The sequence below is a fragment of the Pseudoalteromonas arabiensis genome (genome assembly GCF_001550155.1).
Classification (GTDB): Bacteria; Pseudomonadota; Gammaproteobacteria; order Enterobacterales; family Alteromonadaceae; genus Pseudoalteromonas; species Pseudoalteromonas arabiensis.
Genome location: NZ_LRUF01000025.1, coordinates 112355 through 170025 on the forward strand (window position 1 = coordinate 112355; position 57671 = coordinate 170025).

Here is a 57671-nt window from a genome sequence, read left to right on the forward strand (position 1 = left end):
GCTATCAACGAGGTTTTATTGCCTCAAAATAGACCACTTAATTAAGCGAATTGGTATAAAAAGATATATTTTTAGCGCACACATGTAAGCTAAAAGCTATTGCAGAGGCACTTTTCACGTTATAATGCGCGCTGATTTACCCGAGGAGAATCCGTTTGTTAGCTGTTTTTCGTATTATTATCATGGCTTTATTTATCGTGTTTAGCTGCCTTTTTGGCTTAGTCTTATGCATCATTAAGCCATTTCATACCAATAACGTACATATTATTTCTGGCTGGTTTAGCAAAGTGGCTAACTTGCTGGGAGTAAAACTTGAATTACGTTACCATGCGGATGCAAAAACAGTTGGCCCTGCAGTGTATGTGGCTAATCATCAGAATAACTACGATTTATTTACCTTGCCTGCAATGGTGCCTGAAAATTGTGTGAGTCTTGGAAAGAAAAGCCTGAAATGGATCCCATTCTTTGGGCAGCTATATTGGTTATCAGGTAATATTTTAATTGATCGCGCTAATCGTTCAAAAGCCGCAGGCACGATTTCAAAATCAGCCGAAAAAATTAAGCAAAAAGGTTTGTCGGTTTGGATGTTCCCTGAGGGCACGCGAAGCTATGGGCGTGGCTTGTTACCTTTTAAAACAGGGGCTTTTCATACAGCAATGAGTGCTGATGTACCTGTTGTGCCAGTTTGCATGAGCACAACGCATAAAACTATTAAGCTAAATCGCTGGGATAATGGTACAATTTACCTCGAAATGTTAGCGCCAATTTATCTTGATAAAGACGTATCTGCTCGTGATCATGCATCGCATGTTCATCAGATTATGGCTGCTAAAATAACTGAATTAGATGCTCAAGTGAGAAATAAATAATGGAAAATTGGCGCGAAATTACTGAAGACATCGTTACTTCATTACTTGAAGATGGCTCAGATCCTGAAGTACTGTACGAAGTAGAACACCACTTTGTTAGCGAAAATTTTGAACAGTTAGAGCAAGCCGCTTTAGCTGCTTTTAAACTCGGTTACGATGTTGAAGAGCCTGCTGAACTTGAGCTAGAGGATGGCGAAAAAGTATGGAGCTTTGATGTAGTCGTTGAGTGTGAGCTTGACGTCGAAGCCATTATGGAAGATGTCGATAAGCTTGAAGCGCTCGCTCAACAATCGAACGTTGAATACGATGGTTGGGGAACTTACTTTCAAGAGTAATTTTGTAGGCGTGAAATTTATTTTGTGCGCGATTTAAAGTCGCGCCTATGATCTGAAGCCTTTTTATCTCACACTAATTTCGTATTTACCCTCCTTGCTATAGACATTTTTAACCAATTGGCGATAATAAAAAACTCGATGTTTTTATAAACTAAGCTCACATATGCTTGTAACCTTACCCATTGCCGAACTAGTACCAGGGATGTTTGTTGACAGTGTCAGTAAGCAGCACGAGCACATTAATAGCGTTAAAATTAAAACCCGTGGATTAGTTAGAGATAGAAGTATTATTCAACGTCTGGTGTCTGAAGGTGTTGAAGAACTCCTCATTGACTTCACTCAAAGTGATGTTGCGCTTCCGGCTAAATACCAGCCCAAACCCGTAGAAAAACCCAAGCCAAAAAAAGAAAAAAAAGTTGCTGAAAAAGGCATATCGGTCGAACAAGAGTTCGTGAAAGCGAGTGTTAACTACGAACAGCATAGTCGTAAGTTGCAAGTTTTATATTCAGATATCACATCAGGTTTGAAAATGAATATGACACTGCTTGATGAAGTCGTGGTTGATATCGTTAGTTCTGTATTTCGTAATCACAACGCCATGACGATTCTTACTCGTCTTAGAGACAAGCATATTTATAACTGGCGACATATGATCAATACGGCCATTCTGGTGAGTGTATTCGCTAAATATCTTGGGTATAAAGAGCAAACTGTTAAAGAATTGGCAATGGGGGCGCTACTGCACGATATTGGGCAAGCTAAAATGCCACAGGGCGTGCTGTCTAAGCCAAGTCAGCTTAATGACAATGAAATGCAGGTTGTGAAAAAACACGTTGCACAGAGTCTAGGCTTAGTTAAAGGTGAAAAGGGCATTACACCGTTAATGCTTGATATGATTGTTAATCATCATGAACGATTAGACGGAAGTGGTTACCCTAGGGGCATTACAGCCGAAAAGCTAAGTCGTCCTGCCAGAATAATGGCAATTGTCGATGTTTATGATGCAATAACTGCTGATAGACCTCACCAAATGGGAGAGGAGCCAATTTCGGCACTGCGTTATTTATTAGCGAATAAACAGTTATTTGACTCAGAACTCGTACAGCGATTTATAAAGTGTTTGGGTGTGCATCCTGTCGGATCAATTGTGAAGTTAAACAATGAACGCTTAGCGTTAGTCATGGAAGGCAACCAGGACAACCCGATAAAGCCAAAAGTGAAAATCTTTTATAATGCGAAGCACAAACACCACATTACAGCGAAAGATGTTCACTTAAGTGAAGAGCATGAGCTAAAAATAATATCGAGTATTAAGCCCCTTGATTATCAACTTAATTTGGCTCGTTTGTTAAAAGAGCATCTTCTTGTTTAGACTTTACACAGCGCTTTTTAGCGTTTCGTTTTGCAGAAATAAATGCACCACTAAAACAACTCGTCATTAATACTAGCCACAGCAATGTGCCTTTCTCTACGTGCAGTGCCACACAGCATAACACCAGCGATAATACTGAGCTGAACATGGCACCTAACCAGTAGTGGTTAACAGGGTTATCACAGTCACCGGCCTTAGTGCATGCGCAATAATTTGCCTTACAGAAATAGTGCACGCTTAAACCACATAGAATTAATGCTGCGATTATCAATGCAATAACCATCACTTTTGCCCAAATAATTTCAATTGCGTTTAGTTTAAGGGGCATAAAACAACATGTCAATCTAAATGATAATTACTATCGTTTGGTGTTTTTGTAACTAGACATCGGACGAGTTTTAAAAAGTTGTTATCTTGTTGTTAAAATGTGGTTTTTTTACCTCTTTCTAACGAAAAGTTACAGTTTTTTGATCTTAATTAAGGTAATGTTCGAAAGTTTGTAATTATTAGAATAATACATCTAATACCAACGCACAGCATTGACCTTTATGCTTAAATTATAGGTTGCCTCTGTGTTTGTTGGGTTAGCTAACATACAAGTTTGCAAGAGGACACAGATTATGAAATTCACTAGAACATTGATTGCAGCATCACTTGCTGTTGTTTCTGCTGACAGCTTTGCTGCAGCTTTCCAATTAGCAGAACAAAACGTATCAGGCTTAGGCCGTGCCTATGCTGGTGAAGCAGCGGTTGCTGATGATGCGTCAGTAGTAGCGCGTAACCCTGCGCTTATGTCTTTATTTAAAACTAAGCAAATCTCAGTTGCGGGTATTGCTGTTATTCCTGATGTAAGTTTAGAAGGTGAATCTGCTGCATATGGTTTAGATGAGAATGTACTTGATGATAGTAGCATTGCTCCTTCTGCATTTATCCCAGCAGGTTACTTCACAATGCCATTAAACGACAAAGTATCGTTAGGTTTTGGTGCATTTTCTAACTTCGGTCTTTCAACTGAATTTAATGATAACTACGCGGCAGGCTCAATTGCTGGTGAAACTGAAATCGTTACAGTTAACATGAATGCAAGTGCATCATATAAGTTCAACGAACAGTTCAGCTTAGGCCTTGGCTTAAACTATGTATATGCCGATGCGAAAGTAGTGCGTAATGCAGGTGTTAATCCACTTGGTGTACCAGTAGAGACTGAAATTGTTCACCTTGAAGGCGATGATTACGGCTTTGGTTGGAACATTGGTGCCATGTATCAGTTAGACGAAAACAACCGTTTTGGTTTTAACTACCGTAGCGAAACAGACATCGACTTTGAAGGTGAGTACGCAAATGGCTTACCTGCTGCATTTGGTGGCACTGCGGGGGTTAAAGTACCAGGCGCACTTGAGTTAACGCTTCCAGCTATTGCTGAGTTTTCTGGTTCACACCAGTTAGATAAAAAACTAGGCGTACACTACAGCATTCAATGGACGGGTTGGGATAGCTTCCAAAAATTAGAAGCCTATGTACCAGGTAACGAAGCACCAGTATTTAGAAAAGAAGAGAATTTCTCTGATGCAATGCGTTACTCTATCGGTACTGACTATCAGTACAGCGATGCATTACTTCTTCGTGCCGGTATTGCTTACGATGAGTCACCAGTTGATCAATCTCACTTATCAATCTCTATTCCTGATACAGATCGTTTCTGGTTCTCATTTGGTGGTAACTACGCATTTAGTGAAAACTCAAACGTTGACTTAGGTGTGAGTATCCTTCGCGGTAAAACACAGAACTTTACAGAAGAAGATAGCTTTGCAAAAGCATTAGGCCAAGAAGTATCATGGGACTTTGAATCGAAAGGTCATGCAGTGCTCATTGGTGCTCAGTATAACTACACGTTTTAATAGTGACGCGACGTAAAGTCGCTGCTACAGAGCATTAAAAAGCCGCGCTATAACATTGTTATAGCGCGGCTTTTTTGTAAGCGCGAATAAATCGCGCTTTATATATACTTTTATAGACTTTCGATTTTCGCTTTTTGCGCTAATAGTTTGTCTTTTGCATCTGTAAACTCAGCCAGTTTAGCATGCTCTTTAGCAAGCACAGCTTCTGGTGCGTTGTTTACAAACTTCTCGTTAGCCAACTTGTTTTGAACCTGTGCTAAGCCTTTTTCTGCTTTTTCAAGCTGCTTCGCGATACGAGCTAATTCAGCTTCAACATCGATTAAGCCTGCCATTGGGATCATGATCTCAAGGTTACCAACATACGATGTTGCACACGCTGGCGCATCGTCTTTGTTATCAAGTAAGGTAAATTCTTCAAGCTTAGCAAGCGACGCTAAGAAGGCTTCGTTTTCAGTTAAACGTCGCTTGTCCTCATCAGACGCATTTGCAAGTAACACAGATAGTGGCTTACTTGGGCTGATATCCATTTCACCACGGATGTTACGGATCGCAAGAATGAATTGTTTAACCCATTCAAGGTCGTCCATCGCTTGACTATCAACATTTGCTTCATCGTATACAGGGAAGCCTTGTACCATGATGCTGGTGTTGGCTGTTTCGATGCCCGCAAGCGGTGCAACACGTTGCCAAATCGTTTCTGTGATATAAGGCATCATTGGGTGCATTAAGCGTAGTAAGCTTTCTAGTACTGTGATCAAGGTATGACGCGTACCACGTTGCTGTGCTTCGTTACCTTTAAACAATACTGGTTTAGTAAGTTCTAAGTACCAGTCACAAAATTGGTTCCAAGTGAACTCATAAATGGTGTTTGCTGCTAGGTCAAAACGGTAGTTTTCTAGGTGCTCAGTATAGGTTTTAACGGTTGCTTCAAATTGGCCTAAAATCCAACGATCAGCGAGTGAGTACTGTTTTTCAGCATCTGTATTGAAGCCACAATCTTGTTCTTCTGTGTTCATTAATACGTAACGGCTGGCGTTCCATAGTTTGTTACAGAAGTTACGGTAACCTTCAAGGCGGTTCATATCCCAATTGATATCACGACCCGTTGACGCCATTGCCGCAAGGGTGAAACGCAGTGCATCTGTACCGTGTGCTTCGATGCCGTTTTCGAATGTTTTACGCGTGTTCTTCTCAATCTTCTTCGCTAGTTGTGGCTGCATCATGTTACCAGTGCGCTTTTCAACTAGGCTCTCAAGGTCGATACCGTCAATCATGTCGATAGGATCAAGTACGTTACCTTTCGATTTAGACATCTTATCGCCATTTTCATCGCGGATAAGGCCAGTTACGTAAACGGTTTTGAATGGTACTTGTGGCTTGCCGTTATCATCTTTGATGAAGTGCATGGTCATCATGATCATACGTGCAACCCAGAAGAAGATGATGTCGAAACCTGTTACCAATACATCAGACGGGTGGAAAGTTTTTAAATCATCAGTGTTTGCAGGCCAGCCTTGCGTTGAGAAAGTCCAAAGCGCAGATGAGAACCAGGTATCTAAAACGTCTTCGTCTTGCTTAAGTGCAACATCATCAGCAAGGTTATTATCGCGGCGTACTTCAGCTTCGTCACGACCAACGTATACGTTACCTTCGTTGTCGTACCAAGCAGGGATGCGGTGACCCCACCAAAGCTGACGTGAAATACACCAATCTTGTACGTCGTTCATCCACGAGAAGTACATGTTCTCGTATTGTTGAGGTACAAATTTAATGTCGCCATTTTTAACCGCTTCTTTCGCAGGTTCTGCTAGAGGTGCTACGCGCACGTACCACTGATCAGTAAGAAGAGGCTCAATCACTACGCCAGAACGGTCACCGTAAGGTACAGTTAGGCTGTGATCTTCGATTTTTTCTAGTAGGCCAAGTTCTTCAAATTCGCTCACAATCGCTTTACGTGCATCAAAGCGGTCAAGGCCGTGTAGACGCTCAGGAATTGGCGCATCTAATTTAAGCTCTTTACCGTCGAATGTGTAGCTTTCACCTTCGCTTAATACCGCAGCATCTTTATTGAAGATGTTGATCATAGGTAGTTGATGACGTTTACCCACTTCGTTATCGTTAAAGTCATGGGCAGGCGTGATTTTCACACAACCCGTGCCTTTTTCCATGTCTGCATGTTCATCAGCAACAATTGGAATGCGACGGTTAACGATAGGGAGTAAAATGTCTTTACCGATCAGGTCTTGGTAACGTTTATCATCAGGGTTAACTGCAACACCTGTATCACCTAGCATTGTTTCAGGACGTGTTGTGGCAACAATGATGTAGTCTTTGCCCTCTTTGGTTTTTACGCCATCAGCAAGTGGGTAACGTAAGTTCCACATGTGACCTTGTTTGTCTTTGTTTTCAACTTCAAGATCAGAAATCGCCGTGTGAAGTTTAGGGTCCCAGTTAACTAGGCGCTTACCACGGTAGATTAAATCTTCTTTGTGAAGACGTACGAATACTTCTTTAACCGCTTCAGAAAGACCTTCATCCATGGTGAAACGCTCACGGTCCCAATCTACTGACGCACCTAAGCGACGTAATTGTTTGGTGATAGTGCCACCAGAGTGGTTTTTCCACTTCCATATTTTTTCGATAAATGCATCACGGCCTAAGTCGTGACGTGTTTTACCTTCTTCAGCTGCAAGCTTACGCTCAACCAGCATTTGCGTTGCGATACCCGCGTGATCAGTACCTACTTGCCATAAAGTGTTATTACCTTGCATACGCTTTAAGCGTGTTAGCGTATCCATAATGGTATCTTGGAACGCATGGCCCATGTGTAAGCTACCTGTGACGTTTGGTGGCGGAATCATGATTGAGTAAGCGTCACCTTGGCCAGACGGTTTAAAGTAGCCTTTTTCTTCCCAGTCTTGATATAAAGACTGTTCAATATCTTGCGGATTGTAGGTTTTATCCATTACACAGAACCTTAAATAAATGCTTAAATGTCAATTTCTTGCGTTGCAATATGGGCGCCCAGTTGGCGAAGCTTTTTAAACCGCTCACGGGCGGCTTGTTTAGCGTTAGGCTCAACGGGGACAAAATCAAAAACCTGCTGAAAACGGCGAATAAAATCCGGTAGGTGTTCAGCTAAGTTGATTAATATTTTTCTGTTGCCGACAGGTGGAGTCATACCAATTTCAACCGGAGCGCCCCCTTTGGGGCCTTCACCTTGTAGGTTGTGTGGTATAAAGCTATCTGGCTCAAATGACCAGATGATGTCGTCGATTGTGTGGGCCGTGTCAGTGTTATCGGCGTAAATAAATACGCGATGACCAAGACGATACTGATCTGCTGCTATTTTTGCGGCAAGATCAAAACATGCTTTATCAGCTTGCTGGCTGTTACCATCTTGTTTTAGAACGTAAAATTGTGCGTTCATGCTCATTGTGACTTTCGTCCCCACAGATACACAGATCAAAGCAGAGATTTTGACATAGAACGCGTGTTGCTTCAATTAATAAGGCGCCATTTGGCGCCTTATTTAGGGTTAGTTTTAAGCTTGCGGTAAGGCTTAATCGTGACTCGCTTCGCTCACACCTGCGCGGTTTAGTAAATACTGAGTTAACATAGGCACTGGACGACCCGTTGCACCTTTGTTTTTACCACCACTGCGCCATGCTGTACCAGCGATATCTAAATGCGCCCAATTGTATTTTTTGGTGAATTTAGATAAGAAGCATGCTGCCGTAATTGTTCCTGCTGCGCGGCCACCTAAGTTGGTGAAATCTGCAAATGGGCTTTCAAGTTGCTCTTGATAGTCATCCCAAAGCGGTAGCTGCCATGCACGATCGCCACTTTGCTCAGACGCTTTAAGTAGGTCATGAGCAAGTGGGTTATGGTTTGAGAGTAAACCCGTTGCATGTGAACCCAGCGCAATAATACACGCGCCAGTTAGTGTTGCTACGTCAACTACGGTATCTGGTTCAAAGCGCTCAACATAAGTGAGCGCATCACACAGTACTAAACGACCTTCGGCATCGGTATTTAACACTTCAACAGTTTGACCCGACATGGTTGTTAAAATATCACCTGGGCGATAAGCGTTTGAGCCTGGCATATTTTCACACCCCGCTAAAACACCGACAACGTTAATAGGTAACTGCATTTGCACTAATGCGCGCATCGTACCAATAACACCCGCTGCACCACCCATATCGTATTTCATTTCATCCATGGCTTCGCCTGGCTTGATTGAAATACCGCCTGAGTCAAAGGTTAAGCCCTTACCCACTAACACGATTGGCGCTTGATCTTTGTCGCCACCTTGATAGTTGATCACCGACATAACCGATTCATTCGCGCTGCCACGGCCAACTGCTAGGTATGAATTCATGCCCAGCTCTGCCATTTTTTCTTCGCCGATAATATCAACCGTTACATTATCGAAGTTATCAGCAATTTCTTGTGCTTGTTCACCTAAATACGCTGGATTACAGATATTTGGTGGCATATTGGCAACGTCTTTACATAATTTGCTACCCGCAGCGATGGCTAGGCCATGCTCAATGGCACTTTCGCCAATCGTTAACTCGCGACGTGTTGGTACGTTAAAAACGATTTTACGTAGTGGGCGACGAGGGTCGCTTTTTTTACTTTTCAGTTGATTGAAGGTGTATAAGCAGTCTTGTGTTGTCTCAACTGCTTGGCGCACTTTCCAATAGGTGTCACGACTTTTAACATGTTGCTCTGTTAAAAAGCATACCGCTTCCATCGAACCGGTTTCGTTTAGTGTATTAATTGTTTTAGAGATGATCTGTTTATATTGCTTGTCATCTAACTCACGTTCTTTACCACAGCCAACCAGCAATACACGCTCGCTCAGTACATTAGGTACATGATGTAGTAATAATACTTGCCCTGGCTTTCCTTCAAGATCACCGCGGCGAAGTAAGTTAGAGATATAACCATCGCTAATTTTATCTAGCTGCTCACCAATGGGGGATAAACGACGTGGCTCATAAACGCCAACTACAATACATGCGCTACGTTGCTTTTCTGGACTACCACTTTTTACGCTAAATTCCATTGTCACTCCTAGTGTTGAGTCATTTAACCTTAAAAAATAAGGGCAAGAAATTCATTTTTTAGTCCTTTCTTACATTTTTTAGTTTATTAATACTAATATTAGCTCATAAACTATGACTCTATTTACGTGTTTTTGAACTTTATCTTATTGTGAATATCAATATCACATAATTGAGGCCATCTGTACCATTTATGCAAGATTATATGTTCTTGCTAGGTATGATATTTCACTATGATGGCATATAATAAAGTGAGTAAAATAACTAGTTTACTCAAAATTTCTTACTATTCCAGTGAAACACGATGTTTAACAGGGGCGAGCATTGCTAATTTTTCGTTATTTGACCACTGAAGTCTTAAAGTCGCAGGTCGCCGTATTTCTAACTTTGATGACCATTTTTGTGTCACAAAAGTTTGTTGTTATTTTAGGGGATGCCTCCGAAGGGGGACTTCCTGCAAAACTTGTACTATCCATGATCGCGCTAAAGCTCCCTCAGCTTGCCTCGCTTATTCTACCTCTTAGTATTTTCTTGGGGATTATATTAGCCTATAGCCGCATTTATGCTGACAGTGAAATGACCGTGCTTAAGGCGTGTGGAGTGAGTGAGTGGTATGTGGTACGTGTAACACTTATTTCAAGCGTGGTTCTTGCCATATTAGCGGGTGTACTAACCTTATATGTCGCTCCGTGGGCAAGCGAACAAGAATACCAGTTAAAAGAGCAGGCAAAAGCGGATGCCGGTTTATCAGCTCTAAGGGCTGGACGTTTTCAACAAACGGGTAACGAAAAAGCAGTCGTGTTTATTCATAATATTGAAAACAGCGGGAAAGAGTTACATAAAGTGTTTGTTGCCCAGCTGCCTGAGCGTGAAAAAGGTGATTTAGCACGTTTAGTTTATGCAGAGCGTGGTGTTGTTATTGAGCAAGAAAATGGTGAACAACAGCTGGTACTTAATGATGGTAAGCGCTATGAAACAGATGGCGAGTCAGCTGCTTTAAACCTAACAGAGTTTGATGGTTACAGTGTGCAAATTCAAGATCAAGAAATTGAGCACCAACGCCGTAAGCTAGAAGCGGTTCCTACTTTTGATTTATTTAAAATGAAAACCTCCGAGGCAATAGCGCAATGGCAATGGCGCCTAGCGATCCCTCTTTCGATCCCATTGTTAACCCTATTGGCAGTGCCTTTAAGTGTTGTTAATCCGCGCCAAGGTAAATTTGCTAAACTAGTGCCTGCGATCAGCTTATATTTGGGTTACTTCATTTTATTAAATGCGGCTAAGTTTGCAGTTGAAGATGGCAAAATCCCTCCTTCAATAGGTCTTTGGTGGATTCATTTATCAGCATTATTCATAGGTGGATTATTGATTATTAAAGGTCGCCCGCTAGGCGCTTGGTTAAAGGCTGTTGTGACTAAGCGGGAGTTAAGCGCATGATGAAAACACTCGATTGGTACTTGGGCCGCAGCATTATTCAAACAACAGGTTTTGCATTAATGGTGCTGGTTGGTATCAGTACGTTAATAAAGTTTATTGAGCAGCTTAAATCGGTTGGTCGTGGTAGTTACGATATTGCGACTGCACTTATCTACACCTTGTATAGCATGCCGGGTGATTTAGTTATATTTTTTCCAATGGCTGCGCTCATTGGTGGTTTAACAGGACTGGGTGCACTGGCATCAAATAGTGAGTTAGTTGTTATGCAGGCCGCGGGAATGTCGCGCTTGCAAATTATTGCTTCTGTAATGAAAACCGCAATGTTCATGGCTATTTGTATGATGGCCCTAGGTGAGTGGGGTGCGCCAGAAGCGCAGTTAAAAGCCAAAGAGATACGTAACCATGCTATTTACGGTGGTGATGTATTTAGTGCTCAGCAAGGTGTATGGGCAAAAGATGGTAGCAATTTTATTAATATAGAAGACGTTGATCAGCAAGGTATTTTACGTGGTGTTCATATGTATCACTTCGATAAATCTTTGCAATTAACGCAAATCACTAAAGCTGAAGAAGCCGTTAACCGTCAAGATGGTTGGCTACTTCGCGATGTAAATAAAGTGAAGATCACGCCAGAAAAAATCACCACAGAACAGCAAGATGAAGAGTTTTATGACTCACAGCTGACGGCCGAAAAGTTGGGGGTAGTATCTGTAAAACCAGAGTCACTTTCATTTACAGGGCTTTGGTCTTATTTAAGTTATTTACAACAAAATGAGCAAGACACGAGTACATATGAGCTTGCGTTGTGGCGTAAGTTTATGCAGCCGATATCTATCGCAGTGATGTTATTAGTGGCTTTATCGTTTATTTTTGGCCCGCTACGCACAGTAACTATGGGCGCACGCATCATCATGGGTGTTATAACGGGGATTACTTTTCACCTAACAAACGAAATTTTTGGCCCTGTTGTCATGGTTTATCAAATACCTGCCGTAATAGGCGCTGTGTTGCCAAGTATCTTGTTTATTGGTTTTGCAACCTATTTATTGAACAAACGAGTGTAACACTCAGCACAAAAAAAGCGTGGTTTTGAAGCCACGCTTTTTTGTGCTTGTATGTAGCTTAATCTAATGAGCGATAAATGCGCTTGTTTTCTTCTTTTGTAAGCGTGATCACTTCTGTTTTAGCTACATAATCTTGCAGTGCCCGCTTATTTTTAAAATCAATTAATACCACTAAATTACCCAACCCCAGTAGTGCGCTAATTGCTCTAAGAGCGCCCTGAGACCAGCTTATTAGATTACCATCGAGTGTTTGTACTTTTAAACGCCATGCGCGCATACCAATCGTTTGACCACTTTTAGCCCAAAAATAGCTAAAGAAAGCGACGCTCACTAATACCAATAAAGCGCTGCGAATCCCATAAAGAAGCGGTGAGTTTTGAATATAAGCTGAGACATCTTCTGCATCTCCAATAGTTAATATGTCTAGCGAAATTAAAGCTTGAATAGCAAGTAGATAAAGCACAGTTGTCAGCATCGCAAAAGCAATGACAACTAATGTATCGTAGATTAAAGAAGCAAAACGGCGCCAAAAACCGGCACGTGGAAACTCAGCTGACATAGACAATCTCATCCAATTAAATTGCTCAGTAGTTTAGCAAAGTACTCACTAAACAAGAAATACTTAGCGATTGTTTAGTAATTCGACAAGCAGGTCTGACCTGCTATAGTTGAGAAAATAATAAAAAGAGCACACACAATGTCTATTTCAAAAAGTGAAACTCATCATGTTTTTAATCAGCCTCAACCATTAGAAAACTATAATGTTTATCAAGCCGATGATGTTTTGAAATATTGGCAAAAGCAATTTTCAGGTCAGTGGGGAACTGCGCATTTAGCGGCCTTTGGGGAGCAAGTGGGTGGTGCACTACTGCAAGCTGGATTCTTAGCAAACAAGCACTTACCTGAATTAACGACTCACAGTCGGTTTGGCGAACGCATAGATCAAGTTGATTATCACCCGAGTTACCACCAATTAATGCAGCATGCTATTGAACAAGGGCATTGCGCTTTGCCTTGGCAACAAAAAAAGCCTGGCAGTCATGTAGTAAGAGCTGTAATGGCGGTGCTGCACAATCATGCAGATCCAGGCTCAGGTTGCCCCCTCACCATGACATTTGCCAGTGTGCCAGCAATTGCCAGCCAAGCCAATGTGGCACAAAAGTGGCTGCCAAAAATACTTTCAAAGCATTACGATGGCGGCAATAAACCTTGGTTTGAAAAACAAGGGGTTACCATTGGTATGGCAATGACCGAAAAACAAGGTGGTTCTGATGTGCGTGCAAATACTACAAAAGCTGCACCATTAACGACTGCAGGAGCAGGTGAGCTTTATAGCTTAGAGGGACATAAGTGGTTTTGCTCAGCGCCTATGAGTGACGCATTCTTAGTGCTTGCAAATACGGATGAAAAACAACTCTCATGCTTTTTAGTACCTAGGTGGCTCGAAAATGGCGAAAAAAATGCCATGTATATTCAGCGCTTAAAAAATAAGTTAGGTAATCAATCGAACGCCAGTTCAGAAATAGAGTTCAGGGGTGCGCATGGTTGGCTTTTAGGTGAACCGGGGCGAGGTATTGCTACTATTATTCAAATGGTAGCACTCACTCGTTACGATTGTATGTTAGGCTCGAGCTCGTTAATGCTTCAAGCTGTAAAAGAAGCGATATGGCATACTGCAGGGCGAAGTGTATTTGGTAAAAATTTACACCAACAACCTCTGATGTTAAATGTACTGGCTGATTTAGCAATCGAGGCTGAAGCTGCTTTGGCAATCTCTATGCGTATAGCTCATGCCCTTGATAATCAAAATGATAACAGCGAAGTATTATTGGTTCGAAGTGCCACCGCGATTGGCAAATATTGGATTTGCAAGCGTGCTATTCAACATACCTATGAGGCGATGGAGTGTATTGGGGGCGTGGGTTATGTGCAGGATAATGTCACTAGTCGTCTTTATAAAGAAGCACCGGTTAACTCTATTTGGGAAGGTTCAGGTAATGTACAGTGCTTAGACTTATTACGCGTTTTCAAGCGTGAACCTGAGTCGTTAAAAGCACTTATAAATGAACTTGAGAAAGCGCGAGCACTTAACGAGGAGTTTGCGATTAAACTTGATGAATTAAAGCTTATGCTCAATGAAGCTAAACACATGGAAATGCATGCTCGGCGTATAATGGAGCACCTAGCACAGCTTTGGCAAGCCGCAACCTTGCTACAGTTCGGCGAGCCAATTATCGCTGATGCGTTTGTTAAAAGCCGCTTAAAAGGAACAGGGTTTTCGCAGTATGGTTGTTTGAGCCATGAGATTGATTGTGAGGCTATCGTCCTGCGAATGATGCCAAAACATCAAAGTTAATCATTTGTATATTAATTGTTCGGTTGAAAGGGCGAGACGAATAAAACGCTTGCTGCCATACCCATTCTTTGTATAATGCTTGGCATAGAGACAAAGGCAGTAAATAAGTTTTTGCTCTAAAGTGGTTTTTCTTTATCTTCTCGTGTTTAGAAGGTGAAAGAAAAATGAAGCCAGTATGATGGAATTGGTAGACATGACGGATTCAAAATCCGTTGCCTTCGGGCGTGGCGGTTCAAGTCCGCCTACTGGTACCACTTTTATGACCTCAGCAGTTTTGCTGGGGTTTTTTTATGCCTGAAAAAGTAGCTTGCGGACTCAAGCGCCACGCGGGGCGAGGCACTAAAGCAAGTAAAAGTCCGCCTACTGGTACCACTTTTATGACCTCAGCAGTTTTGCTGGGGTTTTTTTATGCCTGAAAAAGTAGCTTGCGGACTCAAGCGCCACGCGGGGCGAGGCACTAAAGCAAGTAAAAGTCCGCCTACTGGTACCACTTTTGAATCCTAGCCAATTGGTTAGGGTTTTTTTATGCCTTTACAAAAGTATTACGGACTTAAGCGCCACGCGGGGCGAGGCACTAAAGCAAGTAAAAGTCCGTCTGCTTATACCACTTTTGAACCCTAGCCAATTGGTTAGGGTTTTTATGCCTGCAAGACACTATGGTGCAAGCCTATTTGTGCCTTTCAGATACCTTCAGAGCCTACCAGCTAATTATTTGAGCTCCTTTTGTTCTATTTATAAACGAATAAATGTAAACGGTGCTTGGTATTTAAATAACCTTAAAATAAGTGTGTTTATTTGTATGCAAAGTAATCGTTTTAGACTAGGGTAGCATGGTGTTTATACTCATCTTATATTACAATTTGCAGCCTGAAGTTTAAGTGAAGTCAATCACTTAGTGCACAAAGTCGATAGGGTGGCAAAGCGTGGGAGCATACGATTTAAAACGTATCGTAGAAAGTATATCTAACCTTAAAAGTGAGAACTTTTATAATGCAATATGCCTGTCACTGTCGGAAGTACTTGGTGCATCTCATGTTTTTTTAGCCCAAGTTGATGAATCGACAATGCATGCATCAACAATTGCATTGGCTGCGTATGACGAAATAGTGGATAACATTAGCTATGATATTCGCTGTACTCCATGTAATGATGTTATGTGTGGCGGCATCTCAAGCTACAGCTCAGGTGTGCAAGCACTGTTTCCAGATGATCGCCTACTTGCAGATATGGGAATTGAAGCCTATGTTGGTGTGCCATTACAAAGTCTATCAGGTAAAACCGACACGATTTTAGTGGCTCTTTTTCAGCATGAGATAGGTGATGCGCTTCAGGTTGAGTCCTTTTTCTCTTTATTCACAGGTTTAATTCAACGTGAAATAGATAAAGATCGCTTTATTGCTAAGTTAGATTTTGCAAATCAACTTATAGAACAAAGCCATGAAGCAATCTTTATTTGCAATAAAAATGTCGAGATCACTTACGTAAATACTGCCTTTACAAAAATGACAGGGTATCCCCCTGACGAAGTACTAGGGCAAAACCCGAAAATATTAAGCTCTAACCAACATGATCAGCATTTTTATCGCGCTATGTGGCATCAAATAGATAAAAAAGGTAAGTGGTCAGGGGAGATAACAAACAAAACGAAGCAGGGCACTCTTTACACTCAGTTTTTATCAATCACTCAAATGCAAACGAATGGTGAAATTTGTTATGTCGCATTTATTCTCGACATTACCGAGAAGAAAGAAGCTGAACAAAAAATCTATTTTCATGCTAACCATGATCAGTTAACCGGCCTAACAAATCGCTTCTATTTCAAAGAGCGTATATCCGAGTTAGTTTCTTCGCTGTCTTATCAAGATGAAGAGAGTACTAATTTAGCGGTTATTTATTTTGATGTAGATAAGTTTCAAGATATTAATACGGTTTATGGCTTGAGCTTTGGTGATAAGGTGTTGTGTCAGCTAGCCGAGCGATTGGAAAGCAGCTTTAAAGAATGTGCTTTTTCACGTATTGATGGTGATAGTTTTGCCGTACTGCAAACTTATCAGCAAGTAAGTGAGTTAGAGCTTGTATGCAAGCAGGTTTCAGCCTTGTTAGTGGAGCCTTTTTTAATCGGTGGGATTAGCCAACAAGTTTCGGTGACGCTGGGAGTGAGTACATATCAGCAAGCAAAATCAATATCATCACAAGACAGAGTTGAAAAAATCGCTCGCCGGTTAGTGAGGCAGGCAGAGTTGGCCACGTTAAACGCCAAGCAAGTTGGTGCGCCGTTCTTGCACTTTTGCAAGGAAATGGATGATAAAGTAAAAAAGCACAACTTACTGGTGGAGCAATTAACTCAAGCTGTTAAGAATGATGAGTTAGAAGTCCACTTTCAACCTATTATCGATGTTCAAAGCAACACGGTTGCAAAGTTTGAAAGTCTAGTTCGCTGGCGCAATCATGGGCAGTGGGTATCACCCGCCGTGTTTATCCCATTAGCTGAAGAGTCTCGTGTGATCATTGAGTTGGGTGAGCTTGTTCTTCGAAAAACGTGCCAACAAATAAAATACCTAGAAGCACAAGGCTATAATCAATTTGTATTCAACGTAAATCGCTCGTTGTTTGAGTTTACTGAGTTTAATCCGCACCGTAACGCATGGCTTGAGATCATTACTGAACAGAACGTCAATCCGTCACAAATTTCTTTTGAATTAACTGAAAGCGTGCTTGCTCCAGAAAACACAAACCACCTTGAAGTATTAACTCAGCTTAAATCTGCTGGCTGTTTAATCTCTTTGGATGACTTTGGGACAGGTTACTCGTCGTTGAGTTATTTACGTCGTTTTCCTGTTGATGTGTTAAAGCTTGATAAATCATTCATTGACGAAATACATACTAACTCAGGTGATGAAGCATTGGTTAAGTCGATAATACAAATGAGCCAAGTACTTGGTATTAAAGTGGTTGCTGAAGGTGTTGAATTGCAACAACAGTTGGCAGTTTTGAAAGAGGCAGGGTGTGACTTTATTCAAGGTTATTATTTTTCAAAGCCTCTTCCAGGCGATGAAATACAAGCATTTTTAACACAATTAGCTAGAGAGCATTGATGATTCGCGGTATGATTTTGCCATTACGAAAAGAGCACATTGATGTATGTCAAAATTAACCGCAAAGCAAAACATTCAAGCGATTGTTGCTGCTATAAAAGTTGAAGAGCAGCAACTTAGAGCACGGTATCCAGTGTTGCAAAAGCAAAATGGCATTGCGCTAGGTATTTTATTTTTATCATTATCTGCTCTAGTTGGTGTTGCGCTACTTTATTATTACGCATTCATCCCCGCTTGGTTATGCATTATTTTAGCTGCTTTTATCACCTCAATATCCCATGAACTTGAGCACGATCTCATTCACAAGCAATACTTTAGCAAACAGCCGCTTATACATAATTTTATGATGTTAACAGTGTGGCTAATGCGCCCAAATACAGTAAATCCTTGGTATCGGCGTAAAATTCACTTACACCATCACAAAGTTTCAGGAACCGAGCAAGATTTAGAAGAGCGTCTTGTTGGCAATGGTATCAAAAACCCCTTTTTAAGAGCGGTTGTGATCAGTGACGGGCTACTTGGTTTGCTAATTAATAGTCAACGCTTTAGTAAAGAAATTAGAGGCTTTAAGTTTTTTCGAGTATTTAATGCTGGGTTTCCGATCGCGACAGCATACTTTGCTATTTTATATGGTTTGGTTGGTTATTATTGTGTGCAGTTTTTTAGCCCTTTTGCCTTACCAACATGGGGCGCTCACTTGCTTGCTGGTGCTGAATTTCTCATGGTTGTTCTTATATTGCCAAATATCATTCGCTCGATATCACTTAACCTTGTTACCTCTTCTATGCATTACTATGGTGGAGTTAATAATGTACTTGAGCAAACACATGTTATAAGTAGCCGTTGGTTTTTACCATTTCAATTGTTTTGCTTTGACTTTGGGCGCACTCACACTATTCATCATTTTGTGCCCAATCAACCCTTTTATATTCGCCAGTTAATTAGTAAAAAAATACGTCCTGTTATGAAACAGTACGGAGTACGCTTTAATGATTTAAATAGCATCAAGCTGGCTAATCGATACCCAGTAAATAAAGAGGGAGTTTAATATGCACATAACCGGTCGTTGTCATTGCGGTGAAGTTACATACCGTGCTGAAGTTGATGAAAATAAAGTGATAAACTGTCACTGCACTGACTGTCAAATTATCTCGGGTGCGCCTTTTCGTACTGTGGTTGTCTCTAAACCTGATGCGGTGACTTTCACCGCAGCTGCACCAAAAGAATATATAAAAATTGCTGAAAGTGGCAATCAGCGAGCACAAGGGTTTTGTGCTAACTGTGGTACGGCCTTGTACGCTACTTCCGTGGGCGAAGGCGAACGTGTTTATGGCTTACGACTCGGTGCAGTAGAGCAAGCTGATGAGCTTATTCCAAAAGCCCATATTTGGTATCGCTCACACAAGCCTTGGCTAGATAACCTTAGTAATATAAGCGCCTTTAAAACCACACCTAAATAGCTGCGGTTTCATTTTTACTGTTGGCCGATAGTGATATTTCGGCCACTTAAGTAACCAAACAAAGCACACAGCAGGCTTGATGCAATACATAGCCAAAGTGCGCCGGCCCAACTATTAAAGTAGCTATGTAGCGCGCCTGCAACAATAGGCCCTGTTGCTGCTAATAAATAACCGATACATTGTGCCATCCCAGAGAGTGCCGCTGCTTGTAGTGCATTATGTGTACGCAAGCTGACAAACGATAAACCCAAAATAAAACAGGCACCTGAACAAAAGCCTAAAGTAATAGACCAAAGCAAGGCAAAGCTAGGTGCAGTGAGTAACCCGAGTGAGCAAAGTGCGCCTAATAGGGCAAGGCTTAGCGTAAGGACGCGTTGATCTTTTAACTTTGCAAGTAATGGAATAAGTACAACACCTGGCAGCGCAGAAGCGGCTTGGAAAGCCCCTTGTAGTGCGCCTGCATGTTGCGCACTATGGCCACCTTCAACCAAAATACTCGGTAACCAGCCAAGCATGATATAAGTGAAAAACGAGTTAAAGCCGAGTAAAAGCGTTATCTGCCATGCCAATGATGAATGCCAGACTCTATTTTGTGTCGCGTTCGATATTGATGTTTCTTTGGGCATGGTGTGCTGTCTAAGTTGCGGTAACCAAGCTAGCACAGCAAGTAAAACTAACAGCGCGTAACTTGCCAGTGCTATCTGCCAGCCTAGTTCTTTATACTCTGCAAGTGGAATGATAAGTGTTGAGTAGCTGCCCCCAAATATGCCCATTGCCAACACGTAGCTTGATGTCATCACTGCAACTTTATGCGGAAAGTCACGTTTAATCAGGCTTGGCAACAAAACATTACCAATTGCAATACCGACCCCAATGACTGCAGTGCCTATAAACAAAATATTGGCAGAATCTACGATGCGTGACATCACGCCTGCGCCTATCAAGAGCAGGGCAATAAACAACGACAGCTCAAGGCCACATTTTTTTGCAAGCCCAGCAGCCATCGGAGAAGCAATCGCAAAGGCGATGAGTGGTAATGTAGTCAGCATACCCGCTTGAGAAGCCGTTAAGTGAAACTGCTCAATAATTTGTTCGAGTACGGGAGCAATGCCAGTAATCGGCGCGCGTAGGCAAGCCGCAATCAGAAAAATGCCTAGTACTAATAGCGCTTTGTTAATTAGGTTTTGAGAGGATGACACGCTGTTCAGTCGATTAGGTAAAAGTTATTACTATCATACCTAATTACTAAACAGCGTGTGCCAACTATGAGACAGCTAACAAAATAATGCGGTTACTTAAAACTGGTAACTTGCTGATAACATTGCATTGCGTGGCCGACCTGGAAAGTAACGGTCGCCGCTAAAGGTTGTGTAGTCAGCGCGCTCTGCATAATGCTCATCAGTAAGGTTATTAATTCGCGCAGTCACCGTAAGCTTAGGAGTGAGTTGCCATGCGGCTCTTAAATTAACAAGAGAGTGGCCTTCATAGCTGTGCTGGTTTTCGGGGTCTGTAAAGTAGCTGCTAGTGGTATGCAGCTCAAGCCCAATATGTGTCATGTCGTTTGCTTGCCAAAGTAGCTGCAAGTTTGCGATGTTACGTGGTGCGGTATCAATAAGATTGCCATTGATATTAATCCCGCCGAGCACTTGATTGTAACTGTAAGTATGCTTGGCATGGCTCGCGGCAAACTGCATCGATAGGCTTGATGTGATGGCATAGGCAAGCTCAAGCTCAATTCCACGATGTTGAGTTTGACCATCATTGACATAATAAAAATCACTGTCGCGGAAAATTGTGTTCTTTTTGTTCATAGCGTAAATGCTAAATACATAATGCAGCTTTGCTTGTTGGCCTTTTAAACCAAGCTCTAAGTTTTTAGCTATTTCAGACTTAAGATCTGCCACATTTTGTTCGCGTTGCAACTGATAAAGCTCTGCCGCTTGCGGAGCTCGGTAACCTTCAGAAGCATTGGCGTAGAAAAACTGGTTATCAGCATATTGATAGCTTAAGCCAAGCTTCGGCGAAAAGTTAGTAAAGCGATTAACACCACTTGCAGGGCGAGAGTAGCGACACCCGCCCATTGTGCACTTTGTTCCGTCTTCTTTAGTGCGTCCAGCGAGCATGTGATTTTGATAATCATAGCGCATACGTTCGTATCTACCGCCAAGGCTAATGAGTAAGTCATTCAATTGCCAGTCAAGGTTAATGAAGGGCGCCAATAAGGTACTTGTTACTTGATAATCGTAATGTTTTCCTTGAGGGACTGTAGCAACTAAGAATGCTGAGCCTTTAGTTGGGCTATCTTGATATTGTAAAAAATCAGCATCAGTAAGCTCACCATCAAAACCCATAGTTAAATGACTTGAATCACTTAACTTATGTTGCCAACTTGATTGCAAACCAACACCTTGCTGGGCATTTTCTTCAAGCGGTGTACCTGGTAAAAAGTGTTTAAAAAAGGTCATGCTTTGGTCACGAATATAAGGTGTAAACGTAAAGGTATTATTCTCATCCCTAGACCAATTTATTTTTGACCATATACGTAAAGAACGTGCTTTACGAAAGGCATCAGGGTTTGGGTTTGATTGCGCCATATCCTCATCCTTATAGCTTTCAAAGCCCTCAATATAACCTGCTGTGTGTTGATCTAAGTGGGTGTACGTCAAGCCACTATTAACTGTTAAGTTTGCACCATCGAAACGGTGGCGTAATGATATTTTTTCTTGGTCAACCCCTTCGTCATCTCGATAGCCGGTATCGCGAGTAATACTGGCATTGATGCCAAAACCTTGTTGACCAAAATCATGGCCAGAACCTAGTTTATAACGAGTGTAGCCAAACGAGCCGTAATCAAAACCAAATCGGTTATGATCGTAGGTCGAATCAGGAGTGATCACGTTGATCACCCCATGCACTGCATTTGAGCCATAAAGTGCAGAACCTGGGCCTTTTAATACCTCAATACGCTCGGCCATTTCTGTGTGTGCTTCAAATAACTCGTTAATGTTACAAAAGCCTGCAGCACGCAGCGGTATGCCATCTTCAGCCGTAAGTAAGCCACCGCATGCACCGGCACCAGAAAAAACAGGCGAACGTAAAGCGGGTAAATACTCTTGGCCATTGCCGTGTTGAAGATTTGCACCAGCAACTTGCTTAAGGGCTTGTTCAATATGGGTTGGCGCAATGAGTGCTAATTGCTGTTTTGAAATATTACTCACAACAACGGGCAGAGGATCGGCAAGCACTTCTGTGCGAGAGGCAGTTGTCGTAATATGCTCAAGTTCAGTTGTCGCTGCATATGACTGTAAACTTAAAAGTTGTAAGCCAGTGAGTGCTGGGAGGAGTAATAATTTCATGAACGCCTTTAGGTTAATTACAACAAAAAATAGAGGGTAACTGCTTTTTGAAGTAGGTAAAAGTATTCGAGGTCAATGGCTTTACTTAAGTAATCTTCCTGCGATTGGCATGAAAGAGGTATTTGATTCAAAAAGAGCAATAATAAGTATCAGAGCGCACTTTAAGTTTAAAGAAGTGTAAATGTTGGTTTTTTAACTTTTTGATATGTAAGTAATAAGGTTTTTTAATTGTAATCCTTCATCTATGATTCAGTCGCAAACGTTAGGCTTTTGTAACAAGAGCAAACGTAGAGGGTCTCTATTATGAACAAAATAATTACTATCTCTTTAGCTGTGTTAGGTTTGAGTTTAATACCTGCAGAAGCAAGTGCTAGGCATGATCGTGATCATGATAGATATGAGCACAAACACGAACGTAAAAAGCATCATAAACATAAAAAACACTATAAATATAAAAAACATCATAAGCATCATGAACATTACGATAAATATGATCGCTATAGTTATCGTGACTTACCGCCAGGTCTTTATAAGAAAGTAGGGCATGGTGGTCGTTTACCGCCGGGTTGGTATAAACGCTACCATCATGGTGATATTTTAGACCGTGATATTTATCGTCATGGGCGAGTAATCAAACGCCGTAATAGAAATGGCATCATTGCGATAGAAATTGACGATCGCCTTATTCATCTTGTTCACGATACGCGTGAAATTCTATCCATTGTTTCGCGCTACCGTTAATCATGTTTAAAGCCGCTCACTTCACTCATGCGGCTTTATTTATGAAATTTCACTGCGTGTTCAGCATTCATTGCTAGGCTTAAAAAGGTTTACTAAAAGGAGCATTCATATGAGAACGCTATTAATGGTTTTTGCTGTGGGCTTAGCTGTTATCGCCACTGGTGTGCAGGCTAAAGACAAGAATAAAGAGAAAAATAAGGGAAAGAGCTTACCACCAGGCTTGGAAAAGAAAGTTGCTAGCGGTGGAGAACTCCCACCAGGCTGGCAGAAAAAATACCGTAAAGGAGATATCCTAGATCGTGATATTTATCGCCATGGTAAGGTCATTAAGTCTCGCGACAGAGATGGTCTTATTTCTATCCAAGTGGATGGGACAGTGGTACGCTTAGTTGAAGATACGCGAGAAATCATTTCTATTTTGAGCAGATAACTAAACGTGGGAGCAATATGATTTATGTTTTAACCGGTGTATTGACGCTATTACTTATCATCACCTTATTACCTATGTCATATTGCCAGCATTATTTGGTGCGTAGCTGTGACTTTGTTAGGTTACAAGTGTTTTACTTGGCAGGATTTTGTTGTGCGGTTTCAAGCTACCTTGCTGTATCCCAATGGTCGTTTCTAACACTTAGCTGTGTCATTTTAAGTATTATTATTTTATTACTGCAAGGAAAGTGGATTTACCCTTATACACCACTTGCTAAGCAAGAGGTGTTAGCCAGTTCCAAGGATGCTGAACACAGCATTCGTATTATGTCGGCTAATGTACTGATGTCGAATGATCGCTATGAAAAGCTCATTTCATTAGTTAATAAGCACCAACCCGATCTATTTATCACGCTCGAATCTGACATCACTTGGCAGCAGCAGTTAAAAGGACTTGAGGGCGATTACCCACACCGAATATATTGTCCTAAAGATAATCGCTACGGAATGCATCTATACAGTAAGTATAAAATAAAACGCTATCAAATTTGTGAGTTGATTGAAGATGATATTCCTTCAATTCATATTTTATTTGAAGACGCTGATGGCGTTGAAATGCAGGGGCACTTTATTCATCCTGCACCACCTAGTCCAACTGAAGAAGACAGCTCTCGCACGCGCGATACGGAACTTATTATTCTTGCTAAAGCACTGAAAAAGTTACGCCGTCCTTGCATTGTCGCCGGTGATTTAAATGATGTGGCATGGTCTCGTACAACACGATTATTTATGAAGATTTCTGGCTTTTTAGATCCACGTAAAGGTCGCGGTTTCTTTAATACTTTTCATGCTGAGTATTTCTTTATGCGCTGGCCGCTCGACCATTTATTTCACAGTAATGACTTTACGGTAAAACGCATTGAGCGGTTGGCTAAGTATGGCTCAGATCACTTTGCTTTACTTACTGAGCTGGTTTATAAGCCCAATGCGTGTAATCAAAAACAAACCGAGCAAATAGATGAAGATGTGGCAGTTGAGGAATTAAAAATGCCCAGTGCATCGAAGCACCAAGTTCCCATGTTCGATGATTAAAGCAATACTAATAGTAAGTAAAAGAAAAGGGCTCAATTGAGCCCTTGTTGCTATTCATTGACCATAACGGTTTTTATATTCACAAATTCGCGTAATCCAAAACCGCCATGCTCACGGCCATAACCGCTATCTTTTACGCCTCCGAAAGGCAGATTTGGTTGCGCCAAGCCATAGCCATTGATATTGACCATGCCTGTATCAAAGTGGTGTTTGGCAAGCTCAATAGCCTGCTTTTCATTTTTCGAGAAAATACCACCGCCTAGACCGTAGCGGGAGTCGTTTGCAATGCGCATAGCATCGTCGTTATCTTTGGCTTTGATAAGAGATGCAACAGGGCCAAACAGTTCGTCATCATACGCTGGCATGCCAGGTTTAATATTTTCAAGTAAGGTTGCAGGGTAATAAAAACCTTCACGTTCGGGGATTTCGCCTCCCACCACAGCCTCTGCACCTGCTTCAATAGACTCTTTGACTTGCTGATGTAGCTTGTCGCGTAAGTCTTCACGAGCCATTGGACCTAAATCGCTATCTTTCTCATTAGGGTCACCCACTTTTGTATTTTCAAATTGCTTTTTGATCATTGCTTTAAAATCACTATAAAGCGCATCGACAACCACAAAGCGTTTTGCAGACACACAGGTTTGCCCATTATTTATCAAACGACCTTGCGTACATGCGCTAATGGCAGTTTCAAGGTCAGCATCATCCAGTACAACGTAGGCATCGTTACTACCAAGTTCGAGGACGGTTTTCTTCACATATTTTCCTGCACGTTCAGCAACCTTTTTACCAGTGCCATCACTGCCTGTGAACGTAACGCCACGAATCGCTTTATGCTCGATTAATTCGCTGGCCGTTTTGCCATCTATTAAAAGGTTTTTAAAGCAATAGTCAGGGAAGTCAGCTTGTGCAAAGAGCTGCTCTATCTTTTCAGCCATGCCAAATACATTGCCAGCATGCTTTAATACAGTCGTATTACCCGCCATAATATTTGCACAGGCATAACGAATAACTTGGTAAAGCGGGAAGTTCCAAGGTTGAATACCCAAAATAACCCCTATTGGCTGATAGGTAACGATTGCATGGCCGCCTTGCATGTCACGTTTTTCATCCGCTAGTACTTTTGGGCCCTGTTCAGCTGTATAGCGACAGATAGCAGCGCATAGCTCAACTTCTTGTAAACCTTGCTGATAAAGCTTGCCCATTTCATCTGTCATAAGCTGTGCAATATCTTGCTTATTTGATTCGATAACACTTGCGAGCTTATTGAGATGCTCAGCCCGTTTGGTTAATGATGTTTTGCGCCAGCTCTCAAAGGCTTCATGGCATTTGTCTACTTCTGCTTGCGCCTTCTCTAAAGACAAGAGAGTATATGTTTCGAGCGCTTGCTCTGTAGTCGGATTGATTGTGGTTACAGTGTCAGTCATCATTATCTCCTTACAAAAAATGTAAAGGGGTACGTGCAAGGTGAACACCACTTTTATATTTATTTATCTGTTTGTTTTTTATAGCTAATTTTTATCTTTATTTGAATGCTCATGAGCAGGTTCTGTAAAAACTGCAAACAGATGCAAAACTTACAAGGAGAGGCAATGAAAAAATCATATTTCGATACAGAGTTGGCGATTATTCAAGCCCCTATGGCTGGAGTGCAAAATGCAAAGTTAGCAGAGGCAGTGTGTCGAGCAGGTGGGCTAGGATCTTTACCTTGTGCAATGCTATCAAAAGAGCAATTAATAAGTGAGCTTGAGTATTTAAGTAATGCCACTGACAAGCCTTATAATTTAAACTTTTTTTGCCACCATACACCAGCTTATACGAAACAGCAGCAAGCTGCTTGGCATAACTTACTTTCTCCTTACCTAGAGGAATTTCATGTTGATGTATCAGCACTTTCGACGGTGGCCTCACGTCAGCCAATTAATCAAGAGGTTATTGATGTAATAGCACCTTATAAGCCGCCTGTGATCAGCTTTCATTTTGGCTTACCTGAAGCGGCAATCATTTCGCAAATTAAAGAATGGGGTGGCACGGTGCTTTCATCAGCAACTACACTCGCAGAAGCCAAGTGGTTGGTTGCAAACGGTGCCGATGCTGTAATAGCTCAAGGACTACAAGCTGGTGGCCATCGAGGTCACTTTTTATCGATGGATTTATCATTACAGCTGACTACTCAAGAGTTGGTTGGTGCGTGTATCGAACTTGATATTCCAACAATTGCAGCGGGGGGCATTGCAACACCAGAGGATGTGAGTTTGTATCAAAAGTTAGGCGTGATTGCAGTGCAAGTGGGGAGTGCTTATTTATTGACTGAAGAGGCAACAACAAGTTCGTTACACCGCCAAGCATTAATCTCTCAGCAAGCAGGCAGTACTGCACTTACGACCTTATTCTCAGGCCGTGCAGCACGAGGGATAACGAATAGAGTGATGAAAGAGTTAGGCGCAACTCCTCAACATGTGCCTCCTTTTCCTTATGCATCTATCGCAATTACGGCATTACGAACTCATGCAGAAGCAAACAATGATAGTGGTTTTTCGCCCCTTTGGTGCGGAGAAAAATTTATTAACCGTGATGGGCTGAGCGCAGCAAAGATCACTCAGTTGCTAATGCAAGGATGGCAAGATTGACGGATACGCAGTTACTTGAACTAGGGGATAGCTACCAGCAACTTGCAGAGCAATTAAAGCAACAATTAGCGGGGAGCTATCCAACAAAACGTTATGCGCGTGATGACGTGCTTTTAAGGCAAGGAGCGCTGCAAACTCATGGCTATCTTATTTTATCGGGTGTACTCGGGGCACTCCACGCCAGTGAAAATGGTGGGCAAAAGTGCAAAGAGTTTTACTTTCAAGACGAATTTGCATTGCTTTATGGTAATTGGTTAACACACACGCCAGCTCTTTATCAGCTTAAAGTCATTCGTGACGCTAAAGTAATAAAAGTACCGCTAGCATTACTTGAGCAGCCTTTGAATCAAATGATGAAGCAGCAACTTGTTACCCAGCAGTTGTTATTCAAAGAAGCAAAAGAAGCCTTTTTATTACTCAATTCCCCACAGCAGCGTTATGAATACTTACTTGCTAAAAAGCCCCATTGGTTGGCTCAGTTGAGCCTAACAGAAGTGGCAATGTATATTGGTATTTCAGCTATTTCATTATCACGAATTCGTAAGCGTCTTAACTTAAGTTAAGGCGCGATAGAGTGCGGCGCATTACACTGCTGTTTTTTCAGGAGTCGTCATGTTTATTTTGTCGCAATGTTTGGTTGCTGTTGCTACTTTGCTCGATTTAGCCTCGTTCCAGTTTAAATCTCGGCAAATTATTTTAATGTGTTTGTTTAGCTCGGTTTTGCTAACGTCGATACATTTTTTGTTACTCAATAATTTAAGTGCATCGGCACTGATGCTGATAGCTGCTCTACGCTACGGCTACTGCATTTTTGCTCGAAAGCAGTGGGTAATGTACGGCTTTATGGCTTTAAGTGTTTTTGCAGTGCTTATTACATGGCAAAGTTGGTTCAGTTTTATTGCACTGACTGCGACTATAGTTCAAACATATGCCTCATTTCAGAGCAAAGATCTATTACTTCGTTGCTTGATGGTGTTGGGTACTCTTTGTTGGATCACGCACAACTTACTTATTTTTTCGCCTGTTGCGGTGGTCATGGAAACCGTTTTCCTGTTGAGTAATCTTCTGGGTTTATGGCGTTTTTATGTTAATCCAAGAACAGTAACGCCATAATTTAATGGGATTATTTTTATATAGTTTTAGCGATGAGTTTGAGTAGAAAAGTTTCTCGCTGAATCGACAAACCTTGCTTCTCGCTCATTGCCATTGTGGTTTCGTTGTGAGCAATTGCACTATGGAGATTTACCCATTTGGGTTGCATGCCATTTTGTATTTCGTAGTGCTCCATTTTTGGCAGAGCCAACTGCTCATCGATATCGCAATAGTAGCAGTAGGATTTAATGTGTATACACTCAAAGTCATCTTTATACCAAGGCCTTAATTCTTCATAGAGACCAAGTGGCTTTTTTATCTTAATATTTTGTGCTCCCGTTTCTTCTTGTAGTTCGCGTATTAATCCTTCTTCAATACTTTCACCTGTGTCAATTCCGCCACCAGGTAAGCTATAGTCATCATAGCGAGCTGTGTAAAGCAGGAGGATTTTTTCACCTTTTAAAACGACCGCACGGGCGGTTTCACGGGTGAACTGACTTTTGTTTTCGTCATTAATACTAGGGTGGGTAACTTTTCTTAATAGTTTCATAGTATACAGCTTGGCTTAATCTATAGAACTGCATCATACAGGGTTATAAAAGTTTAATTAAACTTACCCTAAAGTGGTACTTGTAGGGTAATATAGTTTAAAAGTATTGGTTTGTAGTTCGACGCAGGTAGTTTTCATTTTCAAATAATTGCGTAGAATGGTTGAAAAAGCTTAGGGAATTAATATGTTAAACGTACTTTTAGTTGATGATGATAGCGAGTTTAGTGAAGTTGTATGTCACATTGTAGAGTTCCTAGGTCATAATATAAACACAGCCGCAAATCTTGCAGAAGCAGAGCAGTGGTTTGAGAACAATACATTTGATCATGTCTTTTTAGACTTTATGCTACCAGATGGCAGCGGCTTACACTTGCTTGAGCACCTGAAACTAATTGGTCAATCGCCTCGTGTTACTTTAATTTCGGGTCATCCGTCAGTGAAAGGTAAGCTCGCAGAAATGTGTGAGCCAAATGTAGGGCACCTTGTAAAACCACTGCAACGTGAAGATATAGAACGGGTTTTAAATCCTAAAAAAGCCAGTGGTAAGAAAAAAGCAACACCAAGTATTAAGCGTCATTTTGGCACCCTAATTGGTGAGTCAGAGGTTATGCAAAAGCTTTATACGATGATTGAGCGGGTTGCGGCAACATCGGCTAACGTTATGCTAATGGGTGAAAGTGGGGCTGGTAAGGAAGTGGTTGCACAAGCAATTCACAACGCCACGCAGTGCGATGGTCCTTTGGTTGCGACTAACTGTGGTGCATTCTCGAAAGAACTGATTGGTAGTGAATTATTCGGTCACGAAAAAGGCGCATTTACGGGAGCTGTAGCTCGTAAAGAAGGGGTGTTTGAGCAAGCGGCAGGGGGCACGTTATTTTTAGATGAAGTAACAGAAATGCCTATTGATATGCAGCCAAACTTATTACGTGTACTTGAAAGCAAAAGAGTCACACGTGTTGGTGGTACCAAAGAGCAGGCTGTAAATTGTCGTGTTATTTCAGCAACCAATAGAACGTTAACCGACCTTGCACAAAATAACGTGATCCGCGAAGATATTTATTTTCGTTTGGCGGTTTTTCCAATTGATATTCCCCCACTGCGCGAGCGAAAAGAAGATATTCCATTGCTCGCAGAGGCATTTTTAGATCAACTAAATGACGAAAATGGAACCAGCTTTAAATGGCAAGCAAGTCAGATAAAGGTACTTGAAGGGCATGACTGGCCTGGTAATGTACGCGAATTGCGCCATGCTATCCACCGTGCATTTATTATGAGTGATCCAAAAGGAAGCACTATTACCTTGCCTGACTCACTAGAGTCACCATTTTCACGGGTAAATAAAAAAGCCGAAGCAAACAATCAAGTGCTGGCAGGGCAAACGATTGAAGAAGTTGAAAAAGAGTTGATCCATGCGACTTTAGATAAAGTACAAGGTAACAAGACAATTGCGGCCCAAATGTTAGGGATCAGCACAAAAACACTGTATAACCGTTTGAATGCTTATGGAGGCATTGGCGAATATAAATAACAAAGGAATACTATGAATAATAACGAGTCTTTACGTCAGTTGGTGCACGATGCGCGTGCTCCCTTAAACCGTATTTCGATGAATGCAGAGTTAGTTAAGCTCGTATTAGAAAATGATATGCCGAAAGATAAAGCACTTGCAGCCCTTGATAAAATAATTATTAATTGCCAGCAATGTAGCGAGCAACTACAAAAAATAAGTGACACTCATTCCGGTGAGTAAGCAGCATAGAAACTAGGAAAAAAATGCATAAGCAAAAGGGTAAAATAACAGTTAGCTGGGCAGGGTTTATCAGTGTTGTTTTGTGTATCGTTGTGGCGAATGCATTCTTAGCAATTAATAGCATACGCTCTTTGAGCGACACACAGAGTAGCCTTGATAACACAAATTCATTAAACACAGCTATTGAGCAATTACACTTGTCAGTTGTACAGGCTGAGTCTGGGCAGCGGGGCTATTTGCTGACAGACCGTGAGGACTATTTAGTACCATACACGGATGCAATGGCTACGATGCAAGCGCAAATTATGCTTGTTAAGAGCTTACACTCAGAAATACCTGGGCAGGCTGATCGTATTGCACGCCTTATCCATTTAGTAAACGACAAAGTGGCAGTTATGGCTAAAACAACCGATTTTGCCCTCGAAAATAAAGACGTGAAAGCGCGTCGGTTATTACTTACAGATAAAGGCCGTGATCTGTATAAAGCCATTCGTGCCGCGGTTAATGAAATTCAAATGCGCGAACTTAATTTTAAAATAGAAAAGTTTGCTATCCTTTCTGAGATTAAAAATGAAGCTAAGATCACTTTTGCTATCACGGCAGTGACCAGCTCTTTACTGTTAATCGGTATGTTTATTTTAGCGCGAACTAACCTGCAAAATGCTGCTAAATACCGCTTAGAATTAGAAAAACAAAATGAAAGCTTAGCCGCTAAAGTTGATGAACGTACTCAAGAACTGACGATTTATGCTGATGAGCTTAGCCGCTCTAACAGAGAGCTTGAAGAGTTTGCTTTTGTAGCCAGCCATGATTTGCAAGAGCCGCTTCGAAAAATTCAAGCATTTAGCGATCGCCTTGAGAGTATGTTTAAGAATGAACTTGGTGAAAAAGGCATTGATTATATCAGCCGAATGAAAAATGCCGCTCAGCGTATGTCTAACCTTATAAATGATTTACTTGAGTTCTCACGCGTGACTACGCGGGGTAAAGATTTCACAGACACAGACTTAAATAGCATTGTCGATGAAGTGCTGGATGATTTAGAAATCGCTATTAAAGAAGCTGGCGCTGAAGTCAATGTAATGACTCTGCCGCATATTCAGGCTGACCCAAGTCAAATGATACAGCTATTCTTAAATATTTTGTCCAATGCAGTGAAGTTTAGACGTGAAAATGTCGCCCCGCTTATTAGCATTGATTATGAGCGTATTGAAGAGTTTAGTCCGAACCACAATAGTAATGTTGAATGGGAAGTCATCACCATATCAGATAACGGTATTGGCTTTTCGGAAGAATATCTCGAAAAAATATTTGTACCATTTCAGCGATTACATGGCCGCTCGCAATACAAAGGCACAGGTATCGGCTTGTCTGTGTGTCGCCGTATTGTTGAGCGTCATGGTGGAGAAATTATAGCGAGTAGTCGCGTTGGTGAAGGGGCAACCTTCATTCTTAAATTACCCGTGGAAGCTTCGCTTTTCACATTACAAGGAGAGGCTTAGATGCCACTTAACAAAGTTAAACCTATTACCATTTTAATGGCTGATGACGATGAAGACGATCGTTTATTAACTCAAGATGCGCTTGCAGAAAGCCGCGTTCTTAATGAGTTATTTTTTGTCGAAGATGGTGTTGAATTACTTGAATACTTAGAGCGAAAGGGGAAGTTTAGTGATAAGCAGAACTCTCCTCGGCCTGGGCTTATTCTGCTTGATTTAAATATGCCGCGGATGGATGGGCGAGAGGCATTAGAAGCGATTAAATCAAACCCTAACTTAAAAGGTATTCCAGTTGTTATTTTAACTACGTCAAAGCAAGAAGAAGATATGGTTAAAGGTTACGACTTAGGCGCCGCTTCTTACATCACAAAGCCTGTGACCTTCGATGGTTTGGTCGATTTGATGAAAACACTCGGTAAGTATTGGGTTGAGTTTGTTGAATTACCCACCCCTCTAAACGACTAAAAAGGACAACAAATGTTAGATAAGGTAACCCGACTACTCTTAGTTGAAGATGATGAAGATGATTATATTCTAACTTGTGATTACTTAGAGCAATTGGGTTCCCATACATTCGATGTTGAATGGCTTAGCTGCCCTGAAGAAGCCGTTAACGTATTGAGTGAAAATAAACACGATATTTGTTTATTGGATTATAGACTTGGTGCTTCTGATGGACTTGAAGTCTTAAAAAGTGCGGTTGCTAATGGGTTCCGTGGCCCTATCATTATGCTCACGGGTCAATCGGATGACACCTTAGACTCTGCAGCACTTGATGCAGGCGCTGTTGACTACTTAGTTAAGAACGAAATGAGTTCAAGTCGGTTTGCCCGTGCAATTCGTTATGCATTAGCCAGACGGGATGTAGAAGATGAGCGTGTTGAACGTTTGAAAGCTGAAGCTGAAAATCGCTCGAAAGATCGCTTCTTAGCGCATTTAAGTCATGAGTTACGCACGCCTTTATCGTCAATATTAGGTTATACCGAACTGTTGATGCAAAGCGAAAAAAACCAGCACGCGCATAATGAACTTGGGGTCATTTACCGAAATGGTAAGCACCTATTGAGCTTACTTAATGATGTACTCGATTTATCGAAAATTGCGGCAGATAAGTTAGAGCTCAACTGCTGTGATGTAAACCTCGATAGCTTAATGGCTGACGTATATACTTTAATGCGAGTGTCAGCTGTAGATAAGGGCTTATCGCTTAGGTTTGAGTCACAACAGGCACTGCCTTTAATTATTAATTCTGATGCTACTCGTCTTCGCCAAATCCTCATTAATATTATTAATAATGCAATTAAGTTCACTAACCAAGGTGAGATCGTTGTGCGTGCATGGACTGCATGGGTTAATGAGCGCGAAATGCTGTTCTTCAGTATCAAAGATACAGGGCTTGGCATTGCACCCGAAAAGCAGGCTCTGATTTTTAAGCCATTCGAACAAATTGCTGATGTTGAATCACGTGATGTTGGTGGTGCAGGACTAGGCCTTGCTATTTGCTCTGAATTGCTCACACGTATGCAAGGTTCAATAGAGCTTGAGTCCACTCAAGGGGTCGGCTCTGAATTTACTTTATCTATTTATCCTGGCAACATTCGTGATGTTGAGCGTCAATTGCTGACGTTTGATTCTAACCCCGACTGCCATCAAAAGTTAACAACACTTTCAACCAGTGGGCGCGTACTTGTCGTCGATGACCTTAAAGATTTGCGTATTTTGGTAGGACACATGATCGCAAGCACTGGGGCTGATGTTGAATACGCTGAAAATGGTAAACATGCGATTGAAAAGGTTGCTGCTGCTGAACAAGCTGGTAAAGCTTTCGATATTATATTTATCGACCTTCACATGCCTGTTATGGGTGGTAAAGAGGCGACAATTGAGCTTCGTAAAATGGGGTATAAAGAACCAATTATTGCACTGACAGCTGCAACCATGAAAGGGGTTAAAAGTGAGCTGTCGGCGCTTGGTTTTAATGACATGATCGCCAAGCCAGTGGATTCAGGGCTGCTTTATCAGGTGCTGAATCATTATATTTGCCAAGGTAAAACAGAGCCTGTCATTGAGCATGATGACAGTCCGGCGATGACTCAAAAAAGTACCCGTTATTTATTAGTTGAAGATGACACAGATGCAGCGCAAATCACTCAGCTTTTATTAGAAAGCCTTGGGGTTGAAACGGTAATCGCTGCCAGCTGTGAAGCGTGTTTAAATACGCTAAGTGAAGACGCTGAGTTTGATAAAGTGCTGCTTGATATGCACCTGCCTGACGGCAGCGGTTTGGATTTAGCAAAACAGCTCAAACAACTATACCCCAACTTAACCTTAGTTATTGTCAGTGGGGCAGAACCTGAGCCAGAGAAAATAGAACCGCTAGATATTGAACAAGTTCTGTTAAAGCCAATTAACCTAGGTCTACTGACAGATCTTATTGAGGGCAGTGCCTAATTGATTGTCGAGCAACAAGGCTTGGCTCAAACATAGTTTGCAGAGGCTCAGTTTGCTTTTGATAAACGTGCTTAAGAATCCAGTTTGCAGCCATTTGCCCCATCTCATTGATTGGATAGTTAATTGTACTTAGGGGCGGATAAATGTGGCGAGTAAAAAATACATTATCATAGCCCATCACTGATAGCTGCTCTGGAAGCGCTAAGCCAAGTTCTCTGGCGCTGGCGATGGCGCCAGTCGCCATTTCATCATTGGCACAAATAACTGCACTAAATGACAACCCTTGTTGATAGATTGTTTTTAATCCCTCAAAGCCACTGGTTTCCATAAAGTCACCTTGATAAAGCAGTTGTTCATTAAATGATAAATTAAATTCAGCAAGTGCTTGTTTGTGACCAGCTAGACGATCTTGAGCATCTTTTTTCCAAAGTGGGCCACTGATATAGGCTATGTTCTTGTGGCCTTGTTCTAAAACATGTTTGGCTGCGAGATAGCCACCTTTGATGTTATTTAAAATAATACAACGGTCGCTTAATTCTGGAATAAAACGGTTAATGAGCACAAATGGTACACGGCCCTTACTCAGCTTGATTAAGTAATCGTCGCTGACAGCTTCAACATGCAAAATAAGGCCATCACAGTTACGGCTTATTAGGAATTCAATGCCTTGCTGTTCTCGCTCTTCGTCGCTGTGGCCGGCAGCAATGATTACATGTTTACCTTGGTTTCTAAAAATATTCTCAATACCACTCATCATAGGGCCATAAAACGGGCCTTGTAATTCAGAAACAAGTAGACCTACACTGTTCGAGCAATTCGACGCTAATGACTGCGCAATAGAGTTTGGTCTATAGCCAAGCTCACTCATTGCCGCAGTGACTTTTTTACGAGTAGCATCACTGACATTCGCATTGTTATTCATTACTCGCGAAACAGTTGCCAAAGACACTCCAGCTAGTTTCGACACCTCGTAAATGGTGGCCATATTATTCCTTTGTAAAACCCAATTATGGATGACGTTTTAATGATAAGTCGGCACTGATTTGCTCAACGGTTTGATTATCAAGAATATACCTCTTCATGATTAAAGCGACAAGCACGCTGCCAATTGCTGGATAAAGCGTAAATGAAATTAAAATGCCTGACAGCGTATGTTCACTGAGCTCTGTATTCGCTTCGTAACCGTAAAATGCGAGTAACCAACCAGCGATAGCACCACCAAGGGCAAGACCGAGCTTAATAAAAAATACTACGCTCGCGTAGACAAGCCCTGTTAGTCGTTCGCCGGTTTTCCACTGGCCATAATCAATCGTGTCGGCCATTTTCGCCCACAGTAGTGGTGTTGCCATTTGTGTGAAAAAACACCATAAAAAGTACACAATAAAAGCAAGAATCAGTTGTTCGCTTGGTAACCAAAATGCCACACAGCTAATTGCCGCAGAGATATATTGCAAAAAAATATAAGCAGTTTTCTTATCAACGCGTTTACTTAACGGGTTTGCACACGCACAGCCTAGAATATTACCTATCATACCGAGAGTGACAAAGTAAGTGACCAGCTCTGCTTCACCAAGTACGTATTTTACATAGTAAATTGCAAGCGTTGTGCGCAATACCATACTAGTTAACAGCATAAGTGCAGCTAAGCACAGCACCTTAAATGGGCCATTTTGCCAAAGCGTGTCGATGCGGTTTTTCCAACTCAATGATGAGCTGTTATGGGTTGTAACGCGCTCTTTAGTGAAGCGAAAACAAATCAAGAATAAGATGACGCCTAAGCCACTCATCAAGGCCATAGTGAGTTGATAGCCTGTGGCGTTATCACCTTTTCCTAACCAGTTTACTAACGGTAAGGTACAGGCACTAACTATTAGGCCGCCCAGCATGCCGAACACAAAACGATAAGATTGAATCGATACGCGCTCTTTAGGATCGCCACTTAACACTCCCCCCAATGCTGAATATGGAATATTAATGGCGGTGTAAACCAGCATTAGCAAAGTATAAGTGATAAAGGCGTAAATTACTTTACCAGATTCAGGTAACTCTGGCGTGGTGAAGGTGATCATACTGATCACCCCAAATGGTAGGGCTAGCCAGAGTAAATATGGGCGATAACTTCCCCATTTAGTCCGTGTTGCATCGGTTAATGCGCCCATTAATGGGTCGGTAATTGCATCAACAATCCTCACCACCAAAAACAAGGTGCCGACAATAGCAGGTGAAATGCCAAAGATATCCGTATAGAAAAAAGTTAAAAATAACATCACTGTTTGAAAGATAATGTTACTTGCGGTATCACCTAATCCGTAGGCTACTTTCTCTTTTGTTGTCAGCATGTGTGTTCTCGTTTATTGTTATTTTTTTCGCTGTTTTAGCAGCGCACGGTATTGTTTTGCGCTTTCTTTTAAAATGCGCTGCTGGCTTTGGTAATCAATGTAAACTAATCCAAAGCGTTTTTCATAGCCATATGCCCATTCAAAGTTGTCCATTAAACTCCACGCAAAGTAGCCTTGAATGTCGACGCATTGTCGAATGGCATCACAGACCGCATTTAAGTGGGTGTGATAATAATCAACGCGTTCAATGTCTTTAACTTCACCGTTTTCTAGGGTATCGGCCATGGCTGCGCCGTTTTCAGTGATATACAGCTTTGGCAAATCATATTGCTGATCTAGTGATACAAGCAATTCAGTTAAACCTTGTGGGTAAACTTCCCAGCCCATATCGGTAACATGAACATCCGTTAGGCATGCTTCTTCAAACCAACCATCAGCGGTATGTTTGTAGTGTATGCGGGTATAGTAGTTAACACCAATAAAGTCGACGGCTTGACTAATAATGGTCATATCGTCAGCAAGGATAGTCGGTTTAACCTTTGCAGCCAACTCATCAAATAAAGAAGGGTATGTGCCTTCTAAAATCGCTTTGATATACCATTGGTTATGGTATTGATCGGCAAGTTCTGCGGCTTTTTTATCATCCGCAGTTAAAGGGTAAGCAGGGCTGAAGTTTAACACGATACCTGCTTCTGTTTCTGGGCAGTTTTTACGTAATACTTGCATGGCAAGGCCATGGGCAAGTAGTAAATGGTGAGCCGCCTGTCGGCCTGCTTGTTGCGATTTTATCCCCGGTGCATGCACACCCACCTCATAACCTAAGTAGGCACTACAGAAGGGCTCATTCAAGGTTGCAAAGGAGTCGACTAAGTGGCCAAGATGTTGAGTAACAAGTTCGGCATATTCTTTGAATTTATAGGCTGTATCACGATTTAACCAACCTCCGTTATCTTCAAGGTATTGTGGTAAATCCCAGTGGTATAGGGTGACGTAGGTTTTAATATTACGCGCTTTTAACGCCGTTAATAACTGAACATAAAACGCCATACCTTGTTTGTTTATCGTGCCATCTTGATTCATGACCCGTGGCCAAGAAATTGATAAACGGTAAGCATCTACGGCTAAGTCAGCAATCATGTCTACATCTTGTTGCCAACGCGCAACATGGTCACATGCGACATCGCCATGACTTTGATCGGCAATTGCATCAGGCTTTTCACAAAACGTATCCCAGATACAATCGAGACGCTGTTCACGTGCGCCTTCAATTTGAAACGACGCAGTCGCAACACCAAAAGTAAATTCAGGTTTGAGTAAAAATGAGTCAGGCAAAAGAGAAATTGATTTATACACAGTTATGAGTCGTCCTTCGCATTGTTTTTGTAAGACAAACCAAAATGCAGAGTTACAATTTGTGAAAGCGCTTACAATTTTATTGCAAATAAATTGCTATATATGATTAATATGTTATAAATGTAAGCGCTTACATTTTATGTTGCAATAGTTTTTTGCTTTTTTATTCTTCATTACTTAGCACTATAACTAATGTAACAAACTGAAAAATATAAATAACTAGAGAATAAAATTATGGCCCATGTTTCAACGCCTGTTTCAGGTAACGCGAGTCAAGGGGCAATGCCAAAGCAACACTTTGCACTGGCATCCTTGACCACATTATTTTTTATGTGGGGGTTTATCACTTGTTTGAATGACATTTTGATCCCTTACCTAAAAGGAATGTTTTCGCTTAATTATACGCAAGCCATGCTTATACAGTTTTGCTTTTTTGGTGCGTATTTTGTGATGTCGATCCCTGCTGGCAAGTTGGTAAGTCGTATTGGTTATCAGTTTGGTATTGTCGTTGGGTTAGTGGTAGCAGCAATCGGTTGTGCGCTGTTTTATCCCGCCGCTGTTGCCCATGTGTACGAATTATTTTTACTGGCTTTGTTTGTACTAGCCTCTGGTATCACTATTTTACAAGTATCAGCAAATCCCTATGTGAGTGTACTTGGCCCGCAAAAAACAGCCTCGTCACGTTTGACTATGACACAAGCATTTAACTCATTAGGCACCACAGTCGCGCCGATTTTTGGCGGTTGGTTAATTTTAACTGAAGTAAGTCAAGCCACTGCGGAGCAAGTAAAATTTCCCTATTTAATGTTATCTGCCAGCTTATTAGTACTTGCTGTAATTTTTGCATTTCTAAAGCTGCCTAAATTAGGTAAAGAAAGCGATAGTGAAGCAGCACAACAAGATTTAGAAGACTTTGTTGATTTAGGTAGTGTTTGGCGTTATCGCCACCTGATTTTAGGTGCCATCGGTATCTTTGTATATGTGGGCGCAGAAGTGGCGATTGGTAGCTTTTTGGTGGGCTTTCTGACCTTAGATAACATTGCTGGCCTCGCAGAAAAAGAAGCGGCTCATTATATTAGTTATTACTTCGCAGGTGCCATGGTGGGTCGCTTTATTGGAGCTGCTGTGATGCAAAAATTTAATGCAGGTAAGGTGTTGGCATGTCATGGCTTACTTGCCGTACTACTTGTTGCAATTGCTATGACAGGTGAGGGGAGCCTTGCTATGTGGGCTATTTTACTGGTTGGCTTATGTAACTCGATTATGTTCCCAACAATTTTCAGCCTAGCATTACATGGCCTTGGCAAATACACCTCAAAAGGCTCAGGTATTTTATGCTTAGCAATTGTGGGGGGGGCAATTATTCCATTATTGCAAGGCGTATTAGCCGATTCTGTTGGCGTGCAAATGGCGTTGTTTTTACCTATCGCCTGTTACTTATATATAACTTACTTTGCGTTAGTTGGCTCAAAAGTATCAACTCAGACTTCATAGGTGCAAAAATGAAATTGAAAGAAACAGTCACTCTTTGTTCGTTAGTGATGGCAAGCGTCAGCATGCTAGGTTGTACTGGGCAAGACAAGGTGGCAAACGTGAGCACTGAGCAAGAAATTTGGCCAAATATCGAAACAGGCATTGCTGCAAACCCAGAGATGGAAGCAAAAATAGCAAAAATGCTGGCAAATATGACCCTTGAGCAAAAAATTGCGCAAATGATCCAGCCAGAAATTCGTGATATTAGCGTTGAAGATATGCGTAAATACGGTTTTGGCTCTTACCTCAATGGCGGTGGTGCATTCCCAAATAATGATAAACACGCCAGTGCCGCAGATTGGATTGAGCTTGCTGAAAAAATGTACCAAGCCTCAATTGATGACTCCCTTGATGGCAGCTCAATCCCGACTATGTGGGGCACCGATGCCGTGCATGGCCACAACAACGTGATTGGTGCGACGTTATTCCCGCATAACATTGGTTTGGGTGCAACAAACAACCCTGAGTTAATTGAAAAAATTGCAGCCGCTACCGCGCAAGAAGTAATGGTAACAGGTATTGACTGGGTGTTCGCACCAACAGTCGCAGTTGTTCGTGACGACCGTTGGGGTCGTACTTATGAAGGCTATTCTGAAGACCCTGAAATTGTGAAAGCATACTCAGCAGCCATTGTTAAAGGCTTGCAAGGTGCGGTTGATGATGACTTCTTATCAGATAAGCGTGTGATCAGTACGGTTAAACACTTTTTAGGTGATGGCGGTACCGAAGGCGGTGATGACCAAGGCAATAACACGGCATCTGAGCAAGAATTATTTGATATTCATGCGCAAGGTTATGTTGGCGGTTTAGGTGCGGGTGCACAAACCGTAATGGCGTCATTCAACAGCTGGAATGGTGAAAAAATTCACGGTAGTAAATACTTACTTACCGACGTACTAAAAGGCAAAATGGGTTTTGATGGTTTTGTTGTTGGTGACTGGAACGGCCACGGTCAAATTCCGAGTTGTACTAATGGCAACTGTGCGCAAGCAGCAAATGCCGGTCTTGATGTGTACATGGTACCGACAGATGCATGGAAACCACTTTACGAAAACCTTATCAAGCAAGTTAAAAGTGGCGAAATTGCACAAAGCCGCATCGATGATGCAGTAACGCGTATCTTACGTGTAAAAATGCGCGCAGGTTTGTTTGATAAGCCAAGCCCTGCTAAGCGTCCGCTTTCTGGTAAAACAGAGATCATTGGCAGTGCAGAACATCGTGCAGTTGCAAAACAAGCGGTCCGTGAATCACTGGTTCTTCTGAAAAATAAACAGCAGTTGCTACCGCTATCAGCAAATGCAAATGTATTAGTTGCCGGTCAAGGCGCAGATAACATTGGCATGCAGTCAGGTGGTTGGACAATCACATGGCAGGGTACAGGTAATGAGAATAGCGACTTCCCAGGCGGGACTTCTATTTTGGATGGGATCAAACAAACGGTTGAGCATGCGGGCGGGCAAGTTAGTTATGACTTAAACGGTGAGTTTGATTCCCGTCCAGATGTTGCCATTGTGGTGTTTGGCGAGCAACCATACGCAGAAGGCAATGGTGATTTAGATAACCTTGAATACCAACGCGGTAATAAAACTGATTTAGCCCTGCTTAAAAAGCTAAAAGATGCCGGCATTCCTGTGGTGTCGCTATTTATTAGTGGTCGTCCAATGTGGGTGAATGCTGAGCTTAATGCCAGCGATGCATTTGTCGCAACTTGGTTACCTGGGAGTGAAGGTGATGCAATCAGCGATGTTATTTTTAAAAAACAAGATGGCACTATTAATCATGACTTTAAAGGTAAGTTATCGTTCTCATGGCCAAATAACCCGGTAGGTAACGAAAACCGTGGCGATAAAGATTACGCGCCACTATTGCCTTATGGCTTTGGCTTAACGTATCAAGATAAAAATACATTAGCGGATGACCTAAGCGAAAAATCACAAGTTTCTGCTAAATTAGAAGACTTAGTATTATTTGAACGTGCCGTAAAAGCACCGTGGTCACTGCAACTACAAAGTGGCTCTGAGCGACAAGCCATGACCAGTAGTCGTGCAGCACTTAACGCTGTTAGCGTAAAAACTTTTGATAAAGACGTACAAGAAGATGCGCGCGCAATCAGCTTTAATGGTAAAGAAGCGGCTGCGGTTCGTTTAATGGCGGCGTTCCCATCGGATTTACGTTCATACGTTGAAAAAGCGGGTCAACTGCAAATGCAAATTAAGGTAGACCAAGCTGCTGATGCGCCGCTAATGCTAGGTATGCAATGTGGTGAAAACTGTAGCGGTCAATTTGATATTAGCAAACACCTTAAAGCAGCACATGATTGGCAAACGCTAACTGTAGATTTGAGCTGCTTTGCTGAGCAAGGTGTGCAGCTTGGGCAAGTATTCTCGCCTTGGCAATTAGCCACTGAAGGTGCATGGCAAGTCTCAATTGCTAAACTATCAGTAACGAGCGCACACACTGAGGATGCAACGCTCTCATGTCAGTAAAATCGTATGCTGTTATTTTGCTAACAGGTGCGCTTAGTGCCTGTCAGCAAACCCCTGCGCCTGTTAAAGCCAGCCTAGGAGAAGGCTGGCAGTTAGTTTGGCAAGATGAATTTTCGCAAAATGATCTCGACCTAACTAAGTGGCAACACGAAGTAAATTGTCGAGGTGGCGGTAATGATGAGCAGCAATGTTATACCGCGCGTAGCGAAAACAGTTTTGTTAAAGATGGCATATTGCATATTGTTGCTCGCCAAGAGCAATACACTGGGCCTTTACATAATAGCGATGAAGTGAGCAGCGATGCTGAGCGAGAAAAACAAGCAACTCAGCCGTTTACTTCTGCACGCTTACGCACAAAAAACTTAGCAGATTGGCGATACGGCCGGTTTGAAATTCGCGCTAAATTGCCAGCAGGGCAAGGTGCGTGGCCAGCAATTTGGATGTTACCGACAGACTGGCATTATGGTCGCTGGGCATCATCAGGCGAAATAGACATCATGGAAGCAGTTAATTTAAAGACGCTTACTGATGACAAAACAGCGCCAGCAGGCAGCCTTGAGACACGCGTACACGGCACCTTGCATTACGGTGGTCCTGCACCCAAAAATGTTTACAGTGGTACGCCGTACCGCTTCAGTGAAGCAGATAACCCAGCTGATAACTTTCATGTTTATGCCCTTGAATGGCAGCAAGATGAAATTCGTTGGTATGTTGATGATGTTCACTATGCAACGTTTCGTCACGACCAGTGGTATTCAACATCACAACAACAAGACGGCTCGTTTATAGAAAATACCGGCTTTGCTCCGTTTGATCAGCGTTTTCATTTACTTCTTAACTTTGCAGTAGGCGGAAACTGGCCAGCCAATGTGAATGACAAAGGCGTTGATTCTACAGGTTACCCTAAGCAAATGCTGGTGGATTACGTACGTGTTTTTCAATGTAGTAAAAATAGTGAAACAGGTATTGGCTGCGCAACAACACAGCCATCAGCAGTACAAATAAAGGGTAATACCATTGCGCAATAACAGAGCACTTAATTAAGCGGATTGGTATAAGTGAATTATGAACCAAGAGCCTGCAGATGCTTCGCCGAACTCGTTGCATCCGCTGGCTTTTGGTTCATTCTATCGGTTGAGCTTTTGTAGTAATAGCTGTCTTATTCTTCTGGCCGTTAGTTCGTCGATATCCGCTAATATCCCTTGCGCAGGCTCAGCAACGTGGCTTGCTAAATCCACACCATCAGCAAACACATAATGATTAAATAGTTGCTGCCATTTCTGCTTATGCTCGTTTGGTAAGTCTTTAATTGCCAGCATACTGTGCAGCATGGCATCAAATGGATTTGCTAAATACTCTGGGGCTTGTCGCCACCAATAGTTTACTAATACATTAAACGGACTGGTTGCGCTCACCTGATGCCACCAAAGTGCTGGAATATAAATAGCATCGCCAGGGCCAAGGGTGGCTGATTGCGCCTTTGCTACAGCCTCTTTAAAGCGCGGAAAGCGGCTGAAATCAGGATTATTAAAATCAACCAAGCTAATCGCTTGCCCAGCGGGTGTAAATTCGAGTGGGCCAACGTAAAGGTTATTGACCTGATCAGTTGGCAATAGAGTAAACGTACGCTCACCCGCAGCAACACAGGCTAGGTTATCAGCATTGTCATAGTGAGCCGCAATCTGGCTATGATTTCCCACCCAGAGACTTGTTAGGCAGTTATAATCGGTCACTGTTAATGGGTTCTTAAGGCTAAAGCTAGGAGCACAATACTCCACAGCAGTAGAGCCCATATATAGAGAATCACAGTCGGTTTGCGACAGTTTTAGTGCTAGTTTTTGTAGCACAGAAAGTAGATTATCGGCCTGCTGTGAAAAATTAAGCCCCGAGAAATCAGTGTTATAAAAATAACGACCTTGATGAATAGCGTCGCTGCTAAAACTACGTACTGGGGCGTGATTGGCAAGGCCTAAAAGGTAGTCCAAGGCGTTTTTAGAGCCTTGTTTAGCCGCGATGACTTGTGGCCAATCAGCACAGAGATCTCTTATTACCAGTGGCTCAGTTTGCTCAGCTAAAAACAGTTTAAGATCAGCAATGCTGGAAGCATGGCATTCTTTTATTGGCGCAGCCACAAACATTACTGCTTAGCCCACTTTTTATCAAGCAAATGAGGAATTTGCTCCATTGATGCCAGCACCATATAAATAGCCTGCAAGTCACCTTGTTGTTGTAACTGCTTGAGTTGTTCTGCAGTTAAGTTATTTAGTGCCTGCTGGTTAATGGTATAGAAACCAGTTACAGTGACCTTTTCACCATTTTTTTGAGCATATTCAATGCTAAACGCTTCGAGTAAATCAACGCTTAGTAAACGTTCAAAAAACTGATTAATTGTTTGGTGTTCTTGATGTAACGCGTTAAGTACTTGAGCAATATGATTTAAGTAATCGCTATTCCCACCATGTTCAAGGAAAATGGCTTCACCATCGCGTGTGCTTATACGTGGGCTGTCTAAATCAATATGTACCACCAGTGATTGCTCAGGAATGCCATTGTTATACTGGGTTTGTTGACCAATTAAAAATGGCTGGCGCTGCATACTCAGTGGTAAGTAACTCAGTTGTAATTCGGCTTGTTCGTTAAGCAACAAGTTCTCGCCATTTTCAAAACCAAATAAAGCGAGGGCTTCAAATTGGCCTGTTTGCGGGTGCTTACGAAATACGATGGGTTGATTTGCTTGAACTTTAGCAAACTCGCTTGGGAATACGGTAGCACAGCTAATATTATCGCCCCAGTTAGCACCGCGTGTAGTGATCACTTTTAGGTCTTTATGGCTGATGTTATCAAGTAATACATGATTGGCCATTGGGCCTCCTAATGCTGAGATTAAATAGGTTGAATGCCAAATTGCTGAATATGATTTAACAGCTCGCGGTTCGTTGGTAGTTGTTGTAATCCGCGTTTGGCTTGTTGTTGGTTAGCACTAAAGTGTTCAACAATCGCTGAAGGCATTGTTAGAGCTGGAAATTGCGGTAGTTGTTTCATGCCATAAAGTACATACTGGTAACTAGCCGCAGAGAAAACTTCTTGAGCGCGGTCAAAGTCGTTTAGCCATGGACTTTGATATTGCCACAGTGCTAAATTTTCTTGTAACTGCTCTGGGATTGAGTTTGCTTCTTTATGGGCTTGCCAATAGGGGCTAGTGCGTTTTGACAACACGTAATGCAGCTTTAAAAATTCAATAATACGCTGCCAGCGATAATGGCACTGCTCATCAAAACGCTTGGCTAGTGTCGGCATTGCAGCACGATGTGTTGGGAAATTAGCAAGTAAGTTATTCAGGCCAAGCTCCACCATGACTAACGCTGAGGCTTCAAGTGGCTCAATAAAGCCTGCAGACATACCAATAGCTAAACAGTTTTTATACCAAAAACGGCGTCTAAAGCCCGGGGTAAAGCTGATTTCACGAAAGGTTAGTTCACTTTGGTTTGTATCGGGTTGGGATTTTGCAATGTATTGGCTAAGCGCTTGTTTAGCATCTTCACTGCTGGCAAAGCGGCTTGAGTATACCATACCCAGACCATGGCGGCTTTGTAAGCCGATATCCCAAATCCAACCAGCATCTTGCGCAGTGGCTTTGGTATAAGACAGGATCTCTTGCTGCGGGTTTAAATAAGGCACCTGTACGGCCACAGCACGATCGTTAAATAGTACATCTTGTTGCTCGATTAGTTCGATACCGTAATGTTGATGTAACAGCTTTGCGTGGGTGCCTGAGCAATCAATAAATAAATCACCCGTAATAGCGCCATGATCGCGGGTTTGCAATGAACTAATATAGCCATCTTCATCACTATTAATGCGTTCAACATGACTGACAATATGCTCAACGTTTAGTTTTGTTGTGCAGTGCTGTTGTAGCAGCATGGCAAACTTACCGGCATCTAAATGATAGCCATAGTTTGCTTCACCTTGATAGGCGCTATGTAAGTGGTTTTTCGGTGCTTTATGGTGATCGCACAAGTAGGTTTGGCTTGCCACTGCGTGGCTGAAACTCACCGCATCTTTGTTAGCAAACCAGTAAGGTGCAATATTTAATTGCTGATACGCAACAGGTAAGCTGAACGGGTGGTAATAATGTGTGTTACCTTCATCTTCGCACCAGCCATCAAAGCGTGAACCTTGTTTAAAAGACGCATCACAGCGTTGAATAAATTCACTTTCGCTAATGCCGATGGTTTTTAAGGTTTGTCGCATAGTCGGCCAAGTACCTTCACCGACACCAATGGTGGCAATATCTGGCGACTCAATCAGGGTGATCTGTGCGTTGTGAGTTAAATGGGGTTGGGCAGCAATTAACCCTGCAGATAACCAACCTGCAGTACCACCACCTAAAATGACGACTTTTTTTACTTCTTTGTGTTGCATATTCAAGGCTACCTCAAATGCTATATAGACAAACTAGCATAATTGTGAAAAAAAAAGCCGCTGTTGAGCGGCTTTTTTGACAACAAAATGCTAGAACGAGTAGCGGAAGCCGATGTTGTAGCGCGCACCGTATTGGTTTGCACGTAACAGCTGCTCAGAGTAACGAACGTAGGTACGCTGCGTTTCATCTGTTAGGTTTAGACCTTCAACAAACACCGTTAGGTTCTCGTTTACTGCATAGTTCACGTTGATATCCCACTGGCCGTAAGACTCAGTGAAGATTGGTGAAGCATGTTGGTCAAAGCCTGTTAAGAATTCATCACGCCAGTTATAAGAAACACGAGCTGATAAACCGTCTAAATCATAAATAGCAGAGAAGTTAGCTGAATCACTTAAGCCAGGCAGAGCAAATTGATAGCCGATCGCATCTCGGTCTGCTTCAACATCACCGAATACGAAAGTCGCGTTGGCGGCAATACCAAAGCCCGAATCACCAAACATATGTTGTGCTGCCAGCTCCCAACCCCAAAGGTTACCTGTTTCCACATTGGTGTCGCGAGACACATCAAAGATTGTTAGTGGATCAGTGCCAATGCCTGTAATACCTGTTCCTTGCTCAGTTCCTTGATTTTCATTGATTTTATCGTGAATAGCTTGGTCAGAAGGTGTTACTCCTTCTGCAGCTAAGTCTTCACGCGCTTGATCAGCACGCTCGCCAAGGAATGGGTCACGAATATCTCCCATGGTCTCTTGGGTTGTAATGTTAACAATGAAATTCTCAACTTGTTTACGATAGTAACCTGCAGATAGGTAACTGCCTTCGCCATAATAATATTCAAGTGATAAATCTATGTTGTCAGCGACGAATGGTTTCAAGTCAGGGTTACCCACAGCCACTTTACGTTGACCTACTTTTGGGTTACCTAAGAATGAGGTTGTTGAACGCAGTGAATCAACCGGAGGGCGAGCGAGTGTTCGGCTATACGAAAAGCGAGCCATTACATCTTCTGTCACTTCAACATTAATATCTAAGTTTGGTAAAAATTCACTGGTGCTACCTTCACCACTTGCGAAAGCCTGCTCACCAAAGTTATATGACCACTCATTACCATTAACCCAGGTAATACCTGTTGCAGGTTTTTCTAGGCTTTGCGAACTAACATCTGTTTTTTCATAGCGTAAACCGACTGCCATGGTGACATACATATTGTTAAACTCAGTTTCAAAGTTTGCTTGAGTGTAGAATGATAGGGTCTTTTCGCTTACTCGATGATCATTATCAATCGGCCCAGCTTGCACCATACCATTTAATTCAGCAGGCCAGCTACATGCGCCAATGCCGCCATCTGGGTGGTCACAGTCAATGCTTTGGGCAATCGCGACTATCTCATCAAAGTCAGCATCGTAGTAGTAGTTTAATAGCTTATCGTTACCGCCGCCTGAGAAGCCGTCTAATAAACCTGAACTATCAACACGAGTAAACAGGTCATCATTGTACCAATCAGCTGAGTTTAACCACCAACCAGCAGCAAGTTGCTCTGAATAAGCTTGTGTGGTTCTAAAGTCAATTTTGGTATGTGAAACACCAAAATTGATACTTGTAAGGGCGCTATTATTTTCGTTTAACCAAGTCCCTTTTAACTGGTACTGATCAAGATCATTTGTGTTCGTATCTTTATTAACCCCAGCAAATAGCGTTCCCATATCACTTGGCAGAAGCTCTGCTTGGCCATTGGTTAATGTCATATCAATTAGCGGTATTTCGCCTTGGCTAAAATCAGCCATTTTTTCATCGATATTAACAGTCGGGTTTTCACACCATGAACATGAGGTATTACCAATGATCATAAAGGCATCATGACCTAAACCAACCCCCGCGGTTTCTGCTGATGAGTTATGAGCATCAAACTCAATATTTAAAGTATCGGTTACTTGCCAATCAATATTTAAACCAAGTGATTTATTTTCGTTGGTTGTTGCACCCCGGTTGAGGTTCGTTGAGTAATCTCCACCGAACTCGCTAACCTTAGTATACGTCCCATTTTCGTTAATCGTTGCAGAACTAACATTACCCCCGTTGTTAAACCATACACCAAAACTACGGCCGTCTTTTTCAAATTCTAGTTTTGAATAAGTGTAATCAAGGGTTGTCGTTACGCGATCACTCGGTGCGTATTGCAGTACAAGTTGGCCATTGGTACGTTTACGCGAGTTATCGGAGAAAGCGTAGCCCGCATTTTGCGGGTACCAAGTTGTACCGTCTGCACGTTGATTGTTGTCTGTTACACTTAAGTTTGGTGAAGTAGAGAGATCGACATTTGGGATCCAGTTATCAACCGCCATTGATTGCTCGCGGTTATCGCGTTCTTGTACTGAACCTGAGATTAAAATACCAAATTTGTCATCATTAAACGTATTACTGTAAATGCCTGATAATTCTGGTGTTATATCATCACCAGTTTCATTTGATGTATCGTGAACGGCTTTTGCACCGATAGAAGCATGTAAACCAGGATTTGAAAGTGGCTTTGCAGTCGTGATATTAACCGTTGCGCCAATGCCGCCGCTTGGGATGTCGGCACGCGCTGTTTTATACACTTCAACACCGCTTACACTTTCTGTTGCGATGTCACCAAAATCGAATGAACGTCCGCCGGTTGTTGGCATTTGGCGATTGTTTAAGGTCACTAGATTAAACTCAGGACCAAAACCACGCACGGTAATTTTGCTACCTTCACCGTTACTTCGGTCGATAGAGACACCGGTGATACGTTGCAGTGACTCGGCTAGGTTCGTGTCTGGGAACTTACCAATGTCTTCTGAAGTGATTGCATCAACAACACCCGTAGATTGGCGTTTGATGTCCATTGATTTTACAAGGCTACCGCGAATCCCCGATACTTGTATAACTTCAATATCACTTGCTTTGTCGGATTGTTCTTCGGCGACAGCTGAGTGAGGAACTAGCGCGCTTAAACCCATTGCCACAGACAGGCTAATGGCAAGCTGCTTTCTCTTGAATTGTGTGTGGTTCATGCAAATCTCCAGATTTGGTTTTATTTTTGTGTTTGTTGTCTAATGTAAGCGCTTACATTTTGTTGCAAAAAAAATCGCCGAACCCGATTTTTATAAATGTAACCGCTTACAATAAGTTATTAGAAAGTAAAACAATCGTCAATAAAAATAACTTTTATGAACGCAATTAATATGTATGTTCATGTTATTATAGATATTATTTTAGCTATAATTTTATTGTTGTAGTATGAAATGTATCTATTTTTAGCAATAATTGAAAAGGTTGCTCACCGAAAAGCACAATCTAGGAGACCATCATGCGAGCAGTTAAATTTGTAAATGAGTTAGTCACACCAAGTAAAGTGGTTTGTGTTGGCCGAAATTATGCCGCTCATATCGCAGAGCTTAATAATGAAACGCCAACGAGTATGGTGTTATTTATTAAACCCAATAGTGCTTTGTCAGATACGCTTCATGCTACTCATGGTGCTGAACAGTTACATTATGAAACGGAGTTGTGCTTTTTAGTTAAAGATAAACAGCTTGCAGGTGTAGGACTTGGGCTTGACCTAACAAAGCGCCGTTTACAATCCACTTTAAAAGGAAAGGGGCTACCTTGGGAGCGCGCCAAGGCATTTAATGGTGCCGCTCTTTTTAGTGACTTCGTACCATGTAATGATACCAAGCATTATCAGTTTAGTTTACTGATAGATGGTGAGCCTGCTCAGTATGGTGACACACAATTAATGCTCCATAATGCCGAGAAAATCTTATCTGAAATCAGTGAATTTCTGGATCTCGAAGACGGCGATATCATTATGACCGGCACCCCTGAAGGAGTTGGGGAGGTTGAATCTGGTTCAACTTTCCAAGTGGTGCTTATGGACGAACAGAGTGAGGTGTTGTCTCACCAGTGGCTGGCTGTTTGATTGGGTTTAATATCAAGCGCTCATATTGTGACGAAAAATCTGCAAAGTTTTGCTCTAACCATACTCGTTGACTCTGTTGGTAGCGCTCACTGGGTAATACTTTCGTTTTTAATGCATGATTGATTTCAGCGAGTACTTTTTCGGCGTAATTATTTGGAGCACTTGTTGAGCAACCAATCGCGCCAAGCATAATACTTTGCTTTGGATTACTAATGGTTAGCTTTTCTATATATTGTTGATTTTTTTGATTGTAGTAATCAGCAACAAACGGATAATCAATTGTGTAATCAATATAACCATGCTGAAGTTGCGAAAGAATAGCGTAACTCGGATGACTACCTGTGCTACTAAGCGCTGCACTTTCATATAGCTTGGTATTTTTAGCTATTTTTTCAAATTTGCTCCCGAATTTACGAGCATCGTTTTGCCCAAACATAAATCTTGAGTCAGTCAGTAATGAAATTAAAGATACGGGATTACCATGAATTTGAGTTATCTTTTTTGCTTGCTCATGAGTACTCAGTATTGTGAAAGGAGGGTAAACCGTGGTGGGGATTGAGTAAGTCGCACGCTTAGTTTTTTGTTCCCGATGAATCATGCAAGAGTAACACGCCATATGACCTTCATCGAGGTACTTCCCAGCTCTTTTTTGCGGTAGTAATACTTTACTGTGATTAATGTTAGGCAGTGCTTCGATGAGCATATCTGTAATTTCATTACACAGACCACCGTATTGGTTTTTGTCGTTTTTTTCTAGATAAAACGGCTTGCTGTCATTTTCCAGCCAAGTAATTGATAAGGTTTCAGAGGCGTGAGTCAACGGAGCTAAAAATAAGCTTAAAACAGTATAAATTTTTAACTTCATATGCTTACTCATTGAGTACCCGTTTTCAAAATTACTTATGTTAACTATACACTAAAGTATTGAAAATATAACGGGTTGTTAAGTAAATTACTGAATAAGTATTAATTTTTAGGTGTTAATACTTATTCAGTCAGAAGCTTTAAATATCAGAAAGGTTGCGGGTATTGTTTAAACACATTATTGATATCAGTGATAGCTTGTTCTGATAACTCAATTGAAAAAGCAGCTATATTGTCTTGTAGTTGACTCATCGAGGTTGCCCCAATAATCGTTGAACAGACCCCATCAACTTGATTACACCACGCAAGGGCAAGCTGTGCGGGTGTTACACTGTAGGTTTTTGCAATATCCACATAATTTGCAATCGCTTGCTGTGATTGCACTGTGTCTCTGAATAGTCCATTACGTTGTACCAAGGTCCAACGACTTCCTTCTGGGCGATTACCATTTAAGTATTTACCGCTTAGCATACCGCCACCTAGTGGTGACCAAGGCAGGTAAGCAACATCTTCGTGAATACATTGCTCTATTAAATAAGGCCAATCTTTGGCATGCAGTAGGCTAAACTCATTTTGAATAGAAACCATGCGCGGTAGATTATGCTGCTCACTTAAACGCAGGTATTGGCTGATGCCCCAAGGCGTGTCGTCTGATAAACCACAGTGTTTAATTTTACCGGCTTTTACACAGTCATTCAGACCTTCAAGAATATCGAGCATACCCGCTATATTTTGCTCGGTGTCGGCATCTGAAAAACGGACTATACCAGGCCATTGCTTGCCAAAATGTGGCGAAGTACGATTTGGCCAGTGAAGTTGGTATAAATCGATAACATCAGTTTGTAAGCGTTTCAATGACGCATCAACAGCGTCAATCACAGCTTGACGAGTAATGTCGCCGCCATCACGCACCCAAGATAATCCATTGCCTGCAATCTTAGTTGCGATAACAAGGTTATCACGCTTGTTTTTGTTACGAGCTAGCCAATTACCAATAATTTCTTCTGTTTTTCCGTATGTGTCGAGTGAGGGGGGGACGGCATACATTTCTGCTGTATCGATAAAGTTAACCCCTTTATCTAGCGCGTAAGCAATTTGTTCGTCGGCATCAGCTTGGTTATTTTGCATGCCCCATGTCATGCTACCTAGGCAGACACGAGAAACATCAATACCACTTCGGCCAAGTGGACTATAAAGCATATTAGTTCCTTGTTAATCGTGAGAATGGGCTTTGAGTGCAGTTAATAGCTCATCGCTTAACTGGGCTTTTTTACCCGTTTTAAAATTAAACATAACGACTTGTGATGAGCCAATGGTGGTGACAGCGTCTTGGCTTTCACTAAATACAGTGTAATGCATCATAAAACGATCGTGTTCAATGTCACTAATCTTTACGCCAACATGAACTGTATCAGGAAATGTCACTGGGCGTTTATAGCGGGCGTTGTTTTCGCTGATCACAGGGCCTACACCTGTTACTTGTAAATCTTTAAGAAAACCTAGTTGGGTAAAAAAGTCGATCCGAGCTGTTTCGAAATAACGAAAATAGACCACATTATTGACATGTTGCAGGGCATCCATTTCACCCCAAGCGACATTAATTTTTGTTCTGATAGGATGTTGTTCTATAAACGATTGCATAGTAAATCTTCATTAATTGGAGAAAACTTAGGTTAGCAATATGCTGCTTTTAGCTCAAGGAAATTAGAAATTTCAGCAAATTGTGCTACTTTTAATAGTTCACGCTTACGTAAAGTGTGGCTCATATAGAAGACACAATAAAGGATTTTATTATGCAGCAAACAACAGTGAGGATAATAAAGTGGATAGCCTTGTTCATCGTACTAGCGCTTGCTTTACTCTGCTATAGTATGGGCACAATGTCAGGTTTTATCGCTATAATTGTGGTCGGTTTTTTACTTGAAGGCGCATTTTGGTTATTTGGCTATCGATTATTTAACCGTAAAAAAGCGTCTGAGCACTCAAGTCAAACCTCATAACTTGCACAATTAGGCAGATTACATAATAATGACTGTATAAATAAACAGTTGTTATATGCCTGATGAAAAAATTCATTCACATTGATATGGATTGCTTTTATGCAGCCGTTGAGATGCGTGATAACCCCGCTTTGGCAAGTGTGCCGTTAGCAATTGGCGGTAATAGTCGTCGTGGGGTGCTTTCTACAGCTAACTATATTGCTCGCCAGTATGGTGTGCGTTCGGCAATGTCTAACTACCATGCCAAACAATTATGCCCTGATCTGGTCATTGTGCCTGGGCGAATGCATGTTTACAAAGAAATCTCCACACAGATACGCGCTATTTTTGCTAAATATACCGACCTAATTGAGCCCTTATCACTTGATGAAGCTTATCTTGATGTAACTGACAGCACCGCTTGTAAAGGCAGTGCTACGCTTATGGCACAGCAAATCCGTCAAGAAATCTATGATACGACAGGCCTGACTGCATCAGCTGGCGTTGCGCCAATTAAGTTTATTGCCAAAATCGCCAGCGATGAAAACAAGCCTAATGGCCAGTTTGTCGTGTTACCTGAGCAAGTCGATGACTTTTTGGCACAATTGCCGCTGGGTAAAATCCCAGGTGTGGGCAAGGTGACTTTAGAAAAGCTGCAACTTAAGGGGCTCTATACTGGGGCTGATGTGTGTGCTAAGGGTGTTAACTGGATGCAGCAGCATGTTGGAAATTTTGGCGTTTCTCTATATCAAAAATGTGCGGGTGAATACATTGGTAAGGTATCCACAGAGCGAGTGCGTAAATCACTGAGTGTTGAGCATACCTATGAGTACAATAAAACTAATTTGGATGAATGTTTAAGCCAATTACCCTCCTTAATGGATGAATTAACGCGCCGCCTTGATAAACAACAATTAAATAACCGTATCAACAAATTATCGGTGAAGGTGAAGTTTGCGAACTTTGTAGTAACCAGTGCTGATCAAAGTCATCACCAATTAGATAAAAGCATATTTTCAGAACTTTTAAGTAAAGCGTATGAGCGAGGCAAAGACCAACCAGTGCGTTTATTGGGAATAGGGGTTGGAATAAAGAGTCAATCTCATGAGCATTTTCAGCTTAGTATATTAGACTAAAGGTTAACACCTTGGTGGTTGAAATTTTGATAGTGTTTGGTGGGGTGCTGAATCTTTCTATACACCTCCTTAAGACAACATTATAACTAAATAAGAGAGATGACTATGCAATCGGTCGTGATCGTGCTGCTCGGAATAATCGGTATGTTGTTCGGATGGTTTTTCTATTCGAAATTCATCGCCGAGAAGATTTTCAAAATGGATGATAATTTTGTCACACCCGCTCATGAACTTGAAGATGGTGTTGACTATGTGCCTACAAACAAGGTTGTGTTGTGGGGCCATCATTTTACTTCAGTGGCAGGTGCTGCGCCGATAGTCGGCCCAGCGATTGCTGTATACTGGGGCTGGGTACCTGCTGTACTTTGGGTTGTATTTGGTACTATTTTCTTCGCTGGTGTGCATGACATGGGCGCTTTGTGGGCCAGTGCCCGCAATAAAGGCAAGTCGATGGGGGCACTGTCTGAGACGGTAATAGGCAAACGCACCCGTGCGTTATTTATGATTGTGGTATTTTTAGTACTGCTAATGGTCAACGCTGTATTTGGCGTTGTTATTGCCAAGTCATTTGTATCACAACCAAATGCTGTTTTTCCTGCTTGGGCTGCCATTGTTGTTGCTTTAGTTATTGGTCAGTTATTAAGACGTAAAGTGTCTTTAATCCCACTTTGCTTTGTTGGTGTGGGGATACTTTATTACACCATTTATCTAGGAAGCGGAATGCCAATTGCTTTACCTGACGAAATGTTTGGTTTAAGCGCAAATGCGAACTGGATTATTATTTTATTCATTTATGCTGCTATCGCTTCACTTCTACCTGTATGGATGCTGCTGCAACCACGCGACTTTATTAATGGTATGCAATTACTGGTTGGTTTAGTCCTGCTATATGGTGCGGTATTTATTTCTATGCCAGATATCACAGCACCTGCTTTTAATACCCAAACTGCGGTGGATACGCCAAGTATTATTCCGTTGCTATTTGTTACTATTGCCTGTGGTGCGGTGTCTGGTTTCCACGGTATCGTGTCATCGGGTACCAGCTCTAAACAGCTAAATAAAGAGACCGATGGCCGTTTTGTTGGTTATTTAGGTGCCGTGGGCGAAGGCATGCTAGCGTTGATTACCCTAGTTGCGGTAAGTGGTGTTGCGCTTGCTGTTTCGCCTGAAGAGTGGCATGAAATTTACAGTCATTTAGGGGCTGGTAGTGTCAGTGCATTTATTAATGGCGGTGCTAACTTAATTGAAAGCGGCTGGGGCTTGTCAAACGAGATAGCTTCAACATTACTTGCCGTGATGGTTGTGTTATTCGCTGGTACAACGATGGATTCGGGTGTGCGTCTGCAGCGTTATATTATCCAAGAATGGGGTGATATTTATAACATCAGTATTATTCGCAATGGTGTGATTGCAACTTTAATTGCTGTGCTGTGTTGCTTACTGCTAGCTTTTGGTGCTGGTGGTGCTGATGGCAGTGGCGGTATGATTATTTGGCCTCTATTTGGTTCTACTAACCAGATCCTTGCAAGCTTAACGTTACTGGTTATTTCGGTGATGTTAATTAAAGCGAACCGTCCTGCAAAATATACACTGATCCCGATGAGCTTTGTGCTAGTGATGGCGTTTTTTGCTGGCGTAATCAAACTGGGTGAATACTATCAGCAAGGTAACTGGCTGTTAGTTACTCTTGATGTTTTAGTGCTTGTAATTAGCGTTTTGGTGATGTTAGAAGCGTGGTCTGTGATCGTTAAGCATCGTAACGATAATAAGCAAGTTACAGAGCAGTAAACTTAGCTTGCCAGCCATAAAGCAGCTTAATTTGCTTGGCTGGCAATAGCTGACCAAATCAATGATAATACGGTCCTATGTTTCTAACAGCAGGACCTTTTTTATGGCATACCCTCATGCAATTTCAGCACCTCAGATTGCTGATGCAGATCACGATGCATTAATTATTATCAGTGATGACTTTTCTTCTTTAGCTGATCAAAATTTAAGTCAAGCAATTACTACACATCAAGCTGTTGATGCACGTATTGGTAAGCAAGTTACGTTACTTGTGATTGATTCTAAACGTGTAATTTTAGCACCGACAGGTCCACTTAATCGCGACTATGACGATGTACGTCGTTATTTTGATGCTGCAAAGCAAGGTATATTAGAAGCCAAAACATCAGGTAGCACTAAACCAGCTTTGTACTTACCACAAGCAAGCCAAGATGGGCGTTATCAACATGCACTTGAAGTGGCTTTTTTAGGTGCATGTCAGGCATTGTGGCAACCGCTTGAAGCGCGAGAATTTCATGGGCAATCCATTGAGCCTATTAGTCAAATTAGTCTTATTGGCGCAAATGAGCAAACAACGAAAGCTGTGAATGCGATTGCAGCGGGTCAATACGCTGCGCGTGATTTATGTGGTACGGAGCCTGAGCGCATGGCACCACCACGTTTTGCAGATTACTGTGTTGAGTTATTTGCAGGCAGCAAGGTATCTGTTGAGGTGATTTCAGATATCAACACTATCGATAAAGATTACCCAATGATGAGCACGGTAGCACGTGCTTCTTACGCTGTTGAGCGCCATCACCCACGCGTTGTGAAACTAGAATATGTACCTGAAGGCGACGTTGAGCGTACCTTGATGTTTGTTGGTAAAGGTTTAGTTTACGATACCGGTGGTGCAGACCTTAAAGTTGGTGGCTTTATGGCAGGTATGAGCCGCGATAAAGGCGGTGCTGCTTCGGTAGCTGGCTTTATGAAGTCAGTGGCAGACTATGCTCCAAAAGGGGTAAAAGTGATTGCTTATTTAGCCGTGGTTCGTAATTCGATTGGTTCTGATTGCTTTGTTCCAGATGAAATCATTACAAGTCGTGAAGGTGTGCGTGTGCGTATTGGCAATACGGATGCAGAGGGGCGTTTAGCAATGGGTGACTTACTAAGTGAAATGAAAGACCGCGCATTAAACGAAGTAAACCCTGAGCTATTCACTGTGGCAACTCTAACTGGTCACGCAGCACGAGCCATGGGTCCTTACAGCGCTTATGTTGAAAATGGCCCCGCA

48 protein-coding genes and 1 tRNA gene (1 of these 49 cut by a window edge) are annotated in these 57671 nt (G+C 42.0%); 30 read left to right on the forward strand and 19 right to left on the reverse strand.

The features are described from left to right. Positions 1 to 155: 155 nt before the first annotated feature. From PAARA_RS16725 to PAARA_RS16735, 3 genes are all read left to right on the forward strand, one after another. Positions 156 to 869, forward strand: coding sequence for a 1-acylglycerol-3-phosphate O-acyltransferase (locus PAARA_RS16725; RefSeq protein WP_062570137.1), 714 nt, complete (start codon positions 156 to 158; stop codon positions 867 to 869). Continuing rightward, positions 869 to 1204: a ribonuclease E inhibitor RraB gene (rraB, locus tag PAARA_RS16730; RefSeq protein WP_062570138.1), complete on the forward strand. Its 336-nt coding sequence runs from the start codon at positions 869 to 871 to the stop codon at positions 1202 to 1204. Before PAARA_RS16725 ends, rraB begins: the two co-directional genes overlap by 1 nt. Positions 1205 to 1367: 163 nt before the next feature. Further along, on the forward strand, positions 1368 to 2576 hold the full coding sequence (locus PAARA_RS16735) for a cyclic di-GMP phosphodiesterase (protein ID WP_062570139.1): 1209 nt from the start codon (positions 1368 to 1370) through the stop codon (positions 2574 to 2576). Here PAARA_RS16735 and PAARA_RS16740 read toward each other — a convergent pair. Next, positions 2536 to 2859, reverse strand: coding sequence for a hypothetical protein (locus tag PAARA_RS16740; RefSeq protein ID WP_062570221.1), 324 nt, complete (start codon positions 2857 to 2859; stop codon positions 2536 to 2538). The two genes, PAARA_RS16735 and PAARA_RS16740, sit on opposite strands and share 41 nt — an antisense overlap. Positions 2860 to 3196: 337 nt before the next feature. On the opposite strand from PAARA_RS16740, the gene PAARA_RS16745 reads away from it, so the two are divergent. Then, complete coding sequence (locus PAARA_RS16745) at positions 3197 to 4474, forward strand: outer membrane protein transport protein (RefSeq protein ID WP_062570140.1); 1278 nt, start codon at positions 3197 to 3199, stop codon at positions 4472 to 4474. Between the two features lie 110 nt (positions 4475 to 4584). Here PAARA_RS16745 and PAARA_RS16750 read toward each other — a convergent pair whose 3' ends face one another. From PAARA_RS16750 to pepA, 3 genes are all read right to left on the reverse strand, one after another. Continuing rightward, entirely contained in the window at positions 4585 to 7440 is a 2856-nt protein-coding gene (locus tag PAARA_RS16750; RefSeq protein WP_062570141.1) for a valine--tRNA ligase, read from the reverse strand. Positions 7441 to 7463: 23 nt separating this feature from the next. Beyond that, positions 7464 to 7910, reverse strand: a complete 447-nt coding sequence (locus PAARA_RS16755; protein ID WP_062570142.1) for a DNA polymerase III subunit chi — start codon at positions 7908 to 7910, stop codon at positions 7464 to 7466. Positions 7911 to 8036: 126 nt separating this feature from the next. Then, on the reverse strand, positions 8037 to 9551 hold the full coding sequence (gene pepA / locus PAARA_RS16760) for a leucyl aminopeptidase (RefSeq protein ID WP_062570143.1): 1515 nt from the start codon (positions 9549 to 9551) through the stop codon (positions 8037 to 8039). Between the two features lie 322 nt (positions 9552 to 9873). On the opposite strand from pepA, the gene lptF reads away from it, so the two are divergent. Together lptF and lptG are read left to right on the forward strand one after the other, a co-directional pair. Further along, complete coding sequence (gene lptF / locus PAARA_RS16765) at positions 9874 to 10986, forward strand: LPS export ABC transporter permease LptF (protein ID WP_062570144.1); 1113 nt, start codon at positions 9874 to 9876, stop codon at positions 10984 to 10986. Beyond that, entirely contained in the window at positions 10983 to 12050 is a 1068-nt protein-coding gene (gene lptG / locus PAARA_RS16770; protein WP_062570145.1) for an LPS export ABC transporter permease LptG, read from the forward strand. The genes lptF and lptG overlap by 4 nt, the downstream gene beginning before the upstream one ends. Before the next feature lie 58 nt (positions 12051 to 12108). Here the strand turns inward: lptG and PAARA_RS16775 are convergent, their stop codons facing one another. After that, complete coding sequence (locus PAARA_RS16775; RefSeq protein WP_062570146.1) at positions 12109 to 12609, reverse strand: RDD family protein; 501 nt, start codon at positions 12607 to 12609, stop codon at positions 12109 to 12111. Positions 12610 to 12747: 138 nt separating this feature from the next. Between PAARA_RS16775 and PAARA_RS16780 the strand changes: the two genes are divergently transcribed. The 5 genes from PAARA_RS16780 (at position 12748) to PAARA_RS16800 (ending at position 18961) form a co-directional block, all read left to right on the forward strand. Continuing rightward, positions 12748 to 14406, forward strand: a complete 1659-nt coding sequence (locus PAARA_RS16780) for an acyl-CoA dehydrogenase family protein (protein WP_062570147.1) — start codon at positions 12748 to 12750, stop codon at positions 14404 to 14406. Between the two features lie 169 nt (positions 14407 to 14575). After that, positions 14576 to 14660: transfer RNA gene (locus PAARA_RS16785), tRNA-Leu, on the forward strand. Between the two features lie 669 nt (positions 14661 to 15329). Beyond that, positions 15330 to 17501: a putative bifunctional diguanylate cyclase/phosphodiesterase gene (locus tag PAARA_RS16790; protein WP_062570148.1), complete on the forward strand. Its 2172-nt coding sequence runs from the start codon at positions 15330 to 15332 to the stop codon at positions 17499 to 17501. 46 nt (positions 17502 to 17547) lie between these two features. Then, positions 17548 to 18549, forward strand: a complete 1002-nt coding sequence (locus PAARA_RS16795) for a fatty acid desaturase (RefSeq protein WP_062570149.1) — start codon at positions 17548 to 17550, stop codon at positions 18547 to 18549. A gap of 1 nt (position 18550) precedes the next feature. After that, a complete protein-coding gene (locus tag PAARA_RS16800) occupies positions 18551 to 18961 on the forward strand; it encodes a GFA family protein (RefSeq protein ID WP_062570150.1) in 411 nt (136 codons plus the stop codon). Between the two features lie 14 nt (positions 18962 to 18975). On the opposite strand, the gene PAARA_RS16805 is transcribed toward PAARA_RS16800, so the two are convergent. Next, on the reverse strand, positions 18976 to 20169 hold the full coding sequence (locus PAARA_RS16805; RefSeq protein WP_062570151.1) for an MFS transporter: 1194 nt from the start codon (positions 20167 to 20169) through the stop codon (positions 18976 to 18978). Positions 20170 to 20256: 87 nt separating this feature from the next. Continuing rightward, a complete protein-coding gene (locus tag PAARA_RS16810) occupies positions 20257 to 22317 on the reverse strand; it encodes a TonB-dependent receptor (RefSeq protein ID WP_062570152.1) in 2061 nt (686 codons plus the stop codon). 303 nt (positions 22318 to 22620) lie between these two features. Between PAARA_RS16810 and PAARA_RS16815 the strand changes: the two genes are divergently transcribed. The 3 genes from PAARA_RS16815 (at position 22621) to PAARA_RS16825 (ending at position 24579) form a co-directional block, all read left to right on the forward strand. Continuing rightward, a complete protein-coding gene (locus PAARA_RS16815; protein WP_062570153.1) occupies positions 22621 to 23058 on the forward strand; it encodes a hypothetical protein in 438 nt (145 codons plus the stop codon). A 109-nt stretch (positions 23059 to 23167) separates the two neighbouring features. Further along, positions 23168 to 23488, forward strand: a complete 321-nt coding sequence (locus PAARA_RS16820) for a hypothetical protein (protein ID WP_062570154.1) — start codon at positions 23168 to 23170, stop codon at positions 23486 to 23488. A gap of 17 nt (positions 23489 to 23505) precedes the next feature. Beyond that, complete coding sequence (locus PAARA_RS16825) at positions 23506 to 24579, forward strand: endonuclease/exonuclease/phosphatase family protein (RefSeq protein ID WP_062570155.1); 1074 nt, start codon at positions 23506 to 23508, stop codon at positions 24577 to 24579. A 50-nt stretch (positions 24580 to 24629) separates the two neighbouring features. Here PAARA_RS16825 and PAARA_RS16830 read toward each other — a convergent pair whose 3' ends face one another. After that, on the reverse strand, positions 24630 to 26006 hold the full coding sequence (locus PAARA_RS16830) for an NAD-dependent succinate-semialdehyde dehydrogenase (protein ID WP_062570156.1): 1377 nt from the start codon (positions 26004 to 26006) through the stop codon (positions 24630 to 24632). A gap of 165 nt (positions 26007 to 26171) precedes the next feature. On the opposite strand from PAARA_RS16830, the gene PAARA_RS16835 reads away from it, so the two are divergent. The 3 genes from PAARA_RS16835 to PAARA_RS16845 are packed head-to-tail and all read left to right on the forward strand — an operon-like array spanning position 26172 to position 28322. After that, positions 26172 to 27209 carry an NAD(P)H-dependent flavin oxidoreductase gene (locus PAARA_RS16835; RefSeq protein WP_062570157.1) on the forward strand — a complete coding sequence of 346 codons (1038 nt, stop codon included), beginning with the start codon at positions 26172 to 26174 and terminating at the stop codon, positions 27207 to 27209. Next, entirely contained in the window at positions 27197 to 27772 is a 576-nt protein-coding gene (locus PAARA_RS16840) for a Crp/Fnr family transcriptional regulator (RefSeq protein ID WP_237114848.1), read from the forward strand. Before PAARA_RS16835 ends, PAARA_RS16840 begins: the two co-directional genes overlap by 13 nt. 49 nt (positions 27773 to 27821) lie before the next feature. Beyond that, positions 27822 to 28322, forward strand: coding sequence for a YgjV family protein (locus PAARA_RS16845; protein ID WP_062570159.1), 501 nt, complete (start codon positions 27822 to 27824; stop codon positions 28320 to 28322). A gap of 16 nt (positions 28323 to 28338) precedes the next feature. Here PAARA_RS16845 and PAARA_RS16850 read toward each other — a convergent pair whose 3' ends face one another. Beyond that, entirely contained in the window at positions 28339 to 28851 is a 513-nt protein-coding gene (locus PAARA_RS16850; RefSeq protein WP_062570160.1) for an NUDIX hydrolase, read from the reverse strand. A 184-nt stretch (positions 28852 to 29035) separates the two neighbouring features. Between PAARA_RS16850 and PAARA_RS16855 the strand changes: the two genes are divergently transcribed. Genes PAARA_RS16855 through PAARA_RS16875 form a run of 5 tightly spaced genes read left to right on the forward strand, consistent with a single transcriptional unit; the run spans position 29036 to position 34551 of the window. Beyond that, complete coding sequence (locus PAARA_RS16855) at positions 29036 to 30379, forward strand: sigma-54-dependent transcriptional regulator (protein ID WP_062570161.1); 1344 nt, start codon at positions 29036 to 29038, stop codon at positions 30377 to 30379. 12 nt (positions 30380 to 30391) lie between these two features. Next, positions 30392 to 30601 (forward strand): hypothetical protein, encoded by a 210-nt coding sequence (locus tag PAARA_RS16860; RefSeq protein WP_062570162.1) that lies wholly within the window; start codon positions 30392 to 30394, stop codon positions 30599 to 30601. 23 nt (positions 30602 to 30624) lie between these two features. Then, the gene (locus PAARA_RS16865; RefSeq protein WP_062570163.1) at positions 30625 to 32103 is read left to right on the forward strand and encodes a sensor histidine kinase; all 1479 of its coding nucleotides are present in this window, start codon (positions 30625 to 30627) and stop codon (positions 32101 to 32103) included. Then, positions 32104 to 32565 (forward strand): response regulator, encoded by a 462-nt coding sequence (locus PAARA_RS16870; protein WP_062570164.1) that lies wholly within the window; start codon positions 32104 to 32106, stop codon positions 32563 to 32565. Between the two features lie 12 nt (positions 32566 to 32577). After that, positions 32578 to 34551, forward strand: coding sequence for a response regulator (locus tag PAARA_RS16875; RefSeq protein ID WP_062570165.1), 1974 nt, complete (start codon positions 32578 to 32580; stop codon positions 34549 to 34551). On the opposite strand, the gene PAARA_RS16880 is transcribed toward PAARA_RS16875, so the two are convergent. The 3 genes from PAARA_RS16880 to PAARA_RS16890 are packed head-to-tail and all read right to left on the reverse strand — an operon-like array spanning position 34532 to position 38243. Continuing rightward, complete coding sequence (locus PAARA_RS16880; RefSeq protein ID WP_062570166.1) at positions 34532 to 35536, reverse strand: LacI family DNA-binding transcriptional regulator; 1005 nt, start codon at positions 35534 to 35536, stop codon at positions 34532 to 34534. The two genes, PAARA_RS16875 and PAARA_RS16880, sit on opposite strands and share 20 nt — an antisense overlap. A gap of 22 nt (positions 35537 to 35558) precedes the next feature. Beyond that, on the reverse strand, positions 35559 to 36890 hold the full coding sequence (locus tag PAARA_RS16885) for a glycoside-pentoside-hexuronide (GPH):cation symporter (protein ID WP_062570167.1): 1332 nt from the start codon (positions 36888 to 36890) through the stop codon (positions 35559 to 35561). 18 nt (positions 36891 to 36908) lie between these two features. Continuing rightward, positions 36909 to 38243 (reverse strand): GH1 family beta-glucosidase, encoded by a 1335-nt coding sequence (locus tag PAARA_RS16890; protein WP_062570168.1) that lies wholly within the window; start codon positions 38241 to 38243, stop codon positions 36909 to 36911. Positions 38244 to 38477: 234 nt separating this feature from the next. On the opposite strand from PAARA_RS16890, the gene PAARA_RS16895 reads away from it, so the two are divergent. The 3 genes from PAARA_RS16895 to PAARA_RS16905 all read left to right on the forward strand — a co-directional run bounded on the left by PAARA_RS16895 (position 38478) and on the right by PAARA_RS16905 (position 43290). Next, a complete protein-coding gene (locus PAARA_RS16895; protein WP_062570169.1) occupies positions 38478 to 39737 on the forward strand; it encodes a sugar MFS transporter in 1260 nt (419 codons plus the stop codon). 62 nt (positions 39738 to 39799) lie between these two features. Beyond that, positions 39800 to 42262, forward strand: a complete 2463-nt coding sequence (locus tag PAARA_RS16900; protein ID WP_420806960.1) for a glycoside hydrolase family 3 protein — start codon at positions 39800 to 39802, stop codon at positions 42260 to 42262. Continuing rightward, positions 42253 to 43290 carry a glycoside hydrolase family 16 protein gene (locus PAARA_RS16905; RefSeq protein ID WP_062570171.1) on the forward strand — a complete coding sequence of 346 codons (1038 nt, stop codon included), beginning with the start codon at positions 42253 to 42255 and terminating at the stop codon, positions 43288 to 43290. The genes PAARA_RS16900 and PAARA_RS16905 overlap by 10 nt, the downstream gene beginning before the upstream one ends. A gap of 99 nt (positions 43291 to 43389) precedes the next feature. Here PAARA_RS16905 and PAARA_RS16910 read toward each other — a convergent pair whose 3' ends face one another. The 4 genes from PAARA_RS16910 to PAARA_RS16925 form a co-directional block, all read right to left on the reverse strand. Continuing rightward, entirely contained in the window at positions 43390 to 44394 is a 1005-nt protein-coding gene (locus PAARA_RS16910; RefSeq protein WP_167346351.1) for a cupin-like domain-containing protein, read from the reverse strand. A gap of 5 nt (positions 44395 to 44399) precedes the next feature. After that, positions 44400 to 45125: a SapC family protein gene (locus tag PAARA_RS16915; RefSeq protein ID WP_062570173.1), complete on the reverse strand. Its 726-nt coding sequence runs from the start codon at positions 45123 to 45125 to the stop codon at positions 44400 to 44402. Between the two features lie 20 nt (positions 45126 to 45145). Continuing rightward, positions 45146 to 46687, reverse strand: coding sequence for a tryptophan halogenase family protein (locus tag PAARA_RS16920; protein WP_062570174.1), 1542 nt, complete (start codon positions 46685 to 46687; stop codon positions 45146 to 45148). 90 nt (positions 46688 to 46777) lie between these two features. Then, positions 46778 to 49723, reverse strand: coding sequence for a TonB-dependent receptor (locus PAARA_RS16925; protein WP_062570175.1), 2946 nt, complete (start codon positions 49721 to 49723; stop codon positions 46778 to 46780). Between the two features lie 296 nt (positions 49724 to 50019). Here PAARA_RS16925 and PAARA_RS16930 point away from each other — a divergent pair, with 296 nt between their 5' ends. Further along, the gene (locus PAARA_RS16930) at positions 50020 to 50631 is read left to right on the forward strand and encodes a fumarylacetoacetate hydrolase family protein (protein WP_062570176.1); all 612 of its coding nucleotides are present in this window, start codon (positions 50020 to 50022) and stop codon (positions 50629 to 50631) included. On the opposite strand, the gene PAARA_RS16935 is transcribed toward PAARA_RS16930, so the two are convergent. The 3 genes from PAARA_RS16935 to PAARA_RS16945 form a co-directional block, all read right to left on the reverse strand. Further along, entirely contained in the window at positions 50582 to 51496 is a 915-nt protein-coding gene (locus PAARA_RS16935; protein WP_157066226.1) for an ABC transporter substrate-binding protein, read from the reverse strand. The genes PAARA_RS16930 and PAARA_RS16935 overlap by 50 nt on opposite strands. A gap of 146 nt (positions 51497 to 51642) precedes the next feature. Further along, on the reverse strand, positions 51643 to 52695 hold the full coding sequence (locus tag PAARA_RS16940) for an aldo/keto reductase (protein WP_062570178.1): 1053 nt from the start codon (positions 52693 to 52695) through the stop codon (positions 51643 to 51645). A gap of 12 nt (positions 52696 to 52707) precedes the next feature. Then, on the reverse strand, positions 52708 to 53136 hold the full coding sequence (locus PAARA_RS16945; protein ID WP_062570179.1) for an acyl-CoA thioesterase: 429 nt from the start codon (positions 53134 to 53136) through the stop codon (positions 52708 to 52710). A gap of 152 nt (positions 53137 to 53288) precedes the next feature. Between PAARA_RS16945 and PAARA_RS16950 the strand changes: the two genes are divergently transcribed. The 4 genes from PAARA_RS16950 to PAARA_RS16965 form a co-directional block, all read left to right on the forward strand. Beyond that, complete coding sequence (locus tag PAARA_RS16950; protein ID WP_062570180.1) at positions 53289 to 53495, forward strand: hypothetical protein; 207 nt, start codon at positions 53289 to 53291, stop codon at positions 53493 to 53495. A 62-nt stretch (positions 53496 to 53557) separates the two neighbouring features. Then, the gene (gene dinB, locus PAARA_RS16955) at positions 53558 to 54610 is read left to right on the forward strand and encodes a DNA polymerase IV (RefSeq protein WP_062570181.1); all 1053 of its coding nucleotides are present in this window, start codon (positions 53558 to 53560) and stop codon (positions 54608 to 54610) included. Positions 54611 to 54715: 105 nt separating this feature from the next. Beyond that, positions 54716 to 56398 (forward strand): carbon starvation CstA family protein, encoded by a 1683-nt coding sequence (locus PAARA_RS16960; protein ID WP_062570182.1) that lies wholly within the window; start codon positions 54716 to 54718, stop codon positions 56396 to 56398. A gap of 103 nt (positions 56399 to 56501) precedes the next feature. Beyond that, positions 56502 to 57671: the 5' portion of a M17 family metallopeptidase gene (locus tag PAARA_RS16965; protein ID WP_062570183.1), read on the forward strand. It continues 354 nt past the right edge of the window; 1170 of the gene's 1524 nt are visible here — the first part of the coding sequence; it begins with the start codon at positions 56502 to 56504; its stop codon lies beyond the right edge, outside the window.

What these genes read in the sequence shown, in the direction of transcription:
- rraB (WP_062570138.1), top strand. Translation starts at nt 869, where the DNA reads ATGGAAAATTGGCGCGAAATTACTGAAGACATCGTTACTTCATTACTT.
- PAARA_RS16735 (WP_062570139.1), top strand. Translation starts at nt 1,368, where the DNA reads ATGCTTGTAACCTTACCCATTGCCGAACTAGTACCAGGGATGTTTGTT.
- PAARA_RS16740 (WP_062570221.1), bottom strand. Translation starts at nt 2,859, where the DNA reads ATGGTTATTGCATTGATAATCGCAGCATTAATTCTATGTGGTTTAAGC.
- PAARA_RS16745 (WP_062570140.1), top strand. Translation starts at nt 3,197, where the DNA reads ATGAAATTCACTAGAACATTGATTGCAGCATCACTTGCTGTTGTTTCT.
- PAARA_RS16750 (WP_062570141.1), bottom strand. Translation starts at nt 7,440, where the DNA reads ATGGATAAAACCTACAATCCGCAAGATATTGAACAGTCTTTATATCAA.
- PAARA_RS16755 (WP_062570142.1), bottom strand. Translation starts at nt 7,910, where the DNA reads ATGAGCATGAACGCACAATTTTACGTTCTAAAACAAGATGGTAACAGC.
- pepA (WP_062570143.1), bottom strand. Translation starts at nt 9,551, where the DNA reads ATGGAATTTAGCGTAAAAAGTGGTAGTCCAGAAAAGCAACGTAGCGCA.
- lptG (WP_062570145.1), top strand. Translation starts at nt 10,983, where the DNA reads ATGATGAAAACACTCGATTGGTACTTGGGCCGCAGCATTATTCAAACA.
- PAARA_RS16775 (WP_062570146.1), bottom strand. Translation starts at nt 12,609, where the DNA reads ATGTCAGCTGAGTTTCCACGTGCCGGTTTTTGGCGCCGTTTTGCTTCT.
- PAARA_RS16780 (WP_062570147.1), top strand. Translation starts at nt 12,748, where the DNA reads ATGTCTATTTCAAAAAGTGAAACTCATCATGTTTTTAATCAGCCTCAA.
- PAARA_RS16795 (WP_062570149.1), top strand. Translation starts at nt 17,548, where the DNA reads ATGTCAAAATTAACCGCAAAGCAAAACATTCAAGCGATTGTTGCTGCT.
- PAARA_RS16800 (WP_062570150.1), top strand. Translation starts at nt 18,551, where the DNA reads ATGCACATAACCGGTCGTTGTCATTGCGGTGAAGTTACATACCGTGCT.
- PAARA_RS16810 (WP_062570152.1), bottom strand. Translation starts at nt 22,317, where the DNA reads ATGAAATTATTACTCCTCCCAGCACTCACTGGCTTACAACTTTTAAGT.
- PAARA_RS16815 (WP_062570153.1), top strand. Translation starts at nt 22,621, where the DNA reads ATGAACAAAATAATTACTATCTCTTTAGCTGTGTTAGGTTTGAGTTTA.
- PAARA_RS16820 (WP_062570154.1), top strand. Translation starts at nt 23,168, where the DNA reads ATGAGAACGCTATTAATGGTTTTTGCTGTGGGCTTAGCTGTTATCGCC.
- PAARA_RS16825 (WP_062570155.1), top strand. Translation starts at nt 23,506, where the DNA reads ATGATTTATGTTTTAACCGGTGTATTGACGCTATTACTTATCATCACC.
- PAARA_RS16830 (WP_062570156.1), bottom strand. Translation starts at nt 26,006, where the DNA reads ATGACTGACACTGTAACCACAATCAATCCGACTACAGAGCAAGCGCTC.
- PAARA_RS16835 (WP_062570157.1), top strand. Translation starts at nt 26,172, where the DNA reads ATGAAAAAATCATATTTCGATACAGAGTTGGCGATTATTCAAGCCCCT.
- PAARA_RS16840 (WP_237114848.1), top strand. Translation starts at nt 27,197, where the DNA reads ATGGCAAGATTGACGGATACGCAGTTACTTGAACTAGGGGATAGCTAC.
- PAARA_RS16845 (WP_062570159.1), top strand. Translation starts at nt 27,822, where the DNA reads ATGTTTATTTTGTCGCAATGTTTGGTTGCTGTTGCTACTTTGCTCGAT.
- PAARA_RS16850 (WP_062570160.1), bottom strand. Translation starts at nt 28,851, where the DNA reads ATGAAACTATTAAGAAAAGTTACCCACCCTAGTATTAATGACGAAAAC.
- PAARA_RS16855 (WP_062570161.1), top strand. Translation starts at nt 29,036, where the DNA reads ATGTTAAACGTACTTTTAGTTGATGATGATAGCGAGTTTAGTGAAGTT.
- PAARA_RS16860 (WP_062570162.1), top strand. Translation starts at nt 30,392, where the DNA reads ATGAATAATAACGAGTCTTTACGTCAGTTGGTGCACGATGCGCGTGCT.
- PAARA_RS16865 (WP_062570163.1), top strand. Translation starts at nt 30,625, where the DNA reads ATGCATAAGCAAAAGGGTAAAATAACAGTTAGCTGGGCAGGGTTTATC.
- PAARA_RS16870 (WP_062570164.1), top strand. Translation starts at nt 32,104, where the DNA reads ATGCCACTTAACAAAGTTAAACCTATTACCATTTTAATGGCTGATGAC.
- PAARA_RS16875 (WP_062570165.1), top strand. Translation starts at nt 32,578, where the DNA reads ATGTTAGATAAGGTAACCCGACTACTCTTAGTTGAAGATGATGAAGAT.
- PAARA_RS16880 (WP_062570166.1), bottom strand. Translation starts at nt 35,536, where the DNA reads ATGGCCACCATTTACGAGGTGTCGAAACTAGCTGGAGTGTCTTTGGCA.
- PAARA_RS16885 (WP_062570167.1), bottom strand. Translation starts at nt 36,890, where the DNA reads ATGCTGACAACAAAAGAGAAAGTAGCCTACGGATTAGGTGATACCGCA.
- PAARA_RS16895 (WP_062570169.1), top strand. Translation starts at nt 38,478, where the DNA reads ATGGCCCATGTTTCAACGCCTGTTTCAGGTAACGCGAGTCAAGGGGCA.
- PAARA_RS16900 (WP_420806960.1), top strand. Translation starts at nt 39,800, where the DNA reads ATGCTAGGTTGTACTGGGCAAGACAAGGTGGCAAACGTGAGCACTGAG.
- PAARA_RS16905 (WP_062570171.1), top strand. Translation starts at nt 42,253, where the DNA reads ATGTCAGTAAAATCGTATGCTGTTATTTTGCTAACAGGTGCGCTTAGT.
- PAARA_RS16915 (WP_062570173.1), bottom strand. Translation starts at nt 45,125, where the DNA reads ATGGCCAATCATGTATTACTTGATAACATCAGCCATAAAGACCTAAAA.
- PAARA_RS16920 (WP_062570174.1), bottom strand. Translation starts at nt 46,687, where the DNA reads ATGCAACACAAAGAAGTAAAAAAAGTCGTCATTTTAGGTGGTGGTACT.
- PAARA_RS16925 (WP_062570175.1), bottom strand. Translation starts at nt 49,723, where the DNA reads ATGAACCACACACAATTCAAGAGAAAGCAGCTTGCCATTAGCCTGTCT.
- PAARA_RS16930 (WP_062570176.1), top strand. Translation starts at nt 50,020, where the DNA reads ATGCGAGCAGTTAAATTTGTAAATGAGTTAGTCACACCAAGTAAAGTG.
- PAARA_RS16935 (WP_157066226.1), bottom strand. Translation starts at nt 51,496, where the DNA reads ATGAAGTTAAAAATTTATACTGTTTTAAGCTTATTTTTAGCTCCGTTG.
- PAARA_RS16940 (WP_062570178.1), bottom strand. Translation starts at nt 52,695, where the DNA reads ATGCTTTATAGTCCACTTGGCCGAAGTGGTATTGATGTTTCTCGTGTC.
- PAARA_RS16945 (WP_062570179.1), bottom strand. Translation starts at nt 53,136, where the DNA reads ATGCAATCGTTTATAGAACAACATCCTATCAGAACAAAAATTAATGTC.
- PAARA_RS16950 (WP_062570180.1), top strand. Translation starts at nt 53,289, where the DNA reads ATGCAGCAAACAACAGTGAGGATAATAAAGTGGATAGCCTTGTTCATC.
- dinB (WP_062570181.1), top strand. Translation starts at nt 53,558, where the DNA reads ATGAAAAAATTCATTCACATTGATATGGATTGCTTTTATGCAGCCGTT.
- PAARA_RS16960 (WP_062570182.1), top strand. Translation starts at nt 54,716, where the DNA reads ATGCAATCGGTCGTGATCGTGCTGCTCGGAATAATCGGTATGTTGTTC.